We start from the raw sequence: 56,274 nt of genomic DNA on the forward strand, positions 1-56,274 counted from the left end.
GAATTACCTCTAACGGAATACTGGACAAGACTAGTCCAAGATGCTTAGCCGGTTCGAGACAAAAATGGACGCGCTGCGTCTAAATCGAAAAGGATACGCAAGCCATGAGCGACACCGATCTGAAGGCCCTTCTGAAAGACCCCTCCCTGCTGGCCGAGGCCGCATATGTGAACGGTGAATGGATCACCGGTGATGAGACCTTCGAGGTTTCCAACCCGGCCCGTGGCGACGTGATCGCGAACGTGGCTGATCTCAGCCGCGCACAGGTCGCAGACGCCATCAAGGGGGCCGAGGCGGCGCAGAAGGAATGGGCGAAATGGACCGGCAAGGAACGCGCGATCGTTCTGCGCAAATGGTTCGACCTGATGATGGAAAACCAGGACGATCTGGCCACCATCCTGACCGCCGAACAGGGCAAGCCGCTGGCCGAAGCCAAGGGCGAGATTGCCTACGGCGCGTCCTTCATCGAATTCTTTGGCGAAGAAGCCAAGCGCATCTACGGCGAAACGATTCCCGGCCACCAGCGTGACAAACGCATCACCGTGATCAAGCAGCCCATCGGTGTTGTTGCCTCGATCACACCGTGGAACTTCCCCAACGCGATGATCACGCGCAAGGCAGCCCCGGCGCTGGCTGCAGGCTGTGCTTTCGTGGGTCGCCCCGCTGCGGAAACGCCCCTGTCGGCCACAGTCATGGGTGTTCTGGCAGAGCGCGCAGGCATTCCCGCGGGCGTGTTCAACATCGTCACCTCGTCCAGATCCTCCGAGATCGGCAAGGAATTCTGCGAAAACCCCGCAGTGCGCAAGATCACCTTTACCGGCAGCACCGAAGTCGGTCGCATCCTGTTGCGTCAGGCCGCCGACCAGGTGATGAAATGCTCGATGGAACTGGGCGGCAACGCTCCCTTCATCGTCTTCGACGACGCCGATCTTGACGCCGCCGTCGAAGGCGCGATCATGTGCAAGTTCCGCAACAACGGCCAGACCTGCGTCTGTGCGAACCGGATCTACGTGCAGGCCGGTGTTTACGACGCTTTCGCAGCGAAACTGACCGCTGCGGTCAAGGCCCTCAAGATCGGTGACGGCCTCGAGGACGGCACCCAGCTTGGCCCGCTGATCAACGCGGACGCGATCACCAAGGTTCAGGAACACGTGGCCGATGCCACCTCCAAGGGCGCGTCGGTCGTGATGGGCGGAGGAGATCCGATGTCAGGGAGCGGGTACTTCCTGCCGCCAACCATCCTCACCGGCGTCACGCAGGACATGATGGTGGCACAGGACGAAACCTTTGGCCCACTGGCACCGCTCTTCAAGTTCGAGAACGAAGATGACGTGATCGCCATGGCCAATGACACGATCTTTGGCTTGGCCAGCTATTTCTACGCCAAGGATCTCAGCCGCGTCTACAAGGTGGCCGAGGCGCTGGAATACGGCATCGTCGGCGTGAACACCGGCATCATCTCGACCGAAGTTGCCCCGTTCGGCGGCGTCAAACAGTCCGGCCTTGGCCGCGAAGGCAGCCATCACGGGATCGAGGACTTCGTGGAGATGAAGTATATCTGCATGTCGGTCTGAGACTGACTGACCATCAAGACCAAAAGGCGCGCCGCATGAAAACGGCGCGCCTTTTTCCTTCTTCTTCGAAGAAGCTACTCAATCCTCCGGCAGCGTCAAAGCTCACCCGTCAAAGTGACGCTCCAGAAAATTTGCGAAGTTTCTGTTCCCATTTTCTTCGCGAAGAAAATGTCGCTTCACACAAAAAGGCCCGACTACATGCCGGGCCTCATCTCGGTCATATGAGGGTGTCGGTCAGTTCACGGCTTTCGCGTCAACCACATCCTTGTCCACATTCGCCGCCGCGCTCTCGATCGCGATGCGGCGTGGCTTCAGCGCCTCGGGCACTTCACGGACCAGATCGATATGCAGCATCCCGTCGGCATGGGTCGCGCCGCTCGCCCGAACGTGGTCCGCCAGTTGGAAGCGACGCTCGAACGCGCGCGTGGCGATGCCGCGGTGCAGATAGGTACGGGTCGAGTCGTCATCCGCCTTGCGCGCGGCCACGATCAACGCTCCCTCTCTCACCTCGACCGACAGGTCGGAATCGGCAAAACCCGCGACCGCGATCGAAATTCGATACGCATCGTCAGCGGTTTTCTCGATATTGTAGGGCGGATAGGTCGACTGGGTCAGGTCACTGGACCGAACGCGGTCCATGATGTCCGCAATTTGGTCAAAGCCGACAGTGGCGCGGTAAAGTGGAGCCAGATCAAAGTTTCGCATGGGTCATCCTCCATTGAGCGATAACGATATGGTAAGGCCTTCCCTTCAGGGACAGGCCGGGTTCTGTCCGCCCCGGGATACGGCGACGAACATCTCATATGTGGGCAGCGGCGGCACGGTTTCAAGACCCTCGCGGTATCATCCGCGGCAGGATTTCGATGTCAGGGCTTGGCGAATTTCGCGCCAGAGGCACTGCCGCCTTGCCCGACCTTGGTCCGCTTGATCCGGGCAGGCTCGGGGCGCGCCGCGGCGCGCAGGTCACGTTTCAGACGCTCGACGATCTCCGGCAGGTCCATGCCGAAAGCAACAGACGCGCCATCCATATGCCCGCCACCGCTGATCAGCGATACGATGCGCGCGCGCCCCGTCTCCTGAGTGAATACCGGCGCACCGGATGAGCCAAAAGTCACGTTGCAGTCAAATGCCATCAGCCCCTGCCCGGCCGCCGTCACGCCGCAATCACGTTGCCATGACAGGGCCGCGTCACGGCCCTTTCCATAGCTGACCACGCTCACCCGCTGCCCCGGTTGCCGCGGCTTGGCCAGAACGAACGGGCTGGCAACCGCGCTGGGGATGGCACTCTCCAGCGCCAGAAGCGCCGCATCATGGCGCACATTCTCGGCCTGCATGCCACGCTGGGGCGCATAAGCCGCATGCGCCGCAATCTGGGTGACACCGCTTTGGGAGATGAATGTGCCATCACGCAGCCCGGCACGAAAGGTCAGATCCTCGGGTGCCACCGGCGCGCCATCTTCATCATAGACGCAATGCGCTGCCGTCAGCACCAGATCGGGCGCGATCAGCGCCCCGGTGCAATAGCCTTTGCTGCCGATCTCGACACGCCCGACCGCCTCCCAGCCAAACAGGTCATCACGGTCCGTCAGGCGGATCAGATCGCTGGCCGCAGCAACCTGCGGCAACAGCGCGAATGTAAGTGCGTATAGGGCGCGCCGCCTCATGGCTTGGCAAATTTTGCGCCGGTCACGCGGCGCTCGCCCACCGTATTGATCTGCGGGGCGCCGGCCTGCTGAATTCCTTGGCCCGCATCCAGCGCCGCGCGCAGAGCGGCCAGCGGCTCTTCCAACTGGGTGCCCAGCGATACCTTGCGCCCGTCGACCTCGGCCATGGCCGACACCACCGATACAACGCGCGGCCTGCCACTCTCGAAACTGAAGATCGGCGCGCCGGAGGCGCCGTAAGTCACATCGCAGGACATCACCAACACGCCATGTTGGCGGGCGATCACATCGCAGACCTCCTGCAGTGACGGAGCCTCGGACCGGCCTCGCGCATAGCTCACCACCCCGATCCGCTGGCCCTTGATCGGTCGGCGGTCGGTCTCGAAGGGGACAACCCGGCCGTTGCGAATCGGGTGGTGCAGTTCCAGCAGCGCCACATCGTTGCGCACCCGCTCTGCTGCCACATCCTGATCGAAAACATAGCTGGGATGCACCACGGCACGCCGGATCCAGCGATAGGCAGAGGCGCGACCATTGCGCCAGCCCGCCAGAAACTCGATCTTGTTCTGATCGATCCGCTGGCCGGTGCTCTTGTCATAAAGGCAATGCGCCGCCGTCAGCACCAGATCGGGCGCAATCAGCGTGCCGGTGCAAAAGCCCCGCCCCGCCAGATCAAGACGCCCGACAGCCTCCCATTCGCGGCCATCATCACCGGTATCCAGCCTTTGCAGCGCCGTTTGCTGTGCCGAAACGGGAGACGTGATCAGGATGGCCACAAAGGCCATCAGCAAGCTGCGCAGCATGAAACACTCCCGAAACCAGTTCCGCCGAAGCGCTACCAAGGATTTGAGGCGATAATTTGGCAAGGACGCCAATTATTTGGATCAGATTGCGCGGCGCAGGTCCGGCACCCCCGCGATACCGGGCAGTTCGCCGCCCAGCGCTGGCGGCATCGGGCCACCCGTGGCCCAGTCCAGCAATTCCACCGTGTGCACGATCGGCACCCGGGTTGCCCCGCCAATCTGCATCATGCAACCGATATTACCGGCGGCGATCACATCCGGCGCTTTCGCCTCCAGCGTCCGGACCTTGCGGGCCTTCAACTGCTTCGAGATCTCCGGCTGCATCAGGTTATAGGTACCAGCCGAGCCGCAGCACAGGTGGCTGTCGGCAGGCTCCACCACGGTGAACCCGGCGCGTTTCAGCAGATCCTTGGGGTAGGTCTTGATCTGCTGCCCATGCTGCAGCGAACAGGCCGCGTGATAGGCGACCGTCAGCGCCTCTCCGGGTACCGCTGCGGCATCGGCCCCGGGCAGGCCCTTCCTGTCGTTGGCCGGCACAAAAGCCGGATCGCCCTCGGGCAACAGATCAACCAGCAATTCCGAGACATCGACCGCGATCCCCGCCACTCGCACGGCGTCCTCTGCCAGCGCGTCATTGCGGAACATATGCCCATAGTCCTTGACCGTCGTGCCGCATCCCGAGGTATTGATTACGATCGCATCCAGACCACCGCCTGCCATTTCCGCGCTCCAGGCGCGAATGTTCCGGGCGGCAAAGGCGTGGCTCTCGTCTGTCTTGCCCATGTGATGGGTCAGCGCCCCGCAGCATCCCGCGCCGCGCGCCACCACCACCTCGCACCCCAGCCGCGTCAGCAGGCGGATCGTCGCATCGTTGATATCCGTGTTCAGCGCCTTTTGCGCGCAGCCTGTCATCAGCGCCACGCGCTTTTTCACCCGCCCGTTGGTCCGAGACGGCGCAAAACTCTGCGGATCGTCGTTGCGGCTGACGGGGGGCACCTGTTTCGGGGCCATCTCCAGCATCGCGCGCAGCCGCGCATCGGGCATCAACCGGGCAAAGGGCCGCCCGACTCTGGCCCCCAAGAGCGCAATGCGGAACCGCGTCGGATAGGGCAGAATGTGCGCCAGCAGCCAGCGCAGCGCCCGGTCCGTCAGCGGGCGCTTGTAATTGGCCTCGATATACTCGCGCGCGTGATCCACCAGATGCATGTAATGCACGCCCGACGGGCAGGTCGTCATGCAGGCCAGACAGCTAAGACATTTGTCGATATGCCCGACGGTCTTGGCATCGGGGATGCGGCTGTTCTCCAGCATGTCCTTGATCAGGTAGATACGCCCGCGCGGGCTGTCCAGTTCATCTCCGAGCAACTGGTAGGTGGGACAGGTCGCGGTGCAGAACCCGCAATGCACGCAGGCCCGCAGAATCTCGTTCGAGCGGCGAATCGCCGGGTCCTTCAACTGCGTTTCGGTAAACTCAGTGCGCATCGAAATCGCCCCTTTTCAGCCTTGTCACGCCGCGTCCCCCATCAAACCCGGATTGAGAATGCCGCGCGGGTCGAACCGCGCGCGCAAGCCAGCCTCCAGCGCCGCAACCGGTGCCGGAAGGGGCTGAAACGCGCCCGGCCCCGCGCCGCGAATACGCGTGGCGTGCCCGCCGACGCTTGCCACCGCCGCCCGGATCACGTCCGCCTGACTGCCCGCATCGACCCGCAACCAGATCAGCCCGCCGCCCCAGTCATAGATCGCCTGCGCCCCCGACACTTTTGCCACCACAGCCGGGCCATCGGTCGGCTTGACCGACAGCCGCCAGACATCGCCATCCTGCGCCCCGAAAGGCGCGACATTGCGGATACTGTCCCAGTCGGCCGCAGTGCGCGCCGGGTCCGCTTCCACCTCGAATGCACCGTATTCGGACAGCGCCGATTGCAGCGCCTGCGCCCGGTAGCGCACCGAATTCTCGAACCCTTCCAACCGGATCATCGTGACCGGCGCACCGTCCGGCCCCTGTTGCAGATGCGCCGCCCCGCTGACCTCGAAAGGTGATGCCAGCGCGCGGCACAGCGCGGCAACCGCGCGGGTATCCTCCAGCCCCTGCAGGCGCAGCCCGCCGCAAAAGCCCGGTTTCGGCAGCACCTTGAACGACAGTTCCGTCATCACACCTAACGTGCCACGGCTGCCCGCCAGCAGCTTGACCAGATCATAGCCGGTCACGTTCTTCATCACCCGTCCGCCGTTGGACACGATCTGCCCCGCGCCATCGACAAACCGCACCCCCAGCAGAAAGTCGCGCGCGGCCCCGACCTGAATGCGGCGCGGACCAGAGACATTCGCGGCGAACACGCCGCCGATCGTCGGCTCGCCTTCGGTTCCCAGCAGCGGGCGGTGATCCATCGGTTCAAAGGCCAGGCGTTGTCCCTCTTTCTCCAGTGCCGTCTCCACCTCGGCGAGCGGTGTCCCGGCCCGGGCCACCATCGTCAGCGCGCCCGGCTCGTAAAGGTCGATCCCGCGCAACGCCTGCGTGCTCAGCAAGGCCCCCTCACGCAGCCCGCCAATGGGGCGCGTACCACCCCCCTCGATCCGCAGCGGGCCGTCTGCGGCCTTGATCATCTCCGCCAGTGCGGCTTCTGTCTCTGGGCGCATCATTGTCATCTTCTGGCTCGACATATCCTGGGGTGAGCCTTGAAACCGTCAGGTTCCAAGGTGAGGGGCAAGGCCGCTATTCGGCGGCGATCCGGCGCGGCGCGCTTTCGGCCAATGGAAATACCTTGGCCGGGTTCAGCAGCCATTGCGGATCGAACACATCCTTGACCGCCATCTGCATTTCCAGATCAACAGGCGCATATTGATGCCCCATCAGATCGCGTTTTTCGATGCCGACGCCATGTTCGCCTGTCAGGCAACCGCCCACTTGGACGCAGAGCTTCAGGATATCGGCCCCGAACGCCTCGCAAAGCTCCAGATCGCCGGGCTTGTTGGCATCATAGAGGATCAGCGGGTGCATGTTGCCGTCGCCCGCATGAAACACATTGCCCACGTCCAACCCGTATTCGCGGCTCATCTCGCCGATGCGGCGCAGCACAAAGGGCAACTGGCTGACCGGGATCGTGCCATCAAGGCACATGTAATCATTGATCTGGCCCATCGCGCCAAAGGCGGATTTGCGCCCCAACCAGATTTTAGCGCTCTCCTCGGCGGATTTGCTCTCGCGCAGTTCGACCGGATCGTGACTGCGGGCAATGCGGGTGATGGTTTCCAACTGCTCGTCAATTTCGGCCGGGCTGCCTTCGACCTCGACAATCAGCAACGCCTCGCAGTCGGGATAGCCCGCCCCGGCGAAGGCTTCGGTGGCGCGGATGCAGGGACGGTCCATGAATTCGATTGCCACCGGCAAAACGCCCGCCTTGATGATGTCCGACACGCAGGCACCCGCCACCTCGTTGCTGTCAAACCCGATCAGCACGGGGCGCGCCCCCTCGGGCTTGTGCAGAATACGCAAGGTTGCTTCGGTCACGACGCCCAACTGCCCTTCAGAGCCGCAGATAAGACCCAGCAGGTCATAGCCCGCCGCATCCAGATAGGCGCCGCCGATCTCGATCACGGTGCCATCCATCAGCACCATGGTCACGCCCATCAGGTTGTTGGTGGTCACGCCGTATTTCAGGCAATGCGCCCCACCCGAATTCATCGCAATGTTGCCAGCGATAGCGCAGGCCAACTGGCTGGACGGGTCCGGCGCATAGAAGAACCCCTGCTCTTCCACCGCGCCCGTCACGCTGAGATTCGTGCGCCCGGTCTGCACCCGGATAAAACGGTTCTCGTAATCGGTCTCCAGCACGGCATTCATCCGCGCCACGCCGAGGATCACGCAATCGCCCGTGGGCAACGCCCCGCCCGCCAGCGACGTGCCCGACCCGCGCGGCACCACCGGCACGCCCATTTCGTGGCAGACCCGCAGCACATCGGACACTTCGCGCGTGCTTTCGGGCAACACGACGGCAAGCGGCGGGCATTTGTAGGCGGTCAGCGCGTCACATTCATAGGCACGGGTTTCCGCTTCGTCCGAGAGCACCGCGCCTGCGGGCAAAACCGCGGCCAGTCTGCTGACGATCTCCGGCTTTCGGGCCAGGATCCTCGGGTCGGGCTCCGGCATTTCCATCCTGTGCGCCTCCTGTTTGCCTGACATGCACCCGGACAGGGCAGCGACCGGTCAGGCCTCAGTCTGCGCGGCTTCCCCGGGGGCTGGCAACGCATAATGCTGGTTTGGTAATAAAATATAACCAATTCTCGCCCTGAGACAAGCCCCGGCTGCAGATCGCGGCGGCGCTGTCACCCTGCCCGATCCCCTTCCGGCGCGCCATCGCACAAACCCCGCGCATCCCGGTGTCGCCGGAAACGGGTGAAGCCCTTGACACCATGCACACACAGACGTGAAAGCATGTCAGACCGACATCGCCTATATCTGGGATCATGACTCGTTTTACCCTGACCCTCTGCGCAGCGCTTCTGGCTGCCCCCCTTCTGACGGATCCTGCTCTGGCGGATGCCCCGAACATCACCGACGTGCGCGTGGAAAAGGACGGAATGGCGTGGCGCTTCCATGTCACGATCCTGCATCCCGACACCGGATGGGACCACTATGCCGACGGCTGGGAAGTGCTGGACGCGGACGGCAATGTCCTGGCCTATCGCAAGTTGCATCACCCGCATGTGCGCGAACAGCCCTTTACCCGCAGCATGAGCAACGTGATGTTGCCCGATGGCACGCGCGAGGTCTATGTGCGCGCGCATTGCTCGGTCGAGGACTGGAGCGGAGAGCCTGAACCCGTCACCGTGCCCTACTGACCGCGACAGTCGGCCCCGGCAACCGCGTGCCGCTTACCGCCGCCCTTCGCGCAGCCAGCCACCGATCACCAGCGTCGACACCAGCAACAGCACCAGCCACGCGGGCAAGAGCGCCGATTGTGTCACGCTCTGCGTCCGGTAGGCACCGCGCGGCGTGATCCCCAGCCAGCCACGCCCAGCAGCCGGGCGGCCACTGCGCACCGCGCGGATGCCCGGCACGCCATCCTCCAGCGCGCGCACACCGCCATTCGTCGCGGCGATCACATCCGCAAGGGGTGCGCCGCTGGCAATGGTCTGCTCGAATTCCACCGGCGCGGCAGGCCCAAGGCCGATCACCGCCGTCTGATCGTCGTTCTCCAGCCGATAAAGGCCGATCACCGGCCCGTCATAAAGCGCCTCGAACCGGCCCGGAGACGTCTCGACCAGCGGCAGATCAAGCGTGTCACCCAGCGGCGTCGTGATCGTGACCGGCCCGACCGATGGCGCCAGGCTGCGGCGGATGATGCGCATCTGCTGGCCGGTTGCCTCGGCCCACAGCGCCTCTTCCTCCAGTTCCGGCTCTTTCATCATCCAATGGGCGAGACGGCGCAGCAACTCCAGCTGCGGGCCGCCGCCCTCGTAGCCGCGATTCCACAGCCATGCGTGATCCGATGCCAGCAGCGCCACGCGCCCCTCGCCCACCCGGTTCAAGATCAGCAGCGGCGCCTCTTCGGCCCCCGTCATCACCACGTCTCCGGTTTCTTCGGTCACTTCGATCTGGCGCAGCCACCGGCCCCATTCGCCCGCATGCAGCTCTGTCAGGCCCGCCGTCACCGGATGACGCTGCCCCAGATCGGTCACGGTCGGGCGATACCCCTGGTCGATCACCCGCGCCGTGGGGCGGGCGGGCACGATCGCTTCCAGCGGCGAGCGGTAGAGGCTGTCGGCGCTGGCAAAATCCGGCCCCGCCGCGATCAGCACCGCACCACCGCCCTCAACGTAGTTGCGCACATTGTCGAGATAGAGCGACGGCAGAATGCCGCGCCGCTTGTAGCGGTCAAAGATGATCAGATCGAAATCATTGATCTTCTCCAGAAAAAGCTCCCGCGTGGGAAAGGCGATCAGGCTCAATTCGCGCACTGGCACGCCGTCCTGTTTTTCGGGTGGGCGCAGGATAGTGAAATGCACCAGGTCCACCGAACTGTCGGATTTCAGCAGGTTGCGCCACGTGCGCCCGCCCGGATGCGGCTCGCCAGAGACCAGCAGCACGCTGAGCCGGTCACGCACGCCGTTGATCTGCACCAGCGCGGAATTGTTCCGGTCTGTCAGCTCGCCCGGTGCCTCGGGGACGGTGAATTGCAGCACGTTGCGGCCGCCATGCGGCAACACCAGAGGCAAGTCGATATCGCGCCCGATGGGCACTTCGAAGCGTTGCGGCGTTTCGCCATCAACCGAGATATCAAGCTGCGCGTTGCCGACATCGGCGGGCACGTCACCGCTGTCCTCGATACGGATGGTCAGGGTGATCTCTTCGTCCAGAATGGCAAAGGCGGGGGCGCCCGCGATGATCAGCCGCCGGTCCCAATCGCCGCTGCGCCCGGTATGCAGCAGGTGCATCGGCGCGGGCAGGTTCGGCGCACGGTCCAGATCGTGCAACCGTCCGTCGCTGAGCAGGAAAACGCCCGCGATGCGTCCTTGCGGCTCTTCGGCGATTGCCCCGGCCAGCGCGCTCATCAGTTGCGTTCCGCTGTTGTCGGCCCCGTCGGGGACGGTGACGCGGCGCACCTCGGTATTCTCGCGCGCCTCCAGCCGGGCGGCCAGCGTATCTGCCGCCTCTTTCGTCATCTCGGCGCGCGTGCCGAGGCGCTGGCTGGCGCTGGCATCCTCAACGATCATGACGATATCGCTAAGCGGCGCGCGATCCTCTTGCTGGTAAACTGGCCCGGCCAACGCCGCCAGCACGACCAAAGCCCCCAGTGCCCGCAACGCCCAGCCCGACAGGCCGCGCCACAGAGCCAGCGCCGTGGCGCAGATCACCATGCCCGCCAGCACCGCGATCAGCCAAACCGGCAGCAGCGGATCAAATACCAGCGCCCCGGTCATTGGCCCAACCTGTCAAGCAAAGCGGGCACATGCACCTGGTCGGATTTGTAGTTGCCGGTCAGCACATGCATCACAAGATTGACGCCAAAGCGGTAGGCCAGTTCGCGCTGCCGTTCGCCGGCATAGCCGCGCCCCACGGGGAACATCGCGTTGCCACGCCGGTCCACGGCCCAAGCCGCAGCCCAGTCATTGCCGCCGATCACCACCGGCGTCACCCCGTCGTTGAGGTTGCGGAACGGCATGCCCTCGATTTGTTCGGCATCCGGCGGCGAAGCCTCGACCCAGACGGGACGCCCTGCATGACGGCCCGGAAAATCCTGAAGCAGATAGAATGTGCGCGTCAGCACGTGATCCTTGGGCACCTGCTCCAGCGGTGGGATATCCAGCGGTGCCGCAAGCCGTTGCAGCTTGGCCCCGTTGGGAGAGGCGGCACCGAAACTGGCGATATCGGCATCACGCGTGTCAAACACGATCATGCCGCCGGTGCGCAGATAATGGTTCAGCTTCACATAGGCCGCTTCCGAGGGCTGCGGCTGATCGGGGGTGATCGGCCAGTAGAGCAACGGAAAGAACGCCAGTTCATCCGTCTCAAGATCGACGCCGACCGGCTCCACAGGTTCGACCGACGTGCGAAAGAACAGCGTTTCGCTGAGGCCGCGCAGCCCCGCCTGCGCCATCTCGTCCAGCTTTCTGTCGCCGGTGATGACATGCGCCAGCGCCAGTTCCGACGCCAGCACCTCTGGCGTCTGCTGTGCCGCGCCGGGATCGGGCAGCATCAGCGCCGCGACCAGGATCAGCGCGGCGCGCGCGGGCAACAGGCGCCCCGACAGGGCCAGCGCAGCCAGGATATCGGCGCTCAGCAGGACCAGCGCCAGAGCCAGCAGCCAGCCCCCCAGCGGCGCCTCGGCGGCACGGTCAAAACCGGCGACGGTGACACGCGCGGGCCAGACGGCTGGCGCAAGCGTGTCATCCGCGCCGATCACGTTGCGGGCAAGGCGGCGGTCGGCGCTGTCATAAAGTCCGGGCTGCATAGTCCGGCCAAGCGGCGCCTCGACCAGCGCCTCGCCCGCGATGCCGGGCAGGTTGCCTGCATCCCCCAGCACGCCGAAACCGTCCAGAACCTGCACCGGTTTCCATGTGGTGCCCGTCAACTCTGCGGCGGCGGGCATCTCGGCTGCAGCGGAAATCGCCAACCGTTCCAGCATCCGCACGAAAAGGCCCGACAGCGGCAAGGTGGACCATTCGGCGTTGGCCGTGACGTGAAACAGCACAACCTGCCCCGCGCCGACGGGTTTGCGCGTGACCAGCGGCGTGCCGTCGCTCAACTGCGCGATGACGCGCTCGGCAAGTGTCGGGTCGGGCTGCGCCATCACCTGCGAGCTGACCGTCACGTCCGCCGGGATATCCAAGCCATAGAACGGGCTTGCCTCGGGGAATGGCGCCAGCGATTTGGGCGATCCCCAGCTCATCGCGCCGCCTACCGTGCGCCCACCTGCGCGCAGACGCACCGGCATCAGCGGCGCTTCTTCGCTGCGCGACACGTCGCTGCCCGCAAGGCGCGGCCCGGCAAAACGCAGCAGCATTCCGCCCGCTTCGACCCATTCCAGCAACGCCGCCTCTTCGGCCCCCGAAAGCGTCGCCACATCGGCCAGAACTATGACATTGGGGCTGGCCGGCAGCACATCCATCAAGGCGCCGCCCATCAGATCGGCTGACGGTTGCAGCGCACGTTCGAGATAGTGCAGCGGTGATAGAAGCTCCAGCCCCTCGCGATCCTCGCGACCCGCGATGAGGGCAACTTCGCGACGCTTCAACCCGTCATCGGTCAGGCTGACCGCGCCTGCATGGTTCTGCCCGGCGATCTCGAACCGGGTCAGGCGGGCGCGCAGTTCGGCAGGCATCGCCAGCGTGCCCGTGGCAGTGCTTTCGCCCGGCTCGAATCGCAGCGGCAGTTCCGCCAGAACGCGCGGCGTGCCCGACGGGTCGCGGCCATGTGCCAGTACGGTGATGTCGCGCGCCAGCTCGGTCTGCGCCCGCTGCGCCGTCAGCATCAATGCACCATCTTCGATCCGCGCCGGGCCAAGCGCCAGCGTCGGCCGCGCGCTCTGGTACACCGTGACCGAGCCGCGATCCTCCAGCGCCTCCAACAACACGCCGCGCCCCTCGCGCGCCAGCCCGTCCGACAGCCAGCGCGTCTCGAACGCGGCATCGCCCAGCATCGTCGCGGCCTGCGCCATGTCCTCGGCACTTGGTTGCCACGCGGCGGGCGCGAGGCCCGGCAGGCGGCTGCGCCAGCTTTCGGCAGACTGGAACACCGGCGCTGCAGGCTCTGTCAGACGCAACAGCGCAACGGGCCGCGCCTCGCGCCCGGCCTCCGCCAGCATCGCGGCCAGAAACTCTTGCTGCGCGGGCCAGTCTCGGGCGCTAGCCCAACTGGCGTCCATCACGATCAGCAGCGGCCCGGTCTCGCGCTCGGCCACATCGTTATTCGGATTCAGAACCGGCCCGGCAAGGCCAATGATCACCGCCGCGACCGCCAGCATCCGCAACAGCAACAACCACCACGGCGTGCGGTCGGTCACGCTGTCGTCGTCCTTCAGCCCCAGAAGCAGCGCAACACCGGGAAACCGGCGGCGAACGGGGGCCGGCGGCACGGCGCGCAGCAACAGCCACAGCACCGGCAGCAAGGCGAGCGCGACCAGCAACCAAGGCGCGGCAAACCCGATGGGGCCGATCATCATCGCGCCCGCCCTCCGTCCTCGATTGCCCGATACAGCCAGAGCAGCGCCGATTGCGCGCTTTCGGACGTGTGGTGGCAGCCATAGCGCCAGCCCGTTGCGGCGCAGAGATGTTCCAGCTCTGCCTTGCGCGTTGCCAGACGCTCCAGATAGCGGTCGCGCAGGTCGTTCGCCTTCAGCGTTTCATGCGCCAGCGTGCCGCCCACGGATTCAAAAATGGCGCGCCCCCGGTAGGGAAATGCCTCTTCCACCGGGTCGAGCACCTGCAACAGCACCCCGCGAACACCGCGATCCGCCGCCTTGGTCAGGGCCGCGCGCACCGGTTCCACATCGCCCATGAAGTCCGAAATAAACAGCGCGCGCGAATGCGGCAGCATGCCCCGCGCCTCGGGCGTGCCGTAATCCTCTGCCGCCGCGTCCTCAGACAGGATCACCGCCAGCCGCGCGATCTGCGCTTCACCCCGGCGCGGAGGCAGTGCGCTTCCGGTCAGGCCCACGCGTTCGCCGCTGCGCAACAAAAGCACTGCGGCGGCAAGCCCGATCAGCCGCGCACGATCCGCCTTTTCCGGCAGGTCGGGGTCAGATGAAAACCGCATCGAGGCGGCACTGTCGACCCAGAGCATCACGCTCTGCGCGATCTGCCATTCGCGCTCGCGCACGAACTGCACGTCACTGCGGGCCGAACGCCGCCAATCAATCAGCCGCCGCGGGTCGCCTTGCTGCAAGGGGCGGTATTGCCAGAAATCATCGCCCATCCCCGCCCGTCGGCGGCCATGTTCGCCCAGAAGGACGGACCCCGCCAACCGTTCGGCCCGCGCCAGCAGCGGCGGAAAGCGCGCCGCCTCGGCCTCGGCCCGGCCACGAAGAGAGGCGGGTGTGGCTGTCACGCTGCCGCCTTGGTCCGGCTCAGACCTGCGGTCGTCTCTTCAATCAGCTGGCTCAGGCTGTCGCCGCGCGCCCGCGCCGAGAAGTTCAGCGCCATGCGGTGAATCAGCACCGGTTCGGCCATCGCGGTCACGTCCTCGACATTCGGGGCCAGCCGGCCCTGCAACAGCGCGCGCGCGCGAACCGTCAGCATCAGCGCCTGCGCCGCGCGAGGGCCCGGCCCCCACGCCACGGTATCGCGCACCCGGTCGGATGCATTGGCATCCTCGGGCCGGAAGGCGCGCACCAGATCGAGGATCAGCTCCAGCACCCCTTCCCCCACCGGCATCCGGCGCAAGAGCTGTTGCGCTGCCAGCAGATCGGCAGCCGTGAAGACGCCATGCGCCTCCTCCTCGGTGGCCCCGGTCGTGGCCAGCAGGATGTCGCGCTCGGTGTCGCGGTCGGGATAGGGCACGTCGATCTGCACGAGGAACCGGTCCAGTTGCGCCTCGGGCAGCGGATATGTGCCCTCCTGCTCGATCGGGTTCTGGGTAGCCAGCACGTGAAACGGCGCTTCCAGCACGCGGTCTTCGCCTGCCACCGTCACCTGACGTTCCTGCATCGCCTGCAACAGCGCCGACTGGGTGCGCGGGCTGGCGCGGTTGATCTCGTCAGCCATCAGCAACTGACAGAACACCGGACCGGGAATAAACTTGAACGCGCGGCTGCCATCCTTGCCGGTTTCCAGAACTTCGCTGCCCAGAATATCGGCCGGCATCAGGTCCGGTGTGAACTGAATGCGATTCGCCGCAAGCCCCATAACGACGCCCAGCGTTTCGACCAGCCGCGTCTTGCCCAGTCCGGGCAGACCCACCAACAGGCCGTGCCCGCCGCACAGCAATGCAGACAAAGCGAGGTCCACAACCCGGTCCTGACCAATGAAACGGCGAGTAATCGACGCGCGCGCCGCTGCCAGCTTGCCCTCAAGCGCCTCGATCTCGGCCACCAGATCGGTCGGATCAGTCATGGCAATGCTCCCTGCTCATTCTATATGTCTGTCTAAGAGTGTATCGCGCAGAACGGAAATGGCAAAAGCAATGAGCGGAGAAAAGATCACGTCGCCGTCAGCGACAGGGATAGAGGCAGCAGCCCGCGCCGCCGGCAAGGCCGCCAAGACGCGCGGCCTGCCGCCGGTGCATTTGTGGAATCCACCCTTCAGCGGCGACATGGATATGCGCATCGCCCGCGATGGCACATGGTTTCACGAAGGCACGCCGATCAACCGGGCCGAACTGGTCCGGTTGTTCTCGACCATCCTGCGCAAAGATGGGGATGATTATTTCCTCGTCACGCCGGTAGAGAAGGTCGGCATCACCGTCGATGACGCGCCCTTTGTCGCAGTGGATTTCGATGTGGCAGGCAGCGGCCCGGACCAGATCCTGACCTTCGTGACGAATGTCGGCGACAGCGTTGCCGCCGGGCCCGACGCCCCAATCCGGGTCGAACGCGACGCCGAGACGGGCGAGCCTTCGCCCTACGTCATGGTCCGCGCGGGGCTGGAGGCGCTGATCGACCGCAAGAGTTTTTACCGCCTCGTGGACATCGGGGCGCATCACGAGGGCTGGTTCGGCCTGTGGTCGGGCGGCACCTTCTTTCCGCTGATCCCCTCGGACGAGATGACAGGATAGCGCGACGAGCCGGACGCCGGCGTGCCTATCCGGACCTGATCCGGCAGGGCCGCAGCGCATGGTTCGACGAATTGACGCTGCGGCCTTGGGTCGAATCGTTCTGAGCGTCAGACCGACGCGGTCAGTCCACCATCGACGCGCCAGTTCTGGCCCGTGACGTAACCGCCGCCTTCGGATGCCAAGTAGGAAATCAGCGAAGACACCTCTCCTGCGCGGCCGTAGCGGCCCATCGGGATGCGCGCCCGGCGGTCTTCTGCCTCGGGCAGGCTGTCGATAAAGCCGGGCAACACGTTGTTCATCCGGATATTGTCGGCGGCGTATTTGTCAGCATAAAGCTTGGTAAACGCCGCTAGGCCCGCGCGAAAGACGCCCGATGTGGGAAACAGCGGGTCAGGCTCGAACGCGGCGAAGGTCGAGATGTTGATGATCGCGCCGCCACCGTTCGCCTGCATGATCGGCGTGACCATCCGCGTCGGACGGATCACGTTCATCAGGTAGACATCCATGCCGGTGTGCCAGTCCTCATCGCTGATCTCCAGGATCGGCCCCTTGGGCCCGTGCCCGGCGGAATTGACCAGAACATCGATCCGGCCCCAGCGATCCTGCGCACCCTTGACCAGACGTTCCAGATCATCCGGGTTCTGGTTCGAGCCGGTCACGCCCAGCCCGCCCAGTTCGTTTGCCAGCGCCTCGCCCTTGCCCGACGACGACAGGATGCCGACGTGAAACCCGTCCTGCGCCAGTTGCCGTGCCGCGTCCGCTCCCATGCCGCTGCCACCTGCGGTGATGAGCGCTACTTTTCCTGCTGCCATGATCGTTCCCCTTTTACGGTTTCCCAATTGCTGTCCAGCTTGTTTTACAGATCGACCGCAGGAATTGCGCGCTATATCCTCTGTGCCATGACTGTAGAAAATCTACTGCAAGAGGGTGAACTCCCCCCGCTCAACGCGCTGCGCGCCTTCGATGCGGCAGGCCGACACCTGAGCTTCAGCCGCGCCGCCGAAGAGCTGGGCGTGACGCAGGGTGCCGTGGCCCAACACGTGCGCGCGCTCGAAGCGCGTTTCGGGACAACGCTCTTTGAACGCCAACCGCGCGGTCTGGTCTTTACCGAAACGGGGCGCGCCTATCACGGGCAGGTTGCCCGCGCTTTCCGCCTGCTTCGCGAAGCGTCGGCGCAGATCGCCCCGCAACCCGCACGGGTCACGATCAGCGTTACACCGACATTTGCATCACGCTGGCTGATCCCGCGCCTGTCGCGGTTCACCGAAACCGAGGCCGGGATCGACCTGCGCATTCTGGCGACCGAGCGGGTCTCAAGCTTTCATTCGGACGGCATTGATATCGCCGTGCGGCAGGGACAGCCCCCCTTTGGGGCGAGCCTGCGTGCCGAACGGCTCTTTGCCCACGACGTCATCGCGGTCTGCGCGCCGCAGCTATGCGCGGCAGATGCGGGATGGGCGGCATTGGGGCAACTGATGCTCTTGCACGACGCCCACAATCTGTGGCCGGAATTCCTGCGCGACGCGGGCCATCCCAGCCCGGGCGGTCCAGGCAAGACCGGGCTGCGGTTCAACCAGACATCGCTGGGCATCGAGGCGGCATTGTCCGGGCAGGGTGTGGCTCTGGCCAGCCGGTTTCTGGTGGCGCGCGATCTGGCCGCTGGGCGTCTGGTGCAACCGGTGCACCATTGCCTGCGGGCCGAACGCGATTTTTACCTGTTGGCGCCCCGGTCAAAAACCGCAAGCGGCCCGGTTCAGGCCGTCTGGAACTGGCTTTGCGCAGAGCGAGATCAGGCGTGACGCCCCCAAACAAAAGCGCTCTGGATGTATCCAACACTCAGGAGCGGATCATGGGGGAAATACGGATATGGATTCCGGCGATCTGGCGGTTGGGCACTCGTGAGGACGCGCATCCGCTGCCCGGCAGTGGCCTGCCTGCAAACAAAGAGGGGTCGCCCCCAACCGCCCGGGCGATCGCAAGGCGGCCTTGGTATCCTCTTCAGGGAAGACCGACTCGGTGAGCCTATCGCACAGAGCAACAGGCGTGAGGTCAGGCGGTGGTTTCAGCGTGTTCGTTCGTCAATGAAGCAAGCACATCTTTTGCCGCATCAGCCTCCGTGCTGATGGTCACCAGTCTGGATTCGGGCTTGCCGTCCCAGATCGGACCCTTTTGGAATTCCATCCGCGAGCCGACCTTTTGGAAAATGATCTTCTGTTCGGGAAATTCCGAGCAATAGAGCACGCCTTTGGCACGGTAGACGCTCAGCGGGAACGCCTCGAATGCGGCACGAAAGGCCGAGTGGCTGATCAGCGTCGCGGATTGCCAGCTGTCGGTGTGAAATCCGGCGTAGGATTGCCCCGTCAGGCTGGTGGCCGCATCCGGGTTGTGTCTGCCGGTATCCAAAAGAAATTCGGCCGGAATATCGCCCATGATCGCATGATAGGCAGGCAGGTTCGGGAACAGCCAATCCTGACGCAACTGGTCCAGATCGGTTTGGTCGACCAGATCTGGTTTGGTCAAAACCACGATGTCAGCGGCCTCTATCTGGGCTTGCATGAGCCTTTTGACGTCGGCAGATGCATAAGCCACATTCGCGGCATCCAGCAGCGTCACAACCGCGTCCAGACGGGCATAATTGCGCAGCTGAGGATACCCGAAAACCGATGCTATACGACCGGGCTGCGAAATCCCGCTGCCCTCGATCAGCAGGTATTCGGGCGGATTGTCGGATTTGAACATGGCCTGAAGCTGCGCCACCAGATCGCCCTGGATTGAACAACAGACACAGCCATTTGACAGCTCCATCACTTCACGTTCGCGCCGCAGGATCAGTTCGGCGTCGATGTTGATCGCGCCGAAGTCATTGACGAGAACGGTGATATTCAATCCGTGATCGGCTTCAAGAAGTCGATTGATCAGCGTGGTCTTACCTGCCCCGAGAAAGCCCGCGATGATGGTGACAGGGCAGCGCTGATCCATCAGATTTCCACCGGCGTGAAATCTGGCGCCGCCTCCTGGAACCGTGTTTCAAAAGGCGTACCATTCAACCAGCCCAGCGGATCATGCATCACCTCACCATCCATTACGGTCAGGTTTACCTTGCTCTTGTGCCAGTTCCCCTTGGGGTCGATCTCAAGAAGGTTACGATCCAGCACAATAATATCGGCGGACTTGCCGACGCTGATCGAGCCGGTAGTATCCTCGCAACCCATCGCATAGGCGCCATTGATGGTGACCATACGGATGGCCTCTTCGGGGGTGACTGGCTTGCCCAATTTGCCTTCCATTTCACCGCGCGGGTTTTCGCGGGTGGTCAACGCCTCGAAGCCGAACCAGGGATCAATGCTGCTGACCGGCCAATCGGTCCCCATGACCGCGACACCGCCTTCGTCCAGAACACCGCGAACGTTGTACGCCTCTTGCAGTCGTTCACCAAAGGATGAGCGCGCACCAAGGGTGAATTCCGACGGGAACCAACCGACGGGTGAAAACTCTGCAATCACATCAAGCTCGGCAAAGCGTTTCAGATTGGCCTCGTCCAGCAGCGTGGAATGCGCGCATTGGTGACGCATCCCACCGTGGCCATTGCGGCGACGACATTCGGCCACGGCATCCAGGAAAATGTCGGACGCCCCATCTCCGGTACAATGGGCAATCACGCGGATGCGTTTGCGATCCATTTCCGCGACCATGTCATAGATATGTTCGGGAGTCATGTTCAGGCTGCCCTGCCAGGTCGCCTCGTTTGGCCACGGCGAAATCAGGTAAGAGGTGCGCGGTTCAGCGGTGCCGTCAAAGTGGAACTTGACTGCATTCGCGTTCAGGCGGCGTGAACGATAGAAATGCCGTTCGCCAGCCAGCAGCTCCCAGCGGCGTTTGACGGGGAAAATGTCGTCTTGCCAGCTGATTGCGGCCTCGACCCGAAGCGGCAGGTCGCCGGAACGGTCAATCGTCCGCAGCGCTTCGAGCCGCTGTTCGCAGACATGGACATATTTGGTCGCCACGACCCCGCGACTGGACTGAAAGCGTGCACCCTCGCGATAGGCGCGCGTTAGCGCCTTCAGCGGCGGCGGGGGCATGGCTGCCATGATCAGGGCATAGGCGCCATCGACCAGAATGCCATTCGGCTTGCCCGACAGGGGATCGCGGACGATATAGCCATTGTTGGGGTCGATCGAATCGGTCGAGACCCCCGCCAACTCCAGCGCCTTGGAGTTTGCCATGCAGCTGCCCCACATCCGGTCCATGATGGCCACGGGCCGGTCAGGAATAAAGCTGTCCAGCCAGTCACGCCCCGGTTCCAGCCCGGCCTTGCGGAAGGCGAAGTGAACGAAATGTTTACCAAAAATCCAATCATCGCCGGGATTCGCGCTGGCATAGGCCAAGATTGCCTCGCGGACTTCGTCAGGAGTTGGCGTGTCAATGCCAACGTCCAGATACTCCGAGTATTTCGGCCCGAGCGCCAAGTCTGGGTGGGTATGCATATCGTGCAAACCCGGCATGGCAAACGCACCATTCAGATCATGCACATGCGTGTAATCCGCAGTCAGCTTTTCGATTTCGGCATTGCTGCCGACGGCGATGAATTTACCGTTCTTTATCGCAACCGCCTCCGCCCACGGCGTGTCGAAATCAACTGTGTAGATACGACCGTTGCGCAAAACCAAATCGGCGGCGGGCAGTCCTTCGGGCGAATTTGTTGATCGAATTCCTAAGTTTTCTACCATTTTGCGACCTTTCTTAGCCGGGCGCTCAGGGAACGGGTCATCGTTCTGCGCAAGCGCGAAATCACACTGGCGTCATCCTTTATTGAAGATTTACTCATGTCAAATGAGATAAAGTATTCCACAACGAGAGAAATATTCACTCAAACAACTCCGAAAGAGGCTCTTAAATGGCTGACCCCATCGATGTTACCGCTCGCTCTGTCTATCCTTCGATCACCGCGCTCAGAATGCTTGAGGCCGTGGCGCGTCTGGGCACTCTTCAACGCGCAGCCGAATGGATTTGCGTGACGCCCAGTGCAGTTTCACATCAGTTGCGAAAGTTGGAGGACAGTCTCGGGGTCAAGCTCATCAATCGTATAGGGCGCAAAGTCGAACTGACCTCTGCCGGGAATCGCTATGTCAAAGAGATCCGCAAAGCGCTCAAGATCGTCGAACTTGCCAGCTTGCCGTTGGGCGGATCAGAACCATTTGGCAGGCTTAGAATCCGAAGCGCTTCAGGTCTGGGCAGTTTCTGGCTGGCACATCACATCGGTGAATTCCTTGAACTCTATCCCAATATTGATCTCGAGCTGAGCAGTCAGAACGACTACAGCGATCTGTCCAGCGATAACGTTGATTTCTCGATTGTCTATGGCGATGGCGCGTGGCCAGGGATGTATGTGAAACACCTGTTTACCCCCCATGCCTTTCCGGTCTGTTCACCAAGCTTTCTGGATCGAGTCGGCCGCATTCCGAAACCCGAAGCACTGGCCAATTTCCCGTTACTGCATCATTGCAATCAGGGCGATTGGGTCAAATGGCTGTCAGCCGCAACGACAAAAAGCATCCAGTTGAACAAGGGGATCATCTTTTCCGACATCACTCATTGCCTGAATGCCGCCGTGGCGGGCACCGGTATTGCAATGGGCGATGACGTGCTGGCTCGCGATGCCCTGATCGAAGGTAAACTGATCCGCCTGTTCGAGACCCAGATCGAAGGGCCTTCCGCCTATTTCATCGTAGGCCCGAAAGAGCGCGTTGACCGCCGCGCCAGTCGGCTGGCCATAGACTGGATGTCACAGTGGTTTGCCGAATTCTCGCTCGGTCAGCACATCCGCGCGGAATAGGTGAATTTTCGTCACGCTACTGTCTACTTTCTTTCATTTGACTTGAATATTGTTTCTTGCAACCCTTCCGCCTCAGATGAGCAATCTGACCTGGCGCAAGAAGGGCAAGTAACGTGTCGCAAATAACCGCAAACAATATCTGCAAACGTTACGGCGACTTTGATGCGCTGAAAAACGTGAACATGGAAATCACGAAAGGTGAGTTTCTGACCTTTCTCGGACCATCGGGTTCGGGGAAAACCACCCTGCTGATGATTTTGGCGGGTTTCACGGTTCCAACATCCGGTCAGTTGATCAAAGAGGGCGTTGATATCAGCGCCATGCCCGCGGAAGAGCGGAATTTTGGCATGGTGTTCCAAGGCTATGCCCTGTTTCCCCACATGACCGTCTGGCAAAATGTCGACTACCCACTGCGTATCCGCAAGGTGGATGCGTCCACGCGCAAGGAGCGCGTGGGCCGGATCATCGAAACCGTCGGCCTTTCGGAACATGCCCACAAGAAGCCGTCACAGTTGTCCGGCGGCCAGCAGCAACGAGTGGCGCTGGCGCGATCACTGGTGTTTCAACCCGACATGTTGTTGCTGGACGAACCGCTGTCCGCCCTTGATCGCAACCTGCGTGAACAAATGCAGGTCGAGCTGAAACGCGTCCACGAGGAAACCGGCACCACCTTTGTTTTCGTGACCCACGACCAGGGCGAAGCTCTGGCCTTGTCTGACAATATCGCGATCTTCAACAAAGGCCAGGTGATGCAACTGGACACCCCGGACACGATCTACAATGCGCCGAATTCCCGATTCATCGCGGAGTTTCTGGGAAAAATCAACCTGTTCCCGGTCTCGGACACGGCCCTTGACGGAGGTGTCCTGCGGGGGCGGTCCGTTGATGGGCCCCTTTCGGCCAGCACTGGCAACCTGAGCGGGCCGGTGTCGGCCATCGCCGTGCGTCCAGAAAATATGACGCTGACGTCCGAGAAGGTTGATGCGACCGAAAACTGCTTCAAAGCAAAGGTAATGCAATCGACCTATCAAGGGTCGCATATTGACCTGACGCTTGCCACCGCATCGGGGCAGGCAATCGAAGTTTCAACACATAGTTCACATACAGACATTGACCCGGCCATCGGCTCCGAGCTGTGGGTCTCGTGGTCCCCCAACGACAGTATCATCATCGCCGACTGAAACATTTCCCGGCACGGATAGGGCCGCACTGAAAAAATGGGAGGAAATAAAATGAGTAACTTTCAAAGAGATTGCTGTGAAATCCTGGCAGAGCGGTTCCGCTCAGGCAAGCTGGACCGCCGTTCATTCCTGACCGGCCTTGCTGCATTGGGTGCCGTCACTATCGCGCGTCCTGACGCGGCTTTGGCCGCAGAGAACGAGCTTGTGGTCGTGAACTGGGGCGGCGACGCGATTGACGCCTACTCAGCCGCATTTGCCGAAGCTTTGCAGTCCGCTACCGGACTGAAACTGAAACTTGACGGGTCCGGTCCACTGGAAGGCTCGATGAAAACCCAGTTCGAAAGCAACGCCGTCCGTTGGGATGTGTGCGATGCCGAGCCCTATTCCGCACTGCGCCTGGGCCGCGAAAACATGATGGAACCGATCAACTATGACATCGTTGATCGTGCCAAGGTGCAGCCCGGTTTTGATGCTGAATTCAGCGTTCCATCCTACTTCTTTAGCTATGTCATGGCCTATGACACCAACCGTTTCGACACGGCCCCGGCGACCTGGGCCGATTTCTGGGATGTAGACAAATTCCCGGGCAAGCGCACGCTCTACAAATGGATGACCGGCGTACTCGAAGCCGCACTTCTGGCAGACGGGGTATCCCCGGCCGAGCTGTATCCGCTGGATGTCGACCGGGCGCTGGCCAAGATCGAGGCCATCAAGCCGCATGTGGTTTCCTTCTGGCAGTCGGGAGCCGAGAGCCAGCAGCTGCTACGTGATGGCGAGGCTTCCATGGGGCTCTTGTGGCACACGCGCGCCAATCTGACCAAGATGGATACGGAAGGCGAAGTCGACTGGACCTTTGATCAAGGCCTCGTAACGCCGTCTGGGTGGTGCACAATCAAGGGCAACCCGGCAGGCGCTGAAGCCGCGATGCAATTCATCGAACTTTCACAGACCCCCGAGCATCAGCTGATCCTGCTTGAACAGCTCGGCAACGGCCCGGCCAACCCTGCCGCGCACGCGATGGTGCCCGACGAACACAAGGCGATCGATGCCAGTTCCGCGGAAAATCTGGAACGTCAGGTTGCCCTTCAGTCCGAATGGTATGCCGATCACTTCGGACCCGCGCTGGACAAGTATCTGGCTCTGGTAAGCGATTGATCTAAAGGAAAAGGGCAGCACCATGTCGTCTAGAATAAACATTCATACCGTTGCGATGTGGATGCTGCCCGTTCTACTTCTGGCAGTGTACCTGCTGCCTCTGGCGGGCGTGTTCGGGTGGTCCGTATCGCGCCCCGAGGCGGGCCTCGAAAACTACGCCCGGGTTTTGACAGACACTGATACGCTAAACATTCTCTGGCGCACCGCTCGTATCTGCCTGACGGTGACCGTGGTCTCGGTCATGCTGGCCTACCTGATGTCCTATCATTGGGTCTACGGGTCGCCGGCACGCAAGTTCTTCATGGAACTTTGCATCTTCATCCCGTTTTGGATTTCGGTGCTGATCCGTGCGTTCGGCTGGGTCGTGATCCTGAGAAACAAGGGTATTGTGAACACGTTCCTCCTGGATCTCAACTTGATCGCAGAGCCTCTTACGCTGGTGCGTACCGAATTCTCGGTCATCCTGGGGATGGTACATTTCATGGTGCCGTTTGCGGTGTTCCCGATTGCGGCCTCGATGCGCCAGATAGATGCGCGCGTCCTTTTGGCGTCGCGCGGCATGGGGGCCACACCGGGTTTCACATTCTGGAACGTATTTCTCCCCCTGACTATCCCCGGTGTTCTGGCGTCGGCGATCATTGTCTTTGTCTTTGCACTGGGTTTCTTCATCACCCCTGCCATCCTCGGCGGTGGCAAGATCGTGATGGTGGCCGAGTACATCTACATCCAGATGTTTCAAACCGCGAACTGGGGTTTCGGCGCTGCACTTAGCATCTTCGTGCTGGCTATCGTCGGAGCGCTCGCAGGGCTGCTGTTCAAAGTCATCCGCCCGGAAAGGCTGGTCAACTAATGAAACCGATCCAGAATCTTCAGAGCCTTTCATTGTGGATCGCCGTCTACCTGACCGGGCTGTTCATGCTGTTCCCGCTGATCGCAGTGATCCCGGTCTCGTTCACGCCGAAACGCTTCCTGTCCATGCCGCAAGGCGAATGGTCGCTGCGCCACTACAAGGCGTTGTTCTCTGACGAGGTCTGGCTGGCCAGCATCAGCGATAGTGTTTTCGTGGCGCTGATCAGCAGCGTGGTCGCGACCTTCCTGGCGGTTTCCTTCACGCTTGGCCTTTGGTTTCGACAGCCCAGGTTCGGGCCCGTTTTGGTGGGCTTTTCGCTGTTGCCCATGGCAGTGCCACCTGTCGTTTCCGCGGTCATTATCTACTTTCTCGAAGCGCGCATCGGCCTGCTGGACAGCTATGCCGGGCTGATCCTGACACATGTGATCATGGTCACTCCCTTTGCCGTCATCGTCATGCTGACAGCAACGGCAAGACTGGAGAAATCGCTGGAACTTGCGTCCCGCAATCTGGGTGCGACACGGATGCAGACCACCTTCATGGTGATTCTGCCGAACCTGAAATTCGGGATATTCTCGGCCTGGTTCCTCAGCCTCGTGTTGTCCTGGGAGGAAATCGCCGTGACCCTGTTTGTCAGCGGCATCGACGTGATCACGCTGCCCAAACGGATCTGGGACGGGCTGCGGCTGAACGTGGACCCCATCATCGCGGCGGTGTCAGTCCTTCTGATGGTTCTCACGACGATCGCAATCATCGCCAAGACCGTGCACGAATACCGCCAAAAGAAATAATATCTATCCGATCAAATAGAAGTTGTGATTTATGCAAGTGACTGACATTTGCGACCTGTTCGCAGGCTGTATCGGCGTGGAAAACGTTGTATCCGGTGAACGCCTCGCTTTGCGGAACCCGGGCTATTGTGAAGACAGCTTCGTCTCCGGCGTTCTGCTCACGCCCATATCGACCGAACAGGTCAGCCAGATTTGCAAACTGGCACAGGCGCACCAGATTCCGATTGTGCCTCATGGCGGGTTAACCGGGCTGGTGCAGGGAACAGCATCTAAGCCCGGTCAGGTTGCGCTTTCACTGGAGAACATGAACAGCGTCCGCGAAGTCGATCCCATTCAGGGTATGATTGTTGCGGATGCCGGGGTTGTCTTGCAGCAGGTGATTGATGCGACCGAGCCGCATGGCATGCATGTGGGGGTTGATCTGCCTTCTCGCGGCAGCCTGACCCTGGGCGGGATGGCATCGACCAATGCGGGCGGCATTCAGGCGCTCCGCTACGGAATGGCCCGCGACAATATTCTTGGTCTCGAGGTGGTTCTGCCTGACGGCACTGTTCTGGATTTGACCAATCGGTTGGTGAAGAACAATGCGGGCTATGACCTCAAGCAGTTGTTCATTGGTGCTGAAGGAACGCTGGGGATCATCACCAAGGTGGTCATGCGCCTGCACAGCAAACCGGCCGGTATCGGGACAGCATTGATTGGGTGCCCCAGCGCAGATGCGTTGTTTGATGTGTTGCTGTCTGCAAAACAGAGCTTTGGCGGCGGGCTGATCTCTTTCGAGGCGATGTGGCCGGATTATTTCAACCTGACAACTGGGCATTTGGGAAACCGACTGCTTGAGACCGAATGCGCAATCTACGGCATAATCGAAATTGGACAGTGGGGTGCCGGCGACGCCCAGGAATTGCTGACAGAGTTTCTGGCGGACGGGTTCGAACGAGGAACCATTGCCGATGGCGTCGTGGCGCAGTCGGACACGCAGCGTCAGGCAATTTGGCAAATTCGGGAAGACTCCGACATCGTTGATACAGCCCATGGCCCCAGCCTGTCCTATGATGTCGGATTGCTCTTGCGAGATATCCCCGACTATGTAGCGCGGATCAAGTCACGACTCTCGGCGGAATGTCCCGAGATGGAATCATTCGTGTTCGGCCATCTGGGCGATGGTAACCTGCATGTCATGGTCGGCCCGGCACCTGCCCCCGGACAGCATGCAACAGTGGACAATATCATCTATGGCGCGCTCGAGGCTTTTCACCACACTACCGTGTCAGCAGAACATGGCATTGGACTCGAGAAGAAATCTCACCTGAGCCAGTCCCGGTCGCCGGAGGCCATCTCGACCATGCTCGAAATCAAGAAAGCCCTGGACCCCTCGAACATGGCGAACCCTGGCAAGATCCTAAGTGGTCAGTAACAGGTTTTCATCGGGGAAACTTTCTGACCGTCAGACGCCTGCACAAACCCACCCGCATGAGCCAAATTGTGATCCGAAACAGTACCATCCATTTGGCTGGGCAATGTCGATACATTGCTGGTCGTACGGCTGAAAGATCGCCAGACGAACCATGTGCGCGGTGCCCGTATCACCCACAATCCCTGAGCAAGAGCACCTGCGCAAAGCCGCCAGCGCGTAGGAGCAAGGCTGACTTCTCAAGTTCATCGAACCTCAGAGCTATGCCTTGAAAGGAAAAAAGGCCCCGTGAGGGACCTTGTTTCATTGGTCGGAGTGAGAGGATTCGAACCTCCGGCCCCTGCCTCCCGAAGACAGTGCTCTACCAGGCTGAGCTACACTCCGACACTGGCGCGGCAAATACCGAATGCGCGGCGGCTTTGCAAGCGTTCTGTGGGGGCGCGCGGACAGCAATTTGCCTGCGCGCATCACCCCACGGGACGGATGGTGCAGAACGGCGCAGCAGGTGGCTGCCGCGCCGCAAAACCATCTGGCCTCAGAGGCTGGCGTCGAGCGCAGCCAGGATCGCATCCCCCATTTCCGAAGTGGCCATCGGCGTGCCGCCTTCGGGGCCCATCAAATCAGCAGTGCGCGCACCGCTTGCCAGCACCGATTCCACGGCCTGTTCCAGACGGGCGGCCTCGTCGCCTTGATCAAACGAATAGCGCAGCGCCATGGCAAAGCTGAGGATACAGGCGATCGGGTTTGCCTTGGCCTGCCCCGCGATGTCAGGGGCCGAGCCGTGTACCGGCTCATAAAGCGCCTTGGGGCGACCGTTGGCCATCGGCGCGCCAAGGCTGGCCGAGGGCAGCATCCCGAGGCTACCGGTCAGCATCGCTGCGCAATCCGACAGGATGTCGCCAAAGAGGTTGTCGGTCAGGATCACGTCGAACTGCTTGGGCGCGCGTACCAGCTGCATCGCACCATTGTCGGCATACATGTGGCTCAACTCGATATCGCTGTAGCTCTCTTGATGCACGCGGTTGACCACCTCGCGCCAGAGGATGCCGCTCTCCATCACGTTGGCCTTTTCCATCGAGCACACCTTGTTGCCACGGCGGCGGGCCAGTTCGAAGGCCGAGCGCGCGACGCGGTCGATCTCGCTCTCGGTATAGCGCTGGGTGTTGATCCCGACGCGCTCGTTGCCTTCATTGAAGATGCCGCGCGGTTCGCCGAAATAGACGCCCGATGTCAGCTCGCGCACGATCATGATGTCGAGGCCGGCAACAATGTCCTTCTTGAGGCTGGAGAAATCGGCCAGCGCGTCAAAGCATTGCGCCGGGCGCAGGTTGGCGAACAGGTCCATTTCCTTGCGCAGCCGCAACAGGCCGCGCTCGGGCTTCACGGAAAAATCCAGATCGTCGTATTTCGGCCCGCCCACGGCGCCCAGCAGAACGGCGTCCACCTCCTGCGCCTTGGCCATCGTGTCGTCATGCAGCGGCGTGCCGTGTTTGTCATAGGCGGAACCGCCCACCAGATCCTCGGACACGTCGAACGATATGTCACGCTTGGAGCCGAACCAGTCGATGATCTTGCGGACCTCGGCCATCACTTCGGGGCCAATCCCGTCACCGGGCAGAATGAGAAGCGAGTGCGTGGTCATGGGATACGGTCCTTTTGCGTGTCTGACGTTCGGCAATCGGGTAGCGCGTAGGCGACGGGGCGTCAATAAAGGTTGGACAGCAATGCCCGCGCGCCACGCGAAAACACCGGCCCACCGGGGCCGCGACACCTTCAGCGCGATGCAAAAAGGCCCCGCACATTGGGCGGGGCCTTCCTGCAAATCATGACGGATCAGGCGCTTGGCAGGATCACGATCTCGACCCGGCGGTTCTGGGCACGGCCATCGGGCGTCAGGTTGGACGCGATGGGCTGATGCTCGCCCCGGCCGTAGGTCTGGATGCGGCCGAATCCAACGCCGCCATCCATCAACACATCGGCCACCGCATTGGCGCGGCGTTCGGACAGGGCCTGATTATACGCGGCCTCGCCAGTGTTATCGGTGTGACCGACCACCTGCACGGTGGAATTGGGATAGGATTGCAGGCTGTCCGCCACGGTCAGCAGATCCCCCCGCAGGCTGGAATTGACCCGCGCGCTGTCAACGTCAAACAGAATGTCCTGCGGCAGCGTCACGATCAGCCGGTCGCCGGTATTGGTGATCTGGACCCGGTCGTTGTCCAGATCGCGGCGCAGTTCCGCCTCCTGCTTGTCCAGCGCGTTGCCGATGGCCGCACCGCCCAGCGCGCCGACGGCCCCGCCGATCACTGCACCCTTGCCTTTCTTGTCGCTGGCGACCGCACCGGTCAGCGCGCCAAGCACCCCGCCGATCAGCGCGCCCTGCTTCGCCTTGCGGTTGGGGTCGGTGCCGCTGCCTTCAAGATAGGCCGGCTCTGAACAGGCGCTGACCAGCGCCAGCGAGGATGCGGCGAGAAAAAGAATAGGTTTGGATGCTCTTATCATGGGGTATGCCTCTTCATTGCGCCCGTTGGTCCGGGATGGGGTGACTATAGGCGGTGCACCGCGTCTGCCCAATACGCAACAGAGGGGAAATCGGCGGCAATTCGCGCAATTTTCCATTTCGTATGACGTCTTGCGCCCTGGCGCAGCAAATGGACGGCGGCCCCCGTCCGGGGTCGCCGTAATTGCCAAACAGGTCCGATGCCCCTACGCTCGACCTTTCAAACAAATAAAAAATGAAACTTGGGGGGATAGCTATGATGATGAGACTGGCAATTGCAGCGTTTGCCGTGGCCGCGGCCACACAAGGGCATGCCGAAGCGTTCAACAGCGATGGCGTCGCCTCCGGGCAGTCGACCTCGGAGTTGATCGAATTCGGCCCCGATCACAAGGTTCTGAATTCACGCATCACTTATACCAAGTTCGAAATGGCAAACAAAAGCCACCCGATGAACCAGTTGTCCGGGCGGTGTTTTGGCACGGTGGAATTGCGCGGTGGCGCAGCCGACGGCAACGGTGTTTGCGTGCTGGACGGGTTGGAGGGCGACCGCGTGCTGATGGGCTGGGTGGCACGGCGGATGAACCCCAAGGGCGAAATAATCGGCTACTGGACCGTGAACAGCGGCACCGGCCTGTACCTGCAGGCGTCAGGCGGCGGGACGTTCACCTCCAATGTGAACCAAGCCAATGGCACGGCCGTCAACACGCTCAGAGGCGCCGTAACACTTCGCTAGGGGCGGCGCTGTCCTCTCGGCAAGCGTGGTTGGAGAATGGAAATGCTCCCTGCCGGAATTGGGGAGCAATTCCGCTCAGGCCTCTGCGCGCGCGCTTTCCCATGCTAGGATTGACCGTTTCACCGGCAATCCCCAGTGATACCCCCCCAGCCCGCCTGATTTGCGCAGAGCCCGGTGGCACGGAATAAGCAGGCTGATCGGATTGCGGCCCACCGCCGTGCCCACGGCGCGCACCGCGCGGGGGCTGCCGATGGCGCCCGCGATTTCAGAATAGGTGGTGACGTGGCCGGTGGGAATGCGCAGGAGAGCCTCCCATACCTTGATCTGGAACGGTGCGCCGATCAGGTAAAGCGGCGCAGGCTGGGCGGCATCCGCGCCATAGGCGGCCAGCACCCAGGGGCGCAGCATCGCTTCGTCCTCGATGAATATCGCCTTGGGCCAGCGCCCCATGAGGTCCTGCATGGTTGCTTCGGCCCCTGTCTCGGCGGCGAAACCGATGCCGCAGATGCCGCGCTCTGTTCCCATCACCAGACTTGGCCCGAACGGGCTGTCGAACCATCCCCAGCGGATCGTCAGCCCCGCGCCCTTGCGGGCAAACTCTCCGGGGCTCATCGCCTCCCACCGCAGGAAGAGGTCATGCAGGCGGCCCGTCCCTGACAAGCCCGCCGCATCCGCCGCCGCGAGCGTGGTGAAACGATCTTCCAGCAGCGCCTTGGCGTGGCCCAGCGTCAGGTATTGCTGATAGCGCTTGGGCGACACGCCCACCCATGCTGAAAACAGGCGCTGGAAATGGGCCGGGCTCATGCCCATCGCACCCGCCAGTTGATCAAGCGTCATGTCGGCACCTTCCGCATCGATAAGCTCGATCGCGCGGCGCATAACCTGAAAGTGATACCCCTCATCGGCCTGAACATTCATGTCTCGCGCTCCTCTGGTTCGTGTCACTCAAACTAGTCTCGCGCGGCGCACCATGCGACCCGAATGTTGCGCATATATGTTTTTGCGGGCATAGCAGCCTGCATGACAAGGCAACTCGACTATCACACCATCCGCGCCATTTTCGAGCGTTTCCAGGCCGCCGAGCCAGAGCCCAAGGGCGAGCTGGAGCATGTGAATGCCTATACGCTTGTGGTGGCCGTGGCGCTCAGCGCGCAGGCCACCGATGCCGGCGTGAACAAGGCGACGCGCGCCCTGTTTGCCATCGCCGACACGCCGCAGAAGATGCTCGACCTCGGGATCGAGGGGCTGACCGAGCACATCAAGACCATCGGCCTGTTTCGACAGAAGGCGAAGAACGTCATCAAGATGAGCCAGATTCTGGTTGATGAATATGGCGGCGAGGTGCCCAATTCCCGCGCCGCGCTGCAATCGCTGCCCGGCGTCGGCCGCAAGACCGCGAACGTGGTGCTGAACATGTGGTGGGGCATGCCCACGCAGGCGGTCGATACCCATATCTTTCGCGTCGGCAACCGGACGGGGATCTGTCCGGGCAAGGATGTGGTGGCCGTTGAACGCGCCATCGAAGACAACATTCCCGCCGATTTCCAACACCACGCGCATCATTGGCTGATCCTGCACGGACGCTACCATTGCAAGGCGCGCAAACCCATGTGCGGATCGTGCCTGATCCGTGATCTCTGCGAATTTGAGGACAAGAACCTATGAGCAAATACCAGGCTGTCGGCATCGGCAACGCGGTCGTCGACGTTATCTGTCAAAGTGACGATTCCTTCCTCACGCGGATGGGGATCGAAAAAGGCATCATGCAACTGATCGAACAGGAGCGCGGTGAAGCCCTGTACGAGGCGATGGAAAACCGCCGCCAGATGGCGGGCGGGTCGGTGGCCAACACCATCGCGGGGCTTGGCGCGCTTGGCCTGTCGACCGGGTTCATCGGACGGGTCTGCGATGATGCGCTGGGGCAGTTCTATGCCACGGGCATGGCCGATGTGGGCTGCGATTTCGTCAACCCGCCGGTGGCCGGAGGCGATCTGCCCACGTCGCGCTCGATGATCTTTGTCTCGCCCGATGGTGAGCGGTCGATGAACACCTATCTGGGCATCTCAACCGAGCTGGGCCCCGAGGACGTGCCGGGCGATGTTGCAGGCGGCGCCGGCCTGCTGTTTCTCGAAGGCTATCTCTATGACAAGCCGCGCGGCAAGGCCGCCTTTACCGAGGCCGCGCGGGCCTGCCGCGCAGGCGGCGGCATGGCCGGGATTTCGCTCAGCGATCCGTTCTGCGTCGACCGCCATCGCGATGATTTCCGCATCCTCGTGCGCGAACTGGATTACGTGATCGGCAACGAACACGAGTGGCAATCGCTCTACCAGAGCGACGATCTGGGCGCCGCGCTGGAACAGGCCGCCGCCGAGAGCGGGCTGGTGGTCTGCACCCGGTCAGGGCAGGACGTGGTGATCGTCCAGCGCGACGAGACGGTGACAGTGCCGGTGGATACGATCACACCGGTAGACACCACCGGCGCGGGCGATCAGTTTGCCGCCGGATTCCTCTACGGGCTGGCGACCGGGCAGAGCCTCGAGGCATCAGGGCGCATGGGCTGCATCGCTGCCGCCGAGGTGATCGGCCATTACGGCGCGCGCCCCGAGACAGATGTCAAAGCGCTCTTCGCGGCGCAGGGACTAATCTGAGGAAACACGCGCAACATCGAAGGACGAAAGGCGGCTTGGCTTACCCCTGACGCTACCGCGCAGGCCCATTTTCACACGCCTTTCGTCCGCTTCTCACCGCGCATGGTCAGCCAGCAGGCCCCGGTCGCATATCCCGTTTTCCGCCCCGCCCGCTCAACCGGGCCGCACCGCGCCGGACAGCCCGATTCCCCGGGCCATTTCAGGACAATTCCTTTCTGGAAAACGCGCGTTTCAAAGAACAGCGTTCCAACAAAACTGACAGTTTCGTCACGGCAGACCTGTCTTGAATCCCGCCATTGCAGCGCGTTTCGGCGATATTACCTGCCTCTCGAACACACGGAGTCAGTCATGAAAAATATCACCAAAATCGCCGCTCTCTTGCTAGCCTCGACAATTGGCACGGCGCAGGCGGATACCCTGAATGTCGGCATGTCCGGCGGCTACTTTCCTTTCACCTTCGTCCAGCTGGACAAGTTGCAGGGATTCGAAGTGGACTTCATCAACGCCATTGCGGCCGAAACCGGCGACGAGGTCAATTTCGTCACCATGTCCTTTTCCGGCCTGATCGGTGCGTTGGACTCGGGCCGTATCGACACGATCGCAAATCAGATCACCATCACCGAGGAACGCGAGGCGAAATTCGCCTTTTCGCAGCCTTACGTCTTTGACGGGGCGCAGGTCGTCGTCAAGGCAGGTAACGAGGCCAGCATTCAGAGCGTCAGCGACCTGAGCGGCAAGACCGTTGCCGTGAACCTCGGCTCGAACTTCGAAGACTTGCTGAACACATTGCCGAATGCCGGAGAGATCGACATCCGCACCTACGAAAGCAATATCGCCCAGGATACGGCTCTGGGTCGCGTCGATGCCTTTGTGATGGACCGGGTTTCTTCCGCACAGCTGATCGCCGAGAGCCCCCTGCCCCTGGCCCTTGCGGGCAAGCCCTTCAGCGAGATCCGCAATGCGCTGCCATTTCGCGACGATGCCGAAGGCAGGGCGCTGCGCGACAGGGTCGACGCCGCAATCACGACGCTGAAGGAAAACGGCACCCTGACCGAGATTTCCGAAAAGTGGTTCGGCGCTGACATCACGGCGGCAGAGTAGACATCATGCGGGCGCTCGACCTGGAATATATGTGGGATCTGGTGCCCGTCTTGGTCGGCTATATCCCGCTGACGCTGTTCATGGCCTTGGTCGGCATGGCGTTTGCGCTGGTGCTTGCCTCGGTCATGGCCGTCGAGCGGGTGTTTCGCGTGCCGGTGGTGGATCTCTTCGTGCGGCTCTTCATCAGCTTCTTTCGCGGCACGCCGCTTCTGGTGCAGCTGTTCCTGTTCTACTACGGCCTGCCGCAGGTGCTGTCCTTCCTGACCAATATCAACGGCGTGACCGCCACGATCATGGGCCTGACGCTGCATTTCTCCGCCTACATGGCAGAGAGCATCCGCGCGGCAATCCTTGGCGTGGACCGAAGCCAGTGGGAGGCGGCGCAGGCCGTCGGCATGACCCAGTTGCAGATGATGAGACAGATCATCCTGCCGCAGGCCGCACGGGTCGCAGCCCCCACATTGGTCAATTATTTCATCGACATGATCAAGGGCACGTCGCTTGCCTTCACGCTCGGGGTGACCGAAATGATGGGCGCGGCACAGAAAGAAGCCGCCGGCAGCTTTCTCTATTTCGAGGCGTTTCTGGTCGTCGCCGCGATCTACTGGATCCTGGTCGAGGTGCTGGCCTACGTACAGCGCCGGTTGGAGACCCACCTGAACAAGGCGCATGCAAGATGACTTCGGACAGCGGAATTTCAATCAAGGGTCTGACCAAGACATTCGGCGACACCAGCGTTCTCAAGGACATCTCGCTGGATATCAAACCGGGTGAGCGCGTGGTCGTGATCGGCCCGTCCGGCACCGGCAAATCGACCCTGCTGCGTTGCCTGAATTTCCTCGACCGCCCCGACGCCGGACTCATCCGGGTGGGCGATCTGAGCGTCGATGCCGGCACCGCCTCGCGCGCCGAGATTCTCGCGTTGCGGCGCCGCACGTCGTTCGTGTTTCAGAACTACGGACTTTTCGCCAACAAGACGGCGCGCGAAAATATCACGCAGGCGCTGATCACGGTGAAAGGCCAAAGTAAATCCGACGCGAATGCCCGTGCCGATGCCATCCTGCGTGAAACTGGCCTGTCCGCAAAGGCCGATGCCTATCCCGCCGCATTGTCGGGCGGGCAACAACAGCGCGTCGGGATCGGCCGGGCAATGGCGCTGGATGCCGACCTGATGCTGTTTGACGAACCCACCTCGGCGCTCGACCCCGAATGGGTCGGCGAGGTGCTCGACCTGATGCGCCGGGTGGCCGAGAACCGCCAGACCATGTTGATTGTCACCCATGAAATGCAATTCGCCCGCGAAATAGCGGACCGGATCATTTTCATGGCCGATGGTCATATCGTCGAACAGGGACCGCCCGAACAATTGCTGGAACACCCACAAGACCCACGCACTCAGGCCTTCTTGCGGCGCGTCGGGTGAACTCCGGCCCGCACTCTCGGGGAACATGGTGATCCCGGCAGGATTCGAACCTGCAACCTGCCCCTTAGGAGGGGGCTGCTCTATCCAGTTGAGCCACGGGACCACGCTGCCATTTCTTAGCGCGCGAAATCGAGGATGTCACCCGTGCAATAGACCCGTGGAGCTTGATCCCGGCGATCTGTTCGCGCTAACGTTGGCGCAAGCAATTTCAGGAACACACCGCCGTGAGCAATCAAGTTAATCGCCCGTTGACGCTGCGTGATGTGTCCGAGGCATCTGGTGTATCCGAGATGACCGTCAGTCGCGTTCTTCGCAATCGCGGCGACGTATCAGACGCCACGCGCGCCCGCGTCCTGGCCAGCGCCAAGGAGCTAGGCTACGTCCCCAACAAGATCGCCGGCGCGCTTGCCTCCAGCCGGGTCAATCTGGTGGCGGTGATCATCCCGTCGCTGTCCAATCTGGTCTTTCCCGAGGTATTGACCGGGATCAACGATGCGCTTGACGACACAGGGCTGCAACCGGTCGTCGGTGTCACCGGCTATTCGCGCGAGAAAGAAGAGAAAGTCCTCTACGAGATGCTGTCCTGGCGCCCCTCCGGTGTGATCATCGCCGGGCTGGAGCATTCCGAAGCATCACGCGCAATGTTGAAAGCCAGCGGTATCCCGGTGGTCGAGATCATGGATGTGGACGGCACCCCGGTCGATTCCGTGGTCGGTATCTCGCATCGCCGCGCAGGGGAAAAGATGGCGAACGCCATCCTGCGCGCGGGCTACCAGCGGATCGGGTTTCTGGGCACCAAGATGCCGCGCGATCACCGCGCCCGCAAACGGTTTGAAGGCTTTACCGACGCGCTGGCCAAGGGCGGCGTCGAGATTGCGGATCAGGAGTTCTACGAAGGTGGCTCGGCCCTCGTGAAGGGGCGCGAAATGACCCAGGATATCCTGAAACGCGATCCCGAGTTGGACTTCCTTTATTATTCCAACGACATGATCGGTGCGGGCGGATTGCTCTGGCTGCTGGAACAGGGCGTGGAAATCCCCGGCCAGATGGGGCTTGCCGGGTTCAACGGGCTCAACCTGCTCAAGGGCCTGCCGCGCGAACTGGCCACCATGGACGCCTGCCGCAACGAGATCGGCCGCCGCGCCGCCGAGATCATCGCAGCCCGGCTGCATGGCGATGCCGACCACTCCCCAGTGCGCGTGGCGCTGGAGCCAACCATCAGCTACGGCGACACCCTGCGCCGCCCGTAAGCCCCTGAAGTCAATCAAAGCGTAATAGGCCGCCTGTGGCCTCGGCACGGCTTTCGGCTGGCTTGCCCCAAAACCGATTCCCACAACCTGCCTTGCCCGAAGGGTCGCCGGGCCAGAGGCTGGCCACGAAAAAACCCCGCTCGCGGTGCGAACGGGGTTTCAACAGCATCGCGGTGTTGACCGATCAGCTTGTCTTCTTGTTCTTACCCTTGATCGGGCCCCAGATCCGCTTGTTCGTCAGATAGAGCAGCACCGACAGGACCGTGAGGAAAATCACACCAGTCAGGCCCGCGGTCTTGCGCGCCATCATCTTGGGTTCTGCCGTCCACATCAGGAAGGCCGAAACATCCTCGGCGACGTGATGCAGGTCATTGTCGTGCCCGTCATCAAAGTCGACATCCTCGCCATAGAGCGGCTGGGCCATCGCGATCCAGCTACCCGGCACCATGTGGGATCCGTCTTCGTTCTTGCACGAGTCGGGAAAGCCGCCCGCAGCAAAGACCGCGTTATACGATCCGGGGAAGTCCTCGGGAGCGCATTCGGGTGCTTCATGATAGCCGGTGAGCAGGGAATAGATATATTCCGGCCCGCCCATGCCCTTGAACATCTGGTTGATACCAGACCCCAGCGGCCCGTGGAATCCGGCCCGTTTCTTCGCCATCAGCGAAAGGTCGGGGGCATTGTCCAGCGTGGAACCGGGGAAATGATCGACCGGTTTCGCCGGGCGGAAATCATCCAGTTCAGCATCGAACACCTCGTAGCGTTCCGCATAGGCGCGGACCTGATCTTCTGGCAGGTGCGGCCCGCCCTCATCGGACAGTGACCGGATCGGGACGTATTGCAGCCCGTGGCAGGACGAGCAGACCATGGTGTAGACCTTGAGTCCGCGTTGCAGCTGGTTCTGGTCGAACTTGCCGAATGGACCCTCAAAGGAGAAATCCACATCTTCGACATGCCCCCCGCCGCCGGCGGCGAAGGCGCCCCCGGCCGAAAGGGCCAGGGCTGTGACTGTGGCTAGGCCAAGTGCTTTGAACATTCCTCTGGTCCTTTCTTATTCAGCCGGTGTTTCGGCTTTGCCGTAATGCGCCTTGAAATCGTCTTCGATTGTCTCGGGCTGCGGCAGTGGTTTTTCGATCACGCCAAGAAGCGGCAGGATCACGAGGAAATAGGCGAACCAATAGGTCGATCCGATCAGCGAGATGGTCGAGAATGGCGGCTCTGCCGGCATTGCCCCCGCCCACATCAGGACGATGAAATCGAGCACCAGCAACGCGAACCACCATTTGAACATCGGCCGATAACGCCCGGAGCGCACCGAAGAGGTATCGAGCCAGGGCGCCAGCGCCATCACCGCGATCGCGCCGAACATCGCCAGCACGCCAAAGAACTTGGCATCGACGATGCCGCCGGTGATCCAGCTGGCAAACATCACCACCCAGACATCGCCGGTAAAGGCACGCAGGATCGCGTAGAAGGGCAGGAAGTACCATTCAGGCACGATATGCGCAGGCGTCGAAAGCGGGTTCGCCTCGATATAGTTGTCGGGGTGACCCAGGTAGTTCGGCATGAAGCCAACGATGGCAAAGAAGATCGCGAGGATCACCGCCAGGGCGAACAGATCCTTGATCACGAAATAGGGCCAGAACGGGACCGTGTCCTTTTCCGCATCGGCCTTGGACGTGCGGCGCACTTCGACCCCGGTGGGGTTGTTGTTGCCCGTGCTGTGGAAGGCCCAGATATGCACCGCCACCAATGCCGCAATCACGAAAGGCAGCAGGTAGTGCAGGCTGAAGAAGCGGTTCAGCGTAGCGTTGTCCACCGCCGGTCCGCCCAGCAGCCATGTCTGGATCGGCTCGCCGATGAACGGGATCGCGCCGAACAGGCCGGTGATCACCGTAGCACCCCAGAAGGACATCTGTCCCCAAGGCAGAACATAGCCCATGAAGGCCGTGCCCATCATCGCAAGATAGATCAGCATGCCGATGATCCATGTGATCTCACGCGGGGCCTTGTAGGACCCGTAATAAAGACCACGGAAGATGTGCATGTAGACCGCGACAAAGAACAACGAGGCACCGTTCATATGCAGATAGCGCAGGAAGTGCCCGCCATTCACGTTGCGCATGATGTGTTCGACCGACGCAAAGGCCAGATCGACATGCGGTGTATAATGCATCGCCAGGATGATGCCGGTGACAATCTGCAGCACCAGGCAAAAAGTCAGGATGATGCCCCAGATCCACATCCAGTTCAGGTTCTTGGGTGTGGGGATCATGATCGTGTCATAAAGCAGCCCGACAATCGGCAGACGGCTGTGAAGCCATTTCTCGGCGCCTGTCTTGGGCTCGTAGTGGTCGTGCGGAATTCCAGCCATTGCGCGTGTCCTTATCCCAGTTTGATCGTCGAAGCGTCGACGAATTCAGCCGGGGGAACCGGCAGGTTTTCAGGTGCGGGGCCTTTGCGGATGCGCCCTGCGGTATCGTAATGCGAGCCGTGGCAGGGGCAGAACCAGCCGCCGAAATCGCCAGCGCCGTCACCCAGCGGCACACAGCCAAGGTGGGTACAGACGCCCATCATCACCAGCCACTCACCGGGTACGGCATCGCTGCCTTCGGGCGGGGTCAGGACGCGGTTGTCATCGGTGCCCGGCGAACCTGCTTCGATATTGGCGTTGCGGGCCAACGGATCCGGCAGGGTCGAGACGTCCACTTTTTCGGCGGCCTCGATCTCGGGCGCGGTGCGACGACGAATGAAAACCGGCTTGCCCAGCCATTTGACCGTGATTTGCGTGCCGGGTTCGACACCATCGACCGGCACCAGGATCGAGCTGAGAGCCTGCACATCGGCCGAAGGGTTCATCTGATTGACCAGCGGCCAGACGGCGGCACCAGTTGCGACGACACCGGCGCCGGCGGTGGCGTAGTAGAGGAAATCTCTCCGGGTGCCTTCGTGATCATCTGCGTGGGACACGAGGTATTCTCCATTGGTTGCGGCGGGCAATCGCCCCATAGGGTGACGGGTCGCGGACACCCGCAACCTTTCCAAGGCGATCTTTAGCGGGCGTAACCGAGGGCGTCCAGTCTGCAATCACACCGAATTGACTCCGCGCGCTCTTGTGTCGCGCTTGAGGCCGCCCACGCACGGGTGTATGCAGGTCCTCATCAAGTAAACCCCACAAATCGAAAGCCCGCCAATATGCTGAGATCCTGCAAGACCGCTCTGGCCGCGATTTTCCTGATGGCCGCCCCGGCCGCCGCCGAAGTTGAACTGAGCCTGTATATGGGCTTGCAAAGCGTCGATGACAGCACCGTTTCGGGCGCGCTGCCCAACGGTACGGTGGTGAACCGTAAATTCAAGTGGGACGGCAATCCTCTGGATAACCCTTATTATTACGGCGCTCGGGCGACGTGGTGGACCGCCAACAACCTTGGCTTCGGGATCGAGGGAACCCATGCCAAGGCCTATGCGAGTGCCGCGGATCAGGCAATCATCGGCACCAGCCGGTTCGAGCTGTCCGACGGGCACAACATCATTACCGCAAACGTGCTGAAGCGCTGGCCCGATGCCTTTGCGGGGTCGAAATTCACCCCCTATATCGGTGCAGGCCTCGGGATTGCCGTGCCGCATGTGGATATTCAGGTGATCGGCTCGGCCGGGCGCACTTTTGGCTATGAGCAGACGGGGATCGCCGCACGCGGGATCGCGGGCATGAAATACGCCATCAATGATCGTTGGGGGCTGTTCGGCGAGTACCAGATCATTTGGTCGGACAACGATATCACCGTAGACCCCAATCCTGCCATCCCGGCCCAGACGCCCACGAAGCTGAGAACCGAGCTGGTGATGCACGCGGTGAATATCGGGATCAGCTACAGCTTCTGAACCGCACCACTCTTCCCCCGAATCTTTGATCGCAGATGATTCGGGGGCGATGCGGCGAGAATCGCTCGGCGCATCACTCCGGCGCGGTCGCCTTCATGCTCTCGCGCTCTGCAAAGACGCCGTACCACGCAGCAAGCTGCGGGCGCGCCGCGCGCCAGTCGCGGTTCGCATGGCGGAAATCGAGATAGCCCAGCGCGCAGCCGGTACTGATCTGGCCCATGTCCAGCGGTCCGGCCAGATGGCTCATCCAGCGGGCCTCCAGCGCGTCGAGCGCCCGTGTGACCTTGGCCCATTGCGCATCAAGCCAACCGTCGAACTGTTTTTCCTCGGGGCGAATTCGCAGCTCGTACACCATCGAAATCGCCGCATCTATGATCCCGTCGGCCGTCGCCTCCAGCGTCAGCACATCCCACAGCCGCGCCTCGGGATACATGCCCGCCTCTGCCTGCGCATCGAGATAGCGACAGATCACCCGGCTGTCATAGAGCGCCGGGCCATCGTCGCGAATGAGCGCCGGGATCTTGCCCAGCGGATTGGCGGCAGCAACCGTCGAGTCGGTGTTGACCGGCGTGGTGGCGACCAGCACCACCTCTACCCTGTCGGTCTGACCGATCTCGTGCAGCAATGCCTTGACCTTGCGACCATAGGGGGACGGGATGGCGGAAATCAGTTTCATCGCGAGAGGTTCCTTCACCGCTGGTTTGACCAAGCTTAGACTGGCCTGCACCCCATTTGAAGCACCAAGTGACGCGGTTTCCGGCCCGCGCCGCGGCCTCAAAGACGCCATGAGGTCACGCCGGCCCCGCGCCTCGCATCAGCGCCGCCAGCAGGCGGGTTTCCATACCCATCCCGTACCCGTCCACATGATCCGCCGCGCACAGCCGCACATCGTCCGGCTTGTTCTGGTTCAGCTTCCATGTGCCCTGCACGTCCGTCACCGTCATCCGGCACGGCACGATCTGGCGCATCATCCGTTCCAGCACCTCTGCCGTCATCTTTTCCGTGGTCCAGGGGGCCTTGGGCAGCAGACGCTGCTCGAACGCCGCCGATTGCCGATCCAGCAGGGCGCACAACTCGGCCTGAGGGCGCAGTTCCGCCATGCCGGTCAGATGCACTGCCACATAGTTCCAGGTCGGCACCTGATCCTCGGTCCCGTACCAGTCGGGCGAAATGTAGCCATGCGGCCCCTGCACCGCCAGACGCACGGGGCTGGGATTTGCCAGCACCCGAACAATGGGATTCGATCGCACGAGATGAAATTCGGCGGCATCGCCGGTTTCGCTCAGGATAAACGGGATATGGCTGATCAGCGGCGCGCCGTCAGCGCATACCGCCAGAGCCCCAAACCCCTGTTCGCGCGCAAAATCTAGGTTCTGCTCTACGGCCTCGGTACGGTAGGCGGGGTTGGGATGCATCAGGCCGCGTTGAGGCCGGTCGCGCTGACCCCGGTGATATGCGCGGGCACGATACTGCCCTCAGGCTGAGCGGCCTCGAAATGCACTTCGGTAAACTGCTCGGTTCGCCCCATATGCGGGCTTTCCATCAGAACGCTGTGATCCCGGCCCACCTGCGCCGCCAGATGCCGCGTGACCTGCGCCGCACCTGCCGCGCGCAACCGCGCGGCCCGCGCCTTGATCTGGCGCCCGTCCACCTGCGGCATGCGCGCGGCAGGCGTGCCCGGCCGCGGCGAATAGGGAAAGACGTGCAGCCAGGTCAGATCGCACTCCTCGACCAGCCGCAGGGCGTTTTCGAAATGCGCCTCGGTCTCGGTCGGGAAACCGGCGATGATATCGGCCCCGAATGTCATGTCGGGCCGCAGGCGGCGCGCCTCCTGCGCAAAGCGGATGGCATCCTCGCGCAGATGCCGCCGCTTCATCCGCTTGAGAATCAGATCGTCACCATGTTGCAGCGACAGATGCAGATGCGGCATCAGTCGCGATTCGGTCGCGATGGCGCACATCAGGTTCTCGTCCACCTCGATACTGTCGATCGAACTGATCCGCAGGCGCGGCAGGTCGGGCACCAGCCGCAGGATGCGCATGACCAGATCGCCCAGCCGCGGCGCGGCCGGCAGGTCCGCCCCCCAGCTGGTCAGATCGACGCCGGTCAGCACCACCTCGTTATAGCCCGCATCCACCAGCCGCCTGATCTGGTCCACCACCACGCCAGCCGGGACGCTGCGCGAATTGCCGCGACCGTAAGGGATGATGCAGAATGTACAGCGATGATCACAGCCGTTCTGGACCTGCACATAGGCGCGACTGCGGGTGCCGAACCCGTCGATCAGGTGGCCCGCCGTTTCGGTCACCGACATGATGTCATCAACCTGTATCGGCTCCGTGCCGAAATCACCCGCCAGCCCCGCCCATGTGCTGGCTTGCATCTTTTCGGTGTTGCCGATCACCGCGTCGACCTCGGGCATGGCGGCAAACGTCTGAGGCTCGGTCTGTGCGGCGCACCCGGTCACGATCAGCTTCGCGTCCGGATTCTCGCGGCGCAGGCGGCGAATGTCCTGGCGTGCCTTGCGCACCGCCTCGGCGGTGACAGCGCAGGTGTTGATCACCACCGCGCCCTCCAGCCCGGCACTGGCCGCCAGCTCCTTCATCGCCTCTGTCTCATAGGCGTTCAGGCGACAGCCGTGATTCGAGAAGACCGGCACGCTCATTGCGCGGCCTCGATGAATTGGGCGGTCAGCGTGCCGTCGGCCACATGCATGGTCGGGCCGGTCATCCACACGCCGTCGTCGCGCCAGTCCACCATCAGCGTCCCACCATCCAGATCGATGCGCACCGCGCGCCCCGTCAGCCCGCGCCGCGCCGCCGCCACCGCCACGGCACAGGACGACGACCCCGAGGCCAGCGTGATGCCTACGCCACGCTCCCACACCCGCATGCGCAGGTGATCGGGGCCGACCAATGAAGCGACCTGCACATTGGTCCGCTGCGGAAACAGCGCGTGATGCTCGTGACGCGCGCCGAATTCCTCCAGCGGGACCGTCCCGGCATCCTCGACAAAAAATGTGCAATGCGGATTGCCCATGCCGGTCGCGACCGGCGCACCGTCGATCGGCAGCGCCAGCGTATCCATTTCCGAGGCCAGCGGGATGTCCTGCCACGCCAGCTGCGGCGCGCCCATGTTCACCGAGGTCAGACCATCGCCCGCATCGCGGGCATACAGATCGCCGCGTTCGGTGGTCAGGTGCAGCGCGTCCTTGCCCCCCTCATCCATCAGGTAGCGCGCGATGCAGCGGGTGGCGTTGCCGCAGGCCGCAGAAGTGCTGCCATCGGAATTGTAGAAGGTCAGATGCGCGTCGCCCGCGCCCGCATCGATGACCGCCAGCTGATCGAAACCGATGCCGCGATGCCGGTCGCCGATGGCGATGGCAAGCGCCGGGGTGACGGTGATCGCACGCGCGCGCGCATCAACGACGACAAAGTCGTTTCCCAGCCCATGCATCTTCATGAAGGGCCAACCATTATCTGCGCGAGTGTCCATCATCGCCGCATATAAACCCCGATCTCGGGTGAATCCAGCATCTGTCTGCAATATGAGGCGGATTCGGGGTTGACCACCCCGCGCGCTCTTTCTAGATACGCCGCTAGTGGGCCGTTAGCTCAGTTGGTAGAGCAACTGACTTTTAATCAGTGGGTCGCAGGTTCGAATCCTGCACGGCTCACCACTGAAATCAGATACTTAGCAAGTGTATACTCGTTCTTGCGCGCCGCAAGATAAGCGCAAGATAAGCTTTTAGTCGTAAAATTCTGTGATTTCCCTCCCATAGGTTGCGTCAGCCTTGACGCAACCTATGGGAGGATTCACTCGGCCATATCAGGTTCGGAACGCTGCACCGGTCGAAAAAGTGGCATGATGTTGTGAGCTTGATTGATTCTGATGCCTCCGGCGACGAGGTCGCCGAGACAGCTGTGAGTCGAAGCGGATCAGCAGATAGGCGTTGAGTCGCACCGACAATTCGCAGTCGAGATGCCTGATCGGGATCACATTTTCCGGGATCGGGCAGACAGACGCAAATGAAGCGCGCCAGCCGCCCTGTGGTTATGCGGTGGGCACCCGCACATGGGCGCAGGCCTCCAGCGCCAGCGCAGACATCCCCTTGCCCCCGGCTGCGGCATGATCGGCCAGTTTTTCTCGCATGCGCGGCTCCCAGAAGTCGTTGATATGCTCCGCGATACAGCGCGCCTGATCCACGCCGGGCTGGGTCGAGAAAAATGTGGCGATCTGATTGATCATCATGACCATCTTTTCAGGCTGCATCAGAGGCTCCGTTCAGGATACGTTGGGGGTGGGCATAGACATCGAAACCGCCAGCGCGGGCAAAGGCGGCCAGGGTAAGTTTTGCGTTTTGTGCAAGGCGCAAGGCATGGGCCGTGGGGGCCGACACGGCAATGAGCACAGAGCAGCCCGCAATCACTGTTTTCTGCACCATTTCCACTGACACGCGCGAGGTCAGGACAATCGCGCCCTGCGCCGCGTCGATGCCTGCAAGCGTCAGCGCTCCGATCAGCTTGTCCAGTGCGTTGTGCCGGCCCACATCCTCGCGGGCCAGAATGATCCCCTTGCCGGGCATCAAAAACCCGGCCGCGTGAACGGCGCGGGTCTGGTCATGCAGCGGCTGGTGATCACGCAGCGCATCGGTCGCCGTGGCCACGTCCTGCCGCGATAGAAGCGGACCGAATCCCGTCAGCACCGGCAGGGGTCGGATGGCCTGCTCCAGGCTGTCGATACCGCACAGCCCGCACCCCACGGGGCCAAGCATGTTGCGCCTGCGGCTCTGCATCGCCTGCGCCTGATCATCGACGAGCCAGAACCGCGCCTCGACCCCGGCTGGATGGGTCACGACCTCGAAGGTTTCGACCTGATCCAGATTGGTGATGAACCCTTCGGTAAAGGCAAAGCCAAAGGCGAAATCACGCAGATCGGCGGGCGTCACCATCATCACCGCCGCGGTGGTCCCGTTAAAGACCAGCGCCACGGGCGTTTCCTCGGGCAGGCTGCGCAGGACGTCGCGCCCCCCCTCGCGCTGGACCGAAAGACCGGTCATGCTGTGTGTGGTCTGCACCGCCATGGCTATTCCGCCGCCGGCAGAATGCGCCGGGATTGGGCGGCTTGCGCGTTATAGTCCTCTTGCCAGTCCGTTGGCCCGTTCGAGGGGCTGACCTGCACCGCTGTCACCTTGTATTCAGGGCAGTTCGTGGCCCAATCGCTGAAGTCGGTGGTGATGACATTGGCCTGTGTGTCGGGGTGGTGGAAGGTGGTGTAAACCACCCCCGGCGACACGCGGTCACTGATCTTGGCGCGCAATGCGGTTTCACCCGAGCGCGACGCCAGCTTGACGAAATCACCGTCCTTCACGCCGCGCAGTTCAGCATCATGCGGGTGGATCTCCAGCACGTCCTGATCATGCCATGCCACGTTGGCTGTGCGGCGGGTCTGTGCCCCGACATTATATTGCGACAAAATCCGCCCGGTGGTCAGCAACAGCGGAAAGCGCGGCCCGGTCTTTTCGTCGGTGGCCACATATTCGGTGACGATGAACCGCCCCTTGCCACGCACGAATCCATCGACATGCATCAAGGGCGTGCCCTCTGGTGCGCTTTCGTTGCAGGGCCACTGCACCGATCCGCGCTCTTCCAGCATCGCATAGTCCACGCCTGCAAAACTTGGCGTGGTGGCGGCGATCTCGTCCATGATCTGCGAGGGATGGGTATAGTGCCAATCAGCGCCCATGGCCTTGGCCAATAGCTGCGTCACTTCCCAATCCGCATAGCCATTGCGCGGCTCCATCACCTTGCGAACGCGGTTGATGCGGCGCTCGGCGTTGGTAAATGTGCCTTCCTTTTCCAGGAAGGTCGAACCGGGCAAGAAGACATGCGCGTAGTTTGCCGTCTCGTTCAGGAACAGGTCATGCACGATGACACATTCCATCGCCGCCAGCCCTGCGGCGACGTGTTTCGTGTCGGGGTCTGATTGCAGGATATCTTCGCCCTGACAGTAAAGCCCCTTGAAGGTGCCCTCTACTGCGGCGTCCAGCATGTTGGGGATGCGCAGCCCCGGCTCGGGGTCAATTTTGACACCCCATGCCTGCTCAAAGATATTCCGAACCTCGGCGCCTTTGACATGGCGATAACCGGGCAGTTCATGCGGGAACGATCCCATATCGCAAGAGCCCTGCACGTTGTTCTGACCGCGCAACGGGTTCACACCCACGCCCTTGCGGCCCACGTTGCCGGTCAGCATGGCAAGGTTGGCGATACCGATCACGGTGGTCGATCCCTGAGAATGTTCGGTCACACCGAGCCCGTAATAGATCGCGCCATTGCCGCCGGTCGCAAACAGCCGTGCCGCCGCGCGCAGGTCGGCAGAGGGAACGCCGGTCAGCATCTCGTTCGCCTCGGGGCTGTGGCGTGGGTCGCTGATGAACGCGGCGTATTCCTGGAATTCGTCCCAGTCACAGCGCTCGCGGATGAAATCCTGATCCATTAACCCTTCGGTGACGATCACATGGGCGATGGCAGACACCACAGCCACATTGGTGCCGGGGCGCAGGGGCAAATGGTGCGCCGCCCCGATATGTGCCGATTTCACCAGGTCAATCCGGCGCGGGTCGATGACGATCAGCCTGGCGCCCGCCCGCAGGCGTTTTTTCAGGCGGCTGGCAAAGACGGGATGGCCGTCGGTGGGATTGGCCCCGATGACGATCACGACGTCGGTATGCTCAACACTATCGAAATCCTGCGTGCCGGCCGAGGTGCCGAATGTCTGGCCCAGCCCATAGCCGGTGGGCGAATGGCACACGCGCGCGCAAGTGTCGGTGTTGTTGTTCATGAACACGCCGCGCGCCAGCTTCTGCACCAGGTATGTTTCCTCATTGGTGCAGCGCGACGAGGTGATGACACCGATGGACTGACGGCCATATGTCTCTTGCAGGCCACGCATCCTGGTCGCGGCAAAGGTCAATGCCTCGTCCCAGCTGACCTCTTGCCAGGGCTGGTCGATACTGTCGCGGATCATCGGCTTCAGGATACGGTCCGTATGGGTGGCATAGCCGTAGGCAAAGCGCCCCTTGACGCAGGAGTGGCCGCGATTGGCCTTGCCGTGCTTGTAGGGCACCATGCGCACCAGATCGTCGCCGTTCAGCTCTGCCTTGAACGAACAGCCCACACCGCAATAGGCGCAGGTCGTGATGACCGAACGTTCCGGCGTGCCCATTTCAATGACCGAGTTTTCCTGCAACGTCGCCGTTGGGCAGGCTTGCACGCAGGCCCCGCAGGACACGCAATCCGACTGCATGGCATTGTCGGTTTTCGCGCCAAAGGACACGCGGCTGTCAAAGCCACGGCCCTCGATGGTCAATGCAAACGTCCCTTGCACCTCTTCGCAGGCGCGCACGCAGCGCGAGCAGACGATGCATTTGGCCGGGTCATAGGTGAAATAGGGGTTGGACGTGTCCTTGGGGATGTACTGTGGATTTCCCAGATCGCCCATATGCGCGCGGGCGCGGGCATCACCTTGGGCCAGCGTACCGTTGCCGGACGCATCATAATGGTTCGCCCCGGCCTGATAGCGCACGTCGCGCAACCCCACCATGCCGGCCATGTCTTGCAACTCGCAATCCCCGTTGGCCGCACAGGTCAGGCAATCCAGTGGGTGATCCGAGACATAAAGCTCCATCACGCCGCGGCGGAGTTTCTTGACCTTGCTGGACTGGGTACGCACCACCATGCCTTCGGCCACGGGGGTCGTGCAAGAAGCAGGCGTACCGCGCCGCCCCTCGATCTCGACCACGCACAGGCGGCAGGAACCGAACGCCTCGATGCTGTCGGTCGCGCAAAGTTTGGGGATTTGCAGCCCGGCCTCGGAGGCAGCGCGCATGACAGAGGTGCCCGCAGGCACCGTCACGGCGAATCCGTCAATCGTCAGCGTGACGGGTGCGCCCGTCCGTGCAGGCGTGCCCATGTCGCGGTCGTCGGGGATGATAAAGTCTTTCATTCCGCGGCCTCCTTGGTGGTGGCGAAATCATCTGGAAAATGGGTGAGGGCAGACATCACGGGAAAGGGCGTGAACCCGCCCAAAGCGCAAAGCGAGCCGTCTTTCATCGTCTCGCACAGGTCGGTCAGGATCGGGATCGCATCCGCATCCCCCCGCGCGATCCGGTCGATCGTCTCGACCCCGCGCACGGAACCGATCCGGCAAGGGGTACATTTGCCACAGGATTCAACCGCGCAGAATTCCATCGCGAACCGCGCCATGCCCAGCATGTCGGCAGTGTCATCAAACACAACGATCCCGGCATGGCCGATCAATCCACCTTGCCCGTCGAATTCTTCGTAGCCAAACGGCGTGTCGAATTTTGAGCTTGGCATATAGGCTCCCAACGGCCCGCCCACTTGCACCGCCTTTACCGGGCGTCCCGTCGCGGTGCCGCCAGCAACATCATTGACCAACGTTCCCAAAGGCATCCCGAAGGCCGTTTCGAACAGCCCGCCGAATTTCACGTTGCCCGCGATCTGAATCGGCATGGTGCCTTTGGATCGGCCCAGACCGAATGCGGCGTAATGCGCCGCACCTTTTTCAAAGATCACCGGCACAGTTGCCAGGCTGATCACGTTGTTGACGACTGTAGGCTTGCCCAGAAAACCCTCAAGCGCCGGCAGCGGCGGCTTGGCGCGGACCACGCCGCGCTTGCCTTCGAGTGAATTGAGCAGCGAGGTTTCCTCGCCGCAGACATAGGCCCCTGCGCCGACGCGGATTTCCATGTCAAACGCCTTGCCCGAACCCAGCACATCGGCCCCCAGCACAGCATTTTCCCGCGCGATCCGCACCGCCGCGTTCATCACCTTGATCGCATCGGGATATTCCGACCGCAGGTAGACATAGCCCCGCGTCGCGCCCACGCCGATGCCCGCAATGGCCATCCCCTCGATCAGGGTGAACGGGTCACCTTCCATGATCATCCGGTCCGCAAAGGTGCCGCTATCGCCTTCGTCGGCATTGCAAACGATGTATTTCTGGTCGGCCACGGCCCCCAGAACGGTGTTCCATTTGATCCCCGTCGGAAAGCCCGCGCCGCCGCGTCCGCGCAGCCCGCTATCGGTCACTTCTGCAATGATTTCCTCACCGGTCATCGCCAGCGCCCGGCGCAATCCACCAAGGCCGCCATGCGCCTGGTAATCTGCCAGATCCAGCGGATCTATGACGCCGCAACGGGCAAAGGTCAGACGGGTCTGGCGCGCAAAAAACGGGATATCCTCGACCGGGCCAAGCCCCGCGAGCGTCCCGTCAAGCAGGGCGGGAACATCGTCCACTGTCACCGGACCGAACGCCTTGCGCCCCTCGCCCGCATCCAGCTCGACCAGCGGTTCCAGCCAGATCATGCCGCGCGTGCCGTTGCGCACCAGCTCTACGTTGATCCCGCGACGGGCTGCCTCTGCGACAATCGCCTCGGCGACTGCATCCGCGCCAAGCGCCTTGGCGGCGCTATCCATTGGGACATAGATTTTCATGCGCCCGCCTCCGCCAGCAGGGCATTCATCCGCGCTTCGTCCACCCGGCCCACGACCTTGTCATCGACCATCACCGCCGGACCGCAGGCGCATAGCCCGAGGCAATACACCGGCTCCACCGTCACGGCGCCGTTAGCGGTGGTTTCGTGCCAATCCACGCCCAGTTTTGCCAATGTTTCGGCGGCCAGCCCGGTTGCTCCGACCGACTGGCAGGCTTCGGCGCGACAAATCTTGACGACATGACGCCCGGCGGGTGTCTCACGAAAATCATGGTAAAAGGAAATCACCCCATGCACCTCGGCCTTGGTGACGTTCAGGGCGTCGGCGATCAACCCAAGCGCAGTTGATGGCACATGACCAAAGGCCGCCTGAATGGCGTGCAGGATTGGCAGCAATGCGCCCTCAAGATGTAGGTGATCGGCAATAATTGCTTTGATTTCAGTTTCGTGCGGGGCTGGCTTCGGGATTTGCATGACTGGCCTTTTTGCTTTTCGGGCCAAGCTAGTCCGCAGCTTAATTGTCAATCAATATTGGTAACTCGTTAACCGATAGGGATTTTCAATCGATCAAGGCAAAATGCGGTTATGTCATCTCGGACATCTTGCGGGCCTCGTTCAGCAGGGCTTGCAATGTTGGCGTGTGCGGCTCTCGGTAGGGGGCGACCAGTCCCACACTGGGGCTGAGGGTCGTTCCCGACAACTTTATAAGTTGTAACCCTTTGCCTTTGATCAGGAAATTGGCAATTTCTGACGGCACGATCGTCAGCCATTCACCACCTTCGACATTTGCCACCAGCGCGATCAGGGAATCGGATTCGATCCAGGCATCCGGCGTCGCACCGGCCTCGCGAAAGTGCCTGTTGATGATCCGCCTGTTCTGGTTTTCGGGCGTCAGCAGGCCCAGTTTCTCGCCTTCCAGTTCCTTCCAGCCGACGGCGGTCCGGCCTGCGAATTTCGAATGCTCGCTGCATACCAGCATGAAATGTTCGCGGTAGAGCGGCTCCGTGCTGACCCGCCCGGTCGGTTCGTTGTCGAGATAGGTAATCCCCGCATCGACATCGAGATTCTCCAACATTGATAAAATCTCGATGGACGTGCGCGACAACAGCGTGAAGCGAACCTTGGGGTGAATCTTGCTGAATCGCGCACTCAGTCCGGCGGCCCATGTCAGCGCGGTCGGGATGACAGCAATCCGCAATTGCCCGGCTAGCCCGTGTTTCTTTGCGCGCATCTCGTCCTTGAGCTGGCGCGCATCACCGACAATGCGGCGCGCCCAGACCAGCGCGCTTTGCCCCTCGGGTGTCAGCCCGCCATAGCGCGACCCGCGAAACACCAGTTTGACACCCAACTGCCCCTCAAGCTGTTTGATCCCGGTGGACAGCGTCGGCTGCGTTATCCCAAGACTCTGGGCGGCCTGACCAAAATGTTGGGTTTTGGCGAGGGCGATAAACATGTTCAATTTGTCGAGCATCCGAATAAATTGTCGAATTATCTGGATTTTACAATCGGGAAATGCGCGCTTGATAGCGATCATCAATCGGCAGGCCCGGGCGGGCGCCCCCATACCCTCTGCGGTGGATGGTTGGCGCAGCAGGACAACGCCCAAGACAGCCAGCAGAACAGACCCGAAATTGTCTCAAGTGTTTTGTTGAAAGGGCCTTTGCCCCCCATCGCTGCACCTTCACACAAAATTTTTTTCACATCTCTTGACAGCATTTTGGCCCATTCCCAGATGATCGGATGCGGGATGCCGATTGAGGGTCCCGGAGATGATGGCAAAAGCGAAATGCGTGTGCAGATGTGCAGCACATAAGCCCCGTCATCGACCGCAAGGTGCACAGAGTGGCCTTGCGCATCGAGATACGTGGTCGCCGCGCGGCTTCGCGCCGAACAATCTCCGAACCTCCATCCCTTCGTGACATTCCCGCCTGGTACTTGTCCGCGCCTCGGCACGGACACCTGTTGTGGTGAAACCTGGAAAAGGAGGAAACAATGCTGAACTATGGACAGTCCGGGAGTCAGTGGGACCCGTTCGCCGAGCTGCGCCAACTGCAAACGCAGATGAACCGCATGTTCGATACCGGGTCGCGCAGCAGCCGGGACGGCAGCTGGCCACCCGTCAACATGTGGCTGGGCGATGACAGCGTCGTCGTCACCGCCGAGATGCCCGGCGTCGCGCAGGACGATATCGACCTGACAGTGCGCGACAACATGGTGACCATCGCAGGCAAGCGCAATCCGCCCACCGATGACGAAACCGCCGCGCGGCACCGCCGCGAACGCCCCTTGGGTGAATTTTCGCGCTCGATCCGCCTGCCGCTGCGTGTCGACCCCGACAAGGTCGAAGCGCGGGCAAGAAACGGCGTGTTGGAGATCGAGATGGGCCGCCCGGATGAGGAACGCCCCCGCAAGATCAAGGTCAAGTCAAACTGAGGAGTGGAGAGGAAAGGAGCAAAGACCATGGCGAACGAGTTGAAGAAAACCGGCGGCGAGGTCGCCCGGACCGACAGCGAAGACACGCGCGAAACCGGCCCCTTCTACCGCCCCGCGACTGATATCATCGAGAAGGGCGACAAGGTGACGGTGGTCATCGACATGCCGGGCGTTGCCCCCGAGAACGTCGATGTCTCGGTCGAGAACCGGTCGCTGACTGTGCGCGGCACGATCGACACGCCAGCACCCGAGGGCTACCGGCGCGTCTATGCCGAATACGCGCCCGGCACCTTCGAGCGGGCCTTCAGCCTGCCCGAGACGATTGATGCCGACAAGATCGACGCCACCCTTCGCGACGGCGTGCTGACACTCTCGCTCAGCAAGAGCGAAGCCGCCAAACCGAAACAGATCGAGGTCAAGGCCGCCTAAGCGGCCCTGTCCAGCCAAAGAAAAGGAGGAAAGAGCAATGGTATTCACGGATCTCATCCCCTGGGGCCGGGACCGCAACCGCGTCCCCGAGCGCAGAAGCGAAGACACCAACCCCATGGTGTCGCTCCAGCGCGATCTGAACCGCGTGTTCGAGGATTTCTGGAGGCATTTCGACGACCCGTTCGGGGCCACCCTGGCGGCGGGCACGCCACGCACCGACATCTCGGAAACCGATGATGCAATGCTGGTGTCGGTGGACCTGCCCGGCCTTGATGACAAGGATATCGAGGTAAACGTCACCGACGACATGCTGACGATCCGCGGTGAACGTGAGGAAAAAACCGACGCTGGCGGTTTCAGTTCGCAATCGCGGCGCAGCTTCCACCGGATGATCCCGGTGCCGCCGGGCGTTGACCCCGAGAAATCCGAGGCCGAATTCAAGCGCGGCGTGCTGACCGTGACGCTGCCCAAGACCGAAGAGGCCAAGGCGCGGGTGAAACGGATCAGCGTGAAATCCGCCTGACCCTTGGGGGCGGGCCTCGCGGCCCGCTCCAAACCCCCGAGGGCCGGACAAAGCCCTCATTCAGCAGGTTGATTTGCAGCGAAGGAGGTATGTTTGAGATGAGAGGACACAACCGCCCCCCCTTCCGGCCGAAACTGCCCGGCACCGATATGACTTCGGCAGATGCGCCCACGGCGATCATCTATCGCCCGTCGCGCAGCCCGGTGCAGTCAGGGCCGCGCCCACGCCACTGGATCTTGGAATTCGAGCCCGCGGCACCGTCCGAAATCGAGCCGCTCATGGGCTGGACCGCGACCCGCGATCCCTATCGGCCGATCCGGCTCAGCTTTCCCGATTGCGAAAGCGCCATCAAGTATGCCGAGCGGAATGACTGGAACTACGTCATTCGCGGCGAGGGGAAAAGCAAGCCCCGCATGTCACTGGAACCAAAGTCTCGCCCGCATGAAAGCCTTGATGAACCACAGCCGCGCGGCAGGGTCGAGGCGAGGATGAACCACGCAGAGAGTGGCGACATCGACCCGGTGGAACTGGCATCGCTTGCGTCCTTCCCAGCCTCCGATCCTCCGGTCTGGACCGGAACCACCCTGGCAGCACGCTGAATTCGGGCGCGCGGGATCCGGCCCGACCGGGCACGCACCTGAGACACAGGCCGAAATCGGTGGCGCCGCCCTGAACACAAGGGGGCAGGATAGAGGCGTGTTTTGTCGCAAATCGCTCACCTGATCGGCTAGCGCCGCGGCGCTGGCCACCATTTGAATTGGTTTCAAGGAAACGGAAGATGACTACTCTTGTTTCTAGACTTGGCTACACATTGGTGGCGCTTTGCGTTTTTTCGCTGACATTCGCAGCGCCAGCCGCCTCACAGACGGCCGATCACCCGCTCTTTCGCAATGACAATGGGTTGCCCACACTGGCACCGCTTCTGGCCGAAGTCACACCGGCTGTGGTCAACATCTCTGTCGAAAGCCGCCAGACGGCCGAGATGAACCCGCTATTCAACGATCCCTTCTTCCGGCGGTTCTTTGACATGCCGCCGATGCCGCAAACCCCCATGCCGCGCCAGATGAGCGCGGGGTCCGGCGTGATCGTCGATGCGAACAAGGGCTATGTGCTGACCAACCATCACGTGATCGAGAACGGCGACCGGATCGTTGTCACCCTCAAGGATCGTCGCCAGTTCGATGCAGAGCTCATCGGCAGTGACCCCGGAACCGATATCGCGCTGTTGCGCATCAAGGCGCGGGACATTTCGGCGCTGGAGCTTGGCGACAGCGACCAGTTGCTCGTCGGAGACTACGTGCTCGCCATCGGCAACCCGTTCGGCCTCGGGCAGACCGTGACCTCTGGCATCGTCAGCGCCTTGGGGCGCAGCGGAATCAATGTCGATGGCTACGAGGATTTCATCCAGACCGATGCGTCGATCAACCCCGGCAATTCGGGCGGGGCACTGATCACGCTTGACGGGCGGCTCATCGGCATCAACACCGCGATCATCGCACCATCCGGCGGCAACGTGGGGATAGGCTTTTCCGTGCCGTCCAACATGGCACAGGCCGTCATGGACCAGCTTATCGAGTTTGGCGAAGTGCGCAGGGGGCGCCTTGGCGTGATGATACAGGATTTCACCCCCGATCTGGCTGACGCATTGGGCGTCAAGGCCGGCGATGGCGCAGTGGTCACGCAAGTCGAACCCGACAGCGCCGCCGAGGAGGCCGGATTGGAACCGGGCGATCTGATCGTCGCCGTCGATGGCCGCCCCGTCGCGGGCTCCGCCGATCTGCGCAGCCAGATCGGGCTGAAACGGATCGGCAGCAAGGTCAAGTTGCAGGTCAAACGTGACGGCAAGGAGCTGACGCTGAAGGCAACCCTGCGCGAGGGCGGGCTGATCGCCGCGAGGACGGGCGAGCGCGCATTCGACCGCCTCTCGGGGGCAGAGCTGCGCGATCTGCAACCAGCCGATCCGTACTACGGCACCCTGTCCGGCGTCGTGGTTGCGCGGCTCGACCCCGGCAGCCGGGCGGCGCGTTCAGGGTTGGAAGCAGGCGACATCATCCTGGCCGTCAACCGCGTACCGATATCCTCGGTTGCGGACCTGCGTCAGCAACTGGCGGGTGTTGATGGGGCGCTTGCCCTGACCGTTCAACGTGGCTCCGCGCGCCTCTTTCTGGTCATGCGCTGATTGCCGCGCCTTTCTGGAGATTGAAAAAGGAGGGTCATATGTCCGAGATTCAGAAAAATACGGAATGCAAAACTGACACCGAAGACATCGTCGAGGAGAGTACGAAATCCGGGACGGTGCCGGAAGCGACCGATGACATCGCCGGTGACAACACCACGAAATCCGAGGCGGCGCCGG

The 56,274-nt window shown here is 62.1% G+C and carries 54 protein-coding genes and 3 tRNA genes (1 of these 57 running past the window's edge); 26 read left to right on the forward strand and 31 right to left on the reverse strand.

All coding sequences use genetic code 11. From position 1 onward, the window contains the following. Positions 1–104: 104 nt before the first annotated feature. Positions 105–1,574 (forward strand): NAD-dependent succinate-semialdehyde dehydrogenase, encoded by a 1,470-nt coding sequence (locus O3306_RS00290; protein ID WP_272001725.1) that lies wholly within the window; start codon positions 105–107, stop codon positions 1,572–1,574. Between the two features lie 234 nt (positions 1,575–1,808). Here the strand turns inward: O3306_RS00290 and O3306_RS00295 are convergent, their stop codons facing one another. The 6 genes from O3306_RS00295 to O3306_RS00320 form a co-directional block, all read right to left on the reverse strand. Further along, positions 1,809–2,279 carry an Hsp20 family protein gene (locus O3306_RS00295; RefSeq protein WP_272001728.1) on the reverse strand — a complete coding sequence of 157 codons (471 nt, stop codon included), beginning with the start codon at positions 2,277–2,279 and terminating at the stop codon, positions 1,809–1,811. 161 nt (positions 2,280–2,440) lie between these two features. Next, on the reverse strand, positions 2,441–3,238 hold the full coding sequence (locus O3306_RS00300) for a trypsin-like serine peptidase (protein WP_272001731.1): 798 nt from the start codon (positions 3,236–3,238) through the stop codon (positions 2,441–2,443). After that, a complete protein-coding gene (locus tag O3306_RS00305; protein ID WP_272001734.1) occupies positions 3,235–4,041 on the reverse strand; it encodes a trypsin-like serine peptidase in 807 nt (268 codons plus the stop codon). Before O3306_RS00305 ends, O3306_RS00300 begins: the two co-directional genes overlap by 4 nt. Before the next feature lie 81 nt (positions 4,042–4,122). After that, positions 4,123–5,523: a glycolate oxidase subunit GlcF gene (gene glcF, locus O3306_RS00310; RefSeq protein ID WP_272001736.1), complete on the reverse strand. Its 1,401-nt coding sequence runs from the start codon at positions 5,521–5,523 to the stop codon at positions 4,123–4,125. 24 nt (positions 5,524–5,547) lie between these two features. Further along, entirely contained in the window at positions 5,548–6,678 is a 1,131-nt protein-coding gene (gene glcE, locus O3306_RS00315) for a glycolate oxidase subunit GlcE (RefSeq protein WP_272002799.1), read from the reverse strand. Positions 6,679–6,754: 76 nt separating this feature from the next. After that, positions 6,755–8,194 carry an FAD-linked oxidase C-terminal domain-containing protein gene (locus tag O3306_RS00320; protein ID WP_272001738.1) on the reverse strand — a complete coding sequence of 480 codons (1,440 nt, stop codon included), beginning with the start codon at positions 8,192–8,194 and terminating at the stop codon, positions 6,755–6,757. Between the two features lie 311 nt (positions 8,195–8,505). On the opposite strand from O3306_RS00320, the gene O3306_RS00325 reads away from it, so the two are divergent. After that, entirely contained in the window at positions 8,506–8,880 is a 375-nt protein-coding gene (locus O3306_RS00325) for a hypothetical protein (RefSeq protein WP_272001741.1), read from the forward strand. 33 nt (positions 8,881–8,913) lie between these two features. On the opposite strand, the gene O3306_RS00330 is transcribed toward O3306_RS00325, so the two are convergent. Genes O3306_RS00330 through O3306_RS00345 form a run of 4 tightly spaced genes read right to left on the reverse strand, consistent with a single transcriptional unit; the run spans position 8,914 to position 15,591 of the window. Beyond that, on the reverse strand, positions 8,914–10,962 hold the full coding sequence (locus O3306_RS00330) for a hypothetical protein (protein ID WP_272001744.1): 2,049 nt from the start codon (positions 10,960–10,962) through the stop codon (positions 8,914–8,916). Further along, positions 10,959–13,703 (reverse strand): DUF4159 domain-containing protein, encoded by a 2,745-nt coding sequence (locus O3306_RS00335; RefSeq protein WP_272001747.1) that lies wholly within the window; start codon positions 13,701–13,703, stop codon positions 10,959–10,961. The genes O3306_RS00330 and O3306_RS00335 overlap by 4 nt, the downstream gene beginning before the upstream one ends. Beyond that, positions 13,700–14,587 carry a DUF58 domain-containing protein gene (locus O3306_RS00340; protein ID WP_272001749.1) on the reverse strand — a complete coding sequence of 296 codons (888 nt, stop codon included), beginning with the start codon at positions 14,585–14,587 and terminating at the stop codon, positions 13,700–13,702. Before O3306_RS00340 ends, O3306_RS00335 begins: the two co-directional genes overlap by 4 nt. Beyond that, entirely contained in the window at positions 14,584–15,591 is a 1,008-nt protein-coding gene (locus O3306_RS00345) for an AAA family ATPase (RefSeq protein ID WP_272001752.1), read from the reverse strand. The genes O3306_RS00340 and O3306_RS00345 overlap by 4 nt, the downstream gene beginning before the upstream one ends. A 70-nt stretch (positions 15,592–15,661) precedes the next feature. Here O3306_RS00345 and O3306_RS00350 point away from each other — a divergent pair, with 70 nt between their 5' ends. Beyond that, positions 15,662–16,252: a DUF1285 domain-containing protein gene (locus O3306_RS00350; protein WP_272001755.1), complete on the forward strand. Its 591-nt coding sequence runs from the start codon at positions 15,662–15,664 to the stop codon at positions 16,250–16,252. 107 nt (positions 16,253–16,359) lie between these two features. On the opposite strand, the gene O3306_RS00355 is transcribed toward O3306_RS00350, so the two are convergent. Then, positions 16,360–17,064 carry an SDR family oxidoreductase gene (locus tag O3306_RS00355; RefSeq protein WP_272001758.1) on the reverse strand — a complete coding sequence of 235 codons (705 nt, stop codon included), beginning with the start codon at positions 17,062–17,064 and terminating at the stop codon, positions 16,360–16,362. An 87-nt stretch (positions 17,065–17,151) separates the two neighbouring features. Here O3306_RS00355 and O3306_RS00360 point away from each other — a divergent pair, with 87 nt between their 5' ends. Further along, the gene (locus tag O3306_RS00360; RefSeq protein WP_272001762.1) at positions 17,152–18,051 is read left to right on the forward strand and encodes a LysR substrate-binding domain-containing protein; all 900 of its coding nucleotides are present in this window, start codon (positions 17,152–17,154) and stop codon (positions 18,049–18,051) included. Between the two features lie 250 nt (positions 18,052–18,301). Here O3306_RS00360 and O3306_RS00365 read toward each other — a convergent pair whose 3' ends face one another. Together O3306_RS00365 and O3306_RS00370 are read right to left on the reverse strand one after the other, a co-directional pair. Continuing rightward, positions 18,302–19,231, reverse strand: a complete 930-nt coding sequence (locus tag O3306_RS00365; protein WP_272001765.1) for a CobW family GTP-binding protein — start codon at positions 19,229–19,231, stop codon at positions 18,302–18,304. Continuing rightward, positions 19,231–20,913 carry an amidohydrolase gene (locus tag O3306_RS00370; RefSeq protein ID WP_272001768.1) on the reverse strand — a complete coding sequence of 561 codons (1,683 nt, stop codon included), beginning with the start codon at positions 20,911–20,913 and terminating at the stop codon, positions 19,231–19,233. The genes O3306_RS00365 and O3306_RS00370 overlap by 1 nt, the downstream gene beginning before the upstream one ends. Positions 20,914–21,146: 233 nt before the next feature. Here O3306_RS00370 and O3306_RS00375 point away from each other — a divergent pair, with 233 nt between their 5' ends. From O3306_RS00375 to O3306_RS00400, 6 genes are all read left to right on the forward strand, one after another. Continuing rightward, complete coding sequence (locus tag O3306_RS00375; protein ID WP_272001771.1) at positions 21,147–22,085, forward strand: LysR substrate-binding domain-containing protein; 939 nt, start codon at positions 21,147–21,149, stop codon at positions 22,083–22,085. A 113-nt stretch (positions 22,086–22,198) separates the two neighbouring features. Then, positions 22,199–23,266, forward strand: a complete 1,068-nt coding sequence (locus O3306_RS00380) for an ABC transporter ATP-binding protein (protein ID WP_272001774.1) — start codon at positions 22,199–22,201, stop codon at positions 23,264–23,266. Between the two features lie 51 nt (positions 23,267–23,317). Then, positions 23,318–24,421 carry an ABC transporter substrate-binding protein gene (locus tag O3306_RS00385; RefSeq protein WP_272001777.1) on the forward strand — a complete coding sequence of 368 codons (1,104 nt, stop codon included), beginning with the start codon at positions 23,318–23,320 and terminating at the stop codon, positions 24,419–24,421. Positions 24,422–24,443: 22 nt separating this feature from the next. Then, positions 24,444–25,271, forward strand: coding sequence for an ABC transporter permease (locus O3306_RS00390; RefSeq protein WP_272001779.1), 828 nt, complete (start codon positions 24,444–24,446; stop codon positions 25,269–25,271). Continuing rightward, complete coding sequence (locus O3306_RS00395) at positions 25,271–26,062, forward strand: ABC transporter permease (RefSeq protein ID WP_272001781.1); 792 nt, start codon at positions 25,271–25,273, stop codon at positions 26,060–26,062. Before O3306_RS00390 ends, O3306_RS00395 begins: the two co-directional genes overlap by 1 nt. A 37-nt stretch (positions 26,063–26,099) precedes the next feature. Next, a complete protein-coding gene (locus O3306_RS00400; RefSeq protein ID WP_272001784.1) occupies positions 26,100–27,479 on the forward strand; it encodes an FAD-binding oxidoreductase in 1,380 nt (459 codons plus the stop codon). Between the two features lie 304 nt (positions 27,480–27,783). Here the strand turns inward: O3306_RS00400 and O3306_RS00405 are convergent. From O3306_RS00405 to O3306_RS00415, 3 genes are all read right to left on the reverse strand, one after another. Continuing rightward, positions 27,784–27,860: transfer RNA gene (locus tag O3306_RS00405), tRNA-Pro, on the reverse strand. Positions 27,861–28,011: 151 nt separating this feature from the next. Next, the gene (leuB, locus tag O3306_RS00410) at positions 28,012–29,118 is read right to left on the reverse strand and encodes a 3-isopropylmalate dehydrogenase (protein WP_272001787.1); all 1,107 of its coding nucleotides are present in this window, start codon (positions 29,116–29,118) and stop codon (positions 28,012–28,014) included. A 191-nt stretch (positions 29,119–29,309) separates the two neighbouring features. Beyond that, on the reverse strand, positions 29,310–29,978 hold the full coding sequence (locus O3306_RS00415) for an OmpA family protein (RefSeq protein ID WP_272001789.1): 669 nt from the start codon (positions 29,976–29,978) through the stop codon (positions 29,310–29,312). A 257-nt stretch (positions 29,979–30,235) separates the two neighbouring features. On the opposite strand from O3306_RS00415, the gene O3306_RS00420 reads away from it, so the two are divergent. After that, positions 30,236–30,709, forward strand: coding sequence for a hypothetical protein (locus tag O3306_RS00420; protein WP_272001792.1), 474 nt, complete (start codon positions 30,236–30,238; stop codon positions 30,707–30,709). 75 nt (positions 30,710–30,784) lie between these two features. Here the strand turns inward: O3306_RS00420 and O3306_RS00425 are convergent, their stop codons facing one another. Then, a complete protein-coding gene (locus O3306_RS00425; protein WP_272001795.1) occupies positions 30,785–31,627 on the reverse strand; it encodes a bifunctional helix-turn-helix domain-containing protein/methylated-DNA--[protein]-cysteine S-methyltransferase in 843 nt (280 codons plus the stop codon). Between the two features lie 102 nt (positions 31,628–31,729). Between O3306_RS00425 and nth the strand changes: the two genes are divergently transcribed. From nth to O3306_RS00450, 5 genes are all read left to right on the forward strand, one after another. Then, positions 31,730–32,374 carry an endonuclease III gene (nth, locus tag O3306_RS00430; RefSeq protein WP_272001798.1) on the forward strand — a complete coding sequence of 215 codons (645 nt, stop codon included), beginning with the start codon at positions 31,730–31,732 and terminating at the stop codon, positions 32,372–32,374. Next, positions 32,371–33,357, forward strand: a complete 987-nt coding sequence (locus O3306_RS00435; protein ID WP_272001801.1) for an adenosine kinase — start codon at positions 32,371–32,373, stop codon at positions 33,355–33,357. The genes nth and O3306_RS00435 overlap by 4 nt, the downstream gene beginning before the upstream one ends. Positions 33,358–33,705: 348 nt before the next feature. Continuing rightward, the gene (locus tag O3306_RS00440) at positions 33,706–34,458 is read left to right on the forward strand and encodes an amino acid ABC transporter substrate-binding protein (RefSeq protein ID WP_272001804.1); all 753 of its coding nucleotides are present in this window, start codon (positions 33,706–33,708) and stop codon (positions 34,456–34,458) included. A 5-nt stretch (positions 34,459–34,463) separates the two neighbouring features. Then, entirely contained in the window at positions 34,464–35,138 is a 675-nt protein-coding gene (locus tag O3306_RS00445) for an amino acid ABC transporter permease (protein ID WP_272001807.1), read from the forward strand. Then, the gene (locus O3306_RS00450) at positions 35,135–35,881 is read left to right on the forward strand and encodes an amino acid ABC transporter ATP-binding protein (RefSeq protein ID WP_272001810.1); all 747 of its coding nucleotides are present in this window, start codon (positions 35,135–35,137) and stop codon (positions 35,879–35,881) included. The genes O3306_RS00445 and O3306_RS00450 overlap by 4 nt, the downstream gene beginning before the upstream one ends. A gap of 26 nt (positions 35,882–35,907) precedes the next feature. On the opposite strand, the gene O3306_RS00455 is transcribed toward O3306_RS00450, so the two are convergent. After that, positions 35,908–35,984: transfer RNA gene (locus tag O3306_RS00455), tRNA-Arg, on the reverse strand. A gap of 121 nt (positions 35,985–36,105) precedes the next feature. On the opposite strand from O3306_RS00455, the gene O3306_RS00460 reads away from it, so the two are divergent. Beyond that, positions 36,106–37,131 (forward strand): LacI family DNA-binding transcriptional regulator, encoded by a 1,026-nt coding sequence (locus tag O3306_RS00460; RefSeq protein WP_272001813.1) that lies wholly within the window; start codon positions 36,106–36,108, stop codon positions 37,129–37,131. A 184-nt stretch (positions 37,132–37,315) separates the two neighbouring features. Here the strand turns inward: O3306_RS00460 and O3306_RS00465 are convergent, their stop codons facing one another. From O3306_RS00465 to petA, 3 genes are read right to left on the reverse strand one after another with little or no spacing between them, the layout of a single operon-like run. Then, positions 37,316–38,167: a cytochrome c1 gene (locus tag O3306_RS00465; RefSeq protein WP_272001815.1), complete on the reverse strand. Its 852-nt coding sequence runs from the start codon at positions 38,165–38,167 to the stop codon at positions 37,316–37,318. A 15-nt stretch (positions 38,168–38,182) separates the two neighbouring features. Then, positions 38,183–39,505, reverse strand: a complete 1,323-nt coding sequence (petB, locus tag O3306_RS00470; protein WP_272001817.1) for a cytochrome b — start codon at positions 39,503–39,505, stop codon at positions 38,183–38,185. Between the two features lie 11 nt (positions 39,506–39,516). Beyond that, on the reverse strand, positions 39,517–40,101 hold the full coding sequence (gene petA / locus O3306_RS00475) for a ubiquinol-cytochrome c reductase iron-sulfur subunit (protein ID WP_272001820.1): 585 nt from the start codon (positions 40,099–40,101) through the stop codon (positions 39,517–39,519). A gap of 225 nt (positions 40,102–40,326) precedes the next feature. Here petA and O3306_RS00480 point away from each other — a divergent pair, with 225 nt between their 5' ends. After that, positions 40,327–41,013, forward strand: a complete 687-nt coding sequence (locus O3306_RS00480) for an outer membrane protein (protein WP_272001823.1) — start codon at positions 40,327–40,329, stop codon at positions 41,011–41,013. A 73-nt stretch (positions 41,014–41,086) separates the two neighbouring features. Here O3306_RS00480 and O3306_RS00485 read toward each other — a convergent pair whose 3' ends face one another. The 4 genes from O3306_RS00485 to dapF form a co-directional block, all read right to left on the reverse strand. Continuing rightward, positions 41,087–41,689 (reverse strand): glutathione S-transferase, encoded by a 603-nt coding sequence (locus O3306_RS00485; protein WP_272001825.1) that lies wholly within the window; start codon positions 41,687–41,689, stop codon positions 41,087–41,089. Positions 41,690–41,804: 115 nt separating this feature from the next. Further along, positions 41,805–42,428 carry an FMN-binding negative transcriptional regulator gene (locus O3306_RS00490; protein WP_272001828.1) on the reverse strand — a complete coding sequence of 208 codons (624 nt, stop codon included), beginning with the start codon at positions 42,426–42,428 and terminating at the stop codon, positions 41,805–41,807. Further along, on the reverse strand, positions 42,428–43,678 hold the full coding sequence (mtaB, locus tag O3306_RS00495) for a tRNA (N(6)-L-threonylcarbamoyladenosine(37)-C(2))-methylthiotransferase MtaB (protein WP_272001831.1): 1,251 nt from the start codon (positions 43,676–43,678) through the stop codon (positions 42,428–42,430). Before mtaB ends, O3306_RS00490 begins: the two co-directional genes overlap by 1 nt. After that, positions 43,675–44,475, reverse strand: coding sequence for a diaminopimelate epimerase (gene dapF, locus O3306_RS00500; protein WP_272001833.1), 801 nt, complete (start codon positions 44,473–44,475; stop codon positions 43,675–43,677). Before dapF ends, mtaB begins: the two co-directional genes overlap by 4 nt. 141 nt (positions 44,476–44,616) lie before the next feature. Here dapF and O3306_RS00505 point away from each other — a divergent pair. Next, positions 44,617–44,692: transfer RNA gene (locus O3306_RS00505), tRNA-Lys, on the forward strand. A 374-nt stretch (positions 44,693–45,066) separates the two neighbouring features. On the opposite strand, the gene O3306_RS00510 is transcribed toward O3306_RS00505, so the two are convergent. The 6 genes from O3306_RS00510 to O3306_RS00535 all read right to left on the reverse strand — a co-directional run bounded on the left by O3306_RS00510 (position 45,067) and on the right by O3306_RS00535 (position 52,004). Then, complete coding sequence (locus O3306_RS00510) at positions 45,067–45,285, reverse strand: formate dehydrogenase subunit delta (protein WP_272001836.1); 219 nt, start codon at positions 45,283–45,285, stop codon at positions 45,067–45,069. Further along, on the reverse strand, positions 45,275–46,096 hold the full coding sequence (gene fdhD, locus O3306_RS00515; RefSeq protein ID WP_272001838.1) for a formate dehydrogenase accessory sulfurtransferase FdhD: 822 nt from the start codon (positions 46,094–46,096) through the stop codon (positions 45,275–45,277). Before fdhD ends, O3306_RS00510 begins: the two co-directional genes overlap by 11 nt. 2 nt (positions 46,097–46,098) lie before the next feature. Continuing rightward, the gene (fdhF, locus tag O3306_RS00520) at positions 46,099–49,020 is read right to left on the reverse strand and encodes a formate dehydrogenase subunit alpha (RefSeq protein ID WP_272001840.1); all 2,922 of its coding nucleotides are present in this window, start codon (positions 49,018–49,020) and stop codon (positions 46,099–46,101) included. Beyond that, positions 49,017–50,534: a formate dehydrogenase beta subunit gene (locus O3306_RS00525; protein ID WP_272001843.1), complete on the reverse strand. Its 1,518-nt coding sequence runs from the start codon at positions 50,532–50,534 to the stop codon at positions 49,017–49,019. Before O3306_RS00525 ends, fdhF begins: the two co-directional genes overlap by 4 nt. Further along, entirely contained in the window at positions 50,531–51,007 is a 477-nt protein-coding gene (locus O3306_RS00530; protein ID WP_272001845.1) for a formate dehydrogenase subunit gamma, read from the reverse strand. The genes O3306_RS00525 and O3306_RS00530 overlap by 4 nt, the downstream gene beginning before the upstream one ends. Positions 51,008–51,116: 109 nt before the next feature. Beyond that, positions 51,117–52,004, reverse strand: coding sequence for a LysR family transcriptional regulator (locus tag O3306_RS00535; protein WP_272001847.1), 888 nt, complete (start codon positions 52,002–52,004; stop codon positions 51,117–51,119). Between O3306_RS00535 and O3306_RS00540 the strand changes: the two genes are divergently transcribed. The 7 genes from O3306_RS00540 to O3306_RS00570 all read left to right on the forward strand — a co-directional run. Next, positions 51,957–52,346, forward strand: coding sequence for a hypothetical protein (locus O3306_RS00540; protein WP_272002839.1), 390 nt, complete (start codon positions 51,957–51,959; stop codon positions 52,344–52,346). The two genes, O3306_RS00535 and O3306_RS00540, sit on opposite strands and share 48 nt — an antisense overlap. A gap of 179 nt (positions 52,347–52,525) precedes the next feature. Continuing rightward, positions 52,526–52,966, forward strand: a complete 441-nt coding sequence (locus tag O3306_RS00545) for an Hsp20/alpha crystallin family protein (RefSeq protein WP_272001850.1) — start codon at positions 52,526–52,528, stop codon at positions 52,964–52,966. A 27-nt stretch (positions 52,967–52,993) separates the two neighbouring features. After that, the gene (locus O3306_RS00550) at positions 52,994–53,395 is read left to right on the forward strand and encodes an Hsp20/alpha crystallin family protein (protein ID WP_272001852.1); all 402 of its coding nucleotides are present in this window, start codon (positions 52,994–52,996) and stop codon (positions 53,393–53,395) included. 37 nt (positions 53,396–53,432) lie between these two features. Continuing rightward, the gene (locus O3306_RS00555) at positions 53,433–53,918 is read left to right on the forward strand and encodes an Hsp20/alpha crystallin family protein (RefSeq protein ID WP_272001854.1); all 486 of its coding nucleotides are present in this window, start codon (positions 53,433–53,435) and stop codon (positions 53,916–53,918) included. Between the two features lie 149 nt (positions 53,919–54,067). Further along, positions 54,068–54,517: an NADH dehydrogenase ubiquinone Fe-S protein 4 gene (locus tag O3306_RS00560; protein WP_272001857.1), complete on the forward strand. Its 450-nt coding sequence runs from the start codon at positions 54,068–54,070 to the stop codon at positions 54,515–54,517. Positions 54,518–54,696: 179 nt separating this feature from the next. Beyond that, positions 54,697–56,097 carry a DegQ family serine endoprotease gene (locus O3306_RS00565; protein WP_272001860.1) on the forward strand — a complete coding sequence of 467 codons (1,401 nt, stop codon included), beginning with the start codon at positions 54,697–54,699 and terminating at the stop codon, positions 56,095–56,097. Between the two features lie 38 nt (positions 56,098–56,135). Continuing rightward, positions 56,136–56,274, forward strand: partial view of a nucleotide exchange factor GrpE gene (locus O3306_RS00570; RefSeq protein WP_272001863.1) — the 5' end (the start) only. The gene runs 578 nt beyond the window's last position; only the first 139 of its 717 coding nucleotides appear in the window; it begins with the start codon at positions 56,136–56,138; its stop codon lies off the right edge, out of view.

Origin of the sequence: Roseovarius sp. ZX-A-9 (assembly GCF_028369135.1) — a bacterium.
GTDB lineage: Bacteria > Pseudomonadota > Alphaproteobacteria > Rhodobacterales > Rhodobacteraceae > Roseovarius.

Excerpts from the sequence above, each read along its gene's own strand:
- O3306_RS00290 (WP_272001725.1), top strand. The coding sequence starts at position 105 with ATGAGCGACACCGATCTGAAGGCCCTTCTGAAAGACCCCTCCCTGCTG.
- O3306_RS00295 (WP_272001728.1), bottom strand. The coding sequence starts at position 2,279 with ATGCGAAACTTTGATCTGGCTCCACTTTACCGCGCCACTGTCGGCTTT.
- O3306_RS00300 (WP_272001731.1), bottom strand. The coding sequence starts at position 3,238 with ATGAGGCGGCGCGCCCTATACGCACTTACATTCGCGCTGTTGCCGCAG.
- O3306_RS00305 (WP_272001734.1), bottom strand. The coding sequence starts at position 4,041 with ATGCTGCGCAGCTTGCTGATGGCCTTTGTGGCCATCCTGATCACGTCT.
- glcF (WP_272001736.1), bottom strand. The coding sequence starts at position 5,523 with ATGCGCACTGAGTTTACCGAAACGCAGTTGAAGGACCCGGCGATTCGC.
- glcE (WP_272002799.1), bottom strand. The coding sequence starts at position 6,678 with ATGCGCCCAGAGACAGAAGCCGCACTGGCGGAGATGATCAAGGCCGCA.
- O3306_RS00320 (WP_272001738.1), bottom strand. The coding sequence starts at position 8,194 with ATGGAAATGCCGGAGCCCGACCCGAGGATCCTGGCCCGAAAGCCGGAG.
- O3306_RS00325 (WP_272001741.1), top strand. The coding sequence starts at position 8,506 with ATGACTCGTTTTACCCTGACCCTCTGCGCAGCGCTTCTGGCTGCCCCC.
- O3306_RS00330 (WP_272001744.1), bottom strand. The coding sequence starts at position 10,962 with ATGACCGGGGCGCTGGTATTTGATCCGCTGCTGCCGGTTTGGCTGATC.
- O3306_RS00335 (WP_272001747.1), bottom strand. The coding sequence starts at position 13,703 with ATGATGATCGGCCCCATCGGGTTTGCCGCGCCTTGGTTGCTGGTCGCG.
- O3306_RS00345 (WP_272001752.1), bottom strand. The coding sequence starts at position 15,591 with ATGACTGATCCGACCGATCTGGTGGCCGAGATCGAGGCGCTTGAGGGC.
- O3306_RS00350 (WP_272001755.1), top strand. The coding sequence starts at position 15,662 with ATGAGCGGAGAAAAGATCACGTCGCCGTCAGCGACAGGGATAGAGGCA.
- O3306_RS00355 (WP_272001758.1), bottom strand. The coding sequence starts at position 17,064 with ATGGCAGCAGGAAAAGTAGCGCTCATCACCGCAGGTGGCAGCGGCATG.
- O3306_RS00360 (WP_272001762.1), top strand. The coding sequence starts at position 17,152 with ATGACTGTAGAAAATCTACTGCAAGAGGGTGAACTCCCCCCGCTCAAC.
- O3306_RS00365 (WP_272001765.1), bottom strand. The coding sequence starts at position 19,231 with ATGGATCAGCGCTGCCCTGTCACCATCATCGCGGGCTTTCTCGGGGCA.
- O3306_RS00375 (WP_272001771.1), top strand. The coding sequence starts at position 21,147 with ATGGCTGACCCCATCGATGTTACCGCTCGCTCTGTCTATCCTTCGATC.
- O3306_RS00385 (WP_272001777.1), top strand. The coding sequence starts at position 23,318 with ATGAGTAACTTTCAAAGAGATTGCTGTGAAATCCTGGCAGAGCGGTTC.
- O3306_RS00390 (WP_272001779.1), top strand. The coding sequence starts at position 24,444 with ATGTCGTCTAGAATAAACATTCATACCGTTGCGATGTGGATGCTGCCC.
- O3306_RS00395 (WP_272001781.1), top strand. The coding sequence starts at position 25,271 with ATGAAACCGATCCAGAATCTTCAGAGCCTTTCATTGTGGATCGCCGTC.
- leuB (WP_272001787.1), bottom strand. The coding sequence starts at position 29,118 with ATGACCACGCACTCGCTTCTCATTCTGCCCGGTGACGGGATTGGCCCC.
- O3306_RS00415 (WP_272001789.1), bottom strand. The coding sequence starts at position 29,978 with ATGATAAGAGCATCCAAACCTATTCTTTTTCTCGCCGCATCCTCGCTG.
- O3306_RS00420 (WP_272001792.1), top strand. The coding sequence starts at position 30,236 with ATGATGAGACTGGCAATTGCAGCGTTTGCCGTGGCCGCGGCCACACAA.
- O3306_RS00425 (WP_272001795.1), bottom strand. The coding sequence starts at position 31,627 with ATGAATGTTCAGGCCGATGAGGGGTATCACTTTCAGGTTATGCGCCGC.
- nth (WP_272001798.1), top strand. The coding sequence starts at position 31,730 with ATGACAAGGCAACTCGACTATCACACCATCCGCGCCATTTTCGAGCGT.
- O3306_RS00435 (WP_272001801.1), top strand. The coding sequence starts at position 32,371 with ATGAGCAAATACCAGGCTGTCGGCATCGGCAACGCGGTCGTCGACGTT.
- O3306_RS00440 (WP_272001804.1), top strand. The coding sequence starts at position 33,706 with ATGAAAAATATCACCAAAATCGCCGCTCTCTTGCTAGCCTCGACAATT.
- O3306_RS00445 (WP_272001807.1), top strand. The coding sequence starts at position 34,464 with ATGCGGGCGCTCGACCTGGAATATATGTGGGATCTGGTGCCCGTCTTG.
- O3306_RS00450 (WP_272001810.1), top strand. The coding sequence starts at position 35,135 with ATGACTTCGGACAGCGGAATTTCAATCAAGGGTCTGACCAAGACATTC.
- O3306_RS00465 (WP_272001815.1), bottom strand. The coding sequence starts at position 38,167 with ATGTTCAAAGCACTTGGCCTAGCCACAGTCACAGCCCTGGCCCTTTCG.
- petB (WP_272001817.1), bottom strand. The coding sequence starts at position 39,505 with ATGGCTGGAATTCCGCACGACCACTACGAGCCCAAGACAGGCGCCGAG.
- O3306_RS00480 (WP_272001823.1), top strand. The coding sequence starts at position 40,327 with ATGCTGAGATCCTGCAAGACCGCTCTGGCCGCGATTTTCCTGATGGCC.
- O3306_RS00485 (WP_272001825.1), bottom strand. The coding sequence starts at position 41,689 with ATGAAACTGATTTCCGCCATCCCGTCCCCCTATGGTCGCAAGGTCAAG.
- O3306_RS00490 (WP_272001828.1), bottom strand. The coding sequence starts at position 42,428 with ATGCATCCCAACCCCGCCTACCGTACCGAGGCCGTAGAGCAGAACCTA.
- mtaB (WP_272001831.1), bottom strand. The coding sequence starts at position 43,678 with ATGAGCGTGCCGGTCTTCTCGAATCACGGCTGTCGCCTGAACGCCTAT.
- dapF (WP_272001833.1), bottom strand. The coding sequence starts at position 44,475 with ATGAAGATGCATGGGCTGGGAAACGACTTTGTCGTCGTTGATGCGCGC.
- O3306_RS00510 (WP_272001836.1), bottom strand. The coding sequence starts at position 45,285 with ATGCAGCCTGAAAAGATGGTCATGATGATCAATCAGATCGCCACATTT.
- fdhD (WP_272001838.1), bottom strand. The coding sequence starts at position 46,096 with ATGGCGGTGCAGACCACACACAGCATGACCGGTCTTTCGGTCCAGCGC.
- fdhF (WP_272001840.1), bottom strand. The coding sequence starts at position 49,020 with ATGAAAGACTTTATCATCCCCGACGACCGCGACATGGGCACGCCTGCA.
- O3306_RS00525 (WP_272001843.1), bottom strand. The coding sequence starts at position 50,534 with ATGAAAATCTATGTCCCAATGGATAGCGCCGCCAAGGCGCTTGGCGCG.
- O3306_RS00530 (WP_272001845.1), bottom strand. The coding sequence starts at position 51,007 with ATGCAAATCCCGAAGCCAGCCCCGCACGAAACTGAAATCAAAGCAATT.
- O3306_RS00540 (WP_272002839.1), top strand. The coding sequence starts at position 51,957 with ATGTTGGGTTTTGGCGAGGGCGATAAACATGTTCAATTTGTCGAGCAT.
- O3306_RS00535 (WP_272001847.1), bottom strand. The coding sequence starts at position 52,004 with ATGCTCGACAAATTGAACATGTTTATCGCCCTCGCCAAAACCCAACAT.
- O3306_RS00545 (WP_272001850.1), top strand. The coding sequence starts at position 52,526 with ATGCTGAACTATGGACAGTCCGGGAGTCAGTGGGACCCGTTCGCCGAG.
- O3306_RS00550 (WP_272001852.1), top strand. The coding sequence starts at position 52,994 with ATGGCGAACGAGTTGAAGAAAACCGGCGGCGAGGTCGCCCGGACCGAC.
- O3306_RS00555 (WP_272001854.1), top strand. The coding sequence starts at position 53,433 with ATGGTATTCACGGATCTCATCCCCTGGGGCCGGGACCGCAACCGCGTC.
- O3306_RS00560 (WP_272001857.1), top strand. The coding sequence starts at position 54,068 with ATGACTTCGGCAGATGCGCCCACGGCGATCATCTATCGCCCGTCGCGC.
- O3306_RS00565 (WP_272001860.1), top strand. The coding sequence starts at position 54,697 with ATGACTACTCTTGTTTCTAGACTTGGCTACACATTGGTGGCGCTTTGC.